Annotated in this window: 56 protein-coding genes and 1 riboswitch (2 of these 57 running past the window's edge); of the genes, 34 read left to right on the forward strand and 22 right to left on the reverse strand. The window is 70.9% G+C overall.

Translation table 11 applies throughout. From position 1 onward, the window contains the following. The 10 genes from CRM89_RS20275 to mnhG all read left to right on the forward strand — a co-directional run. Positions 1-1054 carry the 3' portion of an ATP-binding protein gene (locus tag CRM89_RS20275; RefSeq protein ID WP_098085609.1) on the forward strand. Its footprint begins 440 nt before the window's first position, so the window shows 1054 of its 1494 coding nt (coding positions 441-1494); its start codon lies beyond the left edge, outside the window; the stop codon is at positions 1052-1054. 4 nt (positions 1055-1058) lie between these two features. Then, entirely contained in the window at positions 1059-1409 is a 351-nt protein-coding gene (locus CRM89_RS20280; protein WP_098085612.1) for a UBP-type zinc finger domain-containing protein, read from the forward strand. A 68-nt stretch (positions 1410-1477) separates the two neighbouring features. Further along, complete coding sequence (locus tag CRM89_RS20285; RefSeq protein ID WP_098085615.1) at positions 1478-1819, forward strand: hypothetical protein; 342 nt, start codon at positions 1478-1480, stop codon at positions 1817-1819. A 52-nt stretch (positions 1820-1871) separates the two neighbouring features. Then, a complete protein-coding gene (locus CRM89_RS20290) occupies positions 1872-4139 on the forward strand; it encodes an AAA family ATPase (RefSeq protein WP_098085617.1) in 2268 nt (755 codons plus the stop codon). Between the two features lie 143 nt (positions 4140-4282). After that, on the forward strand, positions 4283-7096 hold the full coding sequence (locus CRM89_RS20295; RefSeq protein ID WP_098085619.1) for a Na+/H+ antiporter subunit A: 2814 nt from the start codon (positions 4283-4285) through the stop codon (positions 7094-7096). Further along, the gene (locus tag CRM89_RS20300) at positions 7093-7470 is read left to right on the forward strand and encodes a Na(+)/H(+) antiporter subunit C (protein ID WP_011211825.1); all 378 of its coding nucleotides are present in this window, start codon (positions 7093-7095) and stop codon (positions 7468-7470) included. Before CRM89_RS20295 ends, CRM89_RS20300 begins: the two co-directional genes overlap by 4 nt. Continuing rightward, positions 7467-9068, forward strand: a complete 1602-nt coding sequence (locus CRM89_RS20305; protein WP_060594128.1) for a Na+/H+ antiporter subunit D — start codon at positions 7467-7469, stop codon at positions 9066-9068. The genes CRM89_RS20300 and CRM89_RS20305 overlap by 4 nt, the downstream gene beginning before the upstream one ends. Then, on the forward strand, positions 9065-9646 hold the full coding sequence (locus tag CRM89_RS20310; protein ID WP_060594127.1) for a Na+/H+ antiporter subunit E: 582 nt from the start codon (positions 9065-9067) through the stop codon (positions 9644-9646). Before CRM89_RS20305 ends, CRM89_RS20310 begins: the two co-directional genes overlap by 4 nt. A 4-nt stretch (positions 9647-9650) precedes the next feature. Then, positions 9651-9911 carry a monovalent cation/H+ antiporter complex subunit F gene (locus CRM89_RS20315; RefSeq protein ID WP_011211828.1) on the forward strand — a complete coding sequence of 87 codons (261 nt, stop codon included), beginning with the start codon at positions 9651-9653 and terminating at the stop codon, positions 9909-9911. Further along, complete coding sequence (mnhG, locus tag CRM89_RS20320) at positions 9908-10258, forward strand: monovalent cation/H(+) antiporter subunit G (RefSeq protein WP_011211829.1); 351 nt, start codon at positions 9908-9910, stop codon at positions 10256-10258. The genes CRM89_RS20315 and mnhG overlap by 4 nt, the downstream gene beginning before the upstream one ends. A 10-nt stretch (positions 10259-10268) precedes the next feature. Here the strand turns inward: mnhG and CRM89_RS20325 are convergent, their stop codons facing one another. The 5 genes from CRM89_RS20325 to CRM89_RS20345 all read right to left on the reverse strand — a co-directional run bounded on the left by CRM89_RS20325 (position 10269) and on the right by CRM89_RS20345 (position 14585). After that, the gene (locus tag CRM89_RS20325) at positions 10269-11567 is read right to left on the reverse strand and encodes a phosphatase PAP2 family protein (protein ID WP_172964548.1); all 1299 of its coding nucleotides are present in this window, start codon (positions 11565-11567) and stop codon (positions 10269-10271) included. 119 nt (positions 11568-11686) lie between these two features. Next, the gene (locus CRM89_RS20330) at positions 11687-12829 is read right to left on the reverse strand and encodes a glutamate--cysteine ligase (RefSeq protein ID WP_011211831.1); all 1143 of its coding nucleotides are present in this window, start codon (positions 12827-12829) and stop codon (positions 11687-11689) included. Between the two features lie 21 nt (positions 12830-12850). After that, the gene (locus CRM89_RS20335) at positions 12851-13528 is read right to left on the reverse strand and encodes a superoxide dismutase family protein (RefSeq protein WP_060594124.1); all 678 of its coding nucleotides are present in this window, start codon (positions 13526-13528) and stop codon (positions 12851-12853) included. Positions 13529-13654: 126 nt separating this feature from the next. Continuing rightward, a complete protein-coding gene (locus tag CRM89_RS20340) occupies positions 13655-14221 on the reverse strand; it encodes a LytR C-terminal domain-containing protein (protein ID WP_011211833.1) in 567 nt (188 codons plus the stop codon). Between the two features lie 49 nt (positions 14222-14270). Beyond that, complete coding sequence (locus CRM89_RS20345; protein ID WP_011211834.1) at positions 14271-14585, reverse strand: DUF3263 domain-containing protein; 315 nt, start codon at positions 14583-14585, stop codon at positions 14271-14273. A 185-nt stretch (positions 14586-14770) separates the two neighbouring features. On the opposite strand from CRM89_RS20345, the gene CRM89_RS20350 reads away from it, so the two are divergent. The 13 genes from CRM89_RS20350 to CRM89_RS20410 all read left to right on the forward strand — a co-directional run bounded on the left by CRM89_RS20350 (position 14771) and on the right by CRM89_RS20410 (position 28264). Further along, positions 14771-15361, forward strand: coding sequence for a peptide deformylase (locus CRM89_RS20350; protein ID WP_011211835.1), 591 nt, complete (start codon positions 14771-14773; stop codon positions 15359-15361). Next, complete coding sequence (locus CRM89_RS20355; protein ID WP_098085624.1) at positions 15351-16322, forward strand: GNAT family N-acetyltransferase; 972 nt, start codon at positions 15351-15353, stop codon at positions 16320-16322. The genes CRM89_RS20350 and CRM89_RS20355 overlap by 11 nt, the downstream gene beginning before the upstream one ends. Before the next feature lie 20 nt (positions 16323-16342). Continuing rightward, positions 16343-17236, forward strand: coding sequence for an exodeoxyribonuclease III (locus CRM89_RS20360; RefSeq protein WP_172964549.1), 894 nt, complete (start codon positions 16343-16345; stop codon positions 17234-17236). 30 nt (positions 17237-17266) lie between these two features. After that, entirely contained in the window at positions 17267-18463 is a 1197-nt protein-coding gene (locus tag CRM89_RS20365; protein ID WP_098085631.1) for a homogentisate 1,2-dioxygenase, read from the forward strand. Then, a complete protein-coding gene (fahA, locus tag CRM89_RS20370) occupies positions 18460-19635 on the forward strand; it encodes a fumarylacetoacetase (protein ID WP_098085634.1) in 1176 nt (391 codons plus the stop codon). Before CRM89_RS20365 ends, fahA begins: the two co-directional genes overlap by 4 nt. A 176-nt stretch (positions 19636-19811) precedes the next feature. Continuing rightward, positions 19812-21209: an ATP-binding protein gene (locus tag CRM89_RS20375; protein ID WP_229434797.1), complete on the forward strand. Its 1398-nt coding sequence runs from the start codon at positions 19812-19814 to the stop codon at positions 21207-21209. Continuing rightward, complete coding sequence (locus CRM89_RS20380; RefSeq protein ID WP_011211841.1) at positions 21206-21622, forward strand: roadblock/LC7 domain-containing protein; 417 nt, start codon at positions 21206-21208, stop codon at positions 21620-21622. The genes CRM89_RS20375 and CRM89_RS20380 overlap by 4 nt, the downstream gene beginning before the upstream one ends. Next, positions 21619-21972 carry a DUF742 domain-containing protein gene (locus CRM89_RS20385; RefSeq protein WP_060594118.1) on the forward strand — a complete coding sequence of 118 codons (354 nt, stop codon included), beginning with the start codon at positions 21619-21621 and terminating at the stop codon, positions 21970-21972. Before CRM89_RS20380 ends, CRM89_RS20385 begins: the two co-directional genes overlap by 4 nt. 28 nt (positions 21973-22000) lie before the next feature. Next, a complete protein-coding gene (locus CRM89_RS20390) occupies positions 22001-22606 on the forward strand; it encodes an ATP/GTP-binding protein (protein WP_011211843.1) in 606 nt (201 codons plus the stop codon). Next, positions 22603-23877 (forward strand): cytochrome P450, encoded by a 1275-nt coding sequence (locus tag CRM89_RS20395; RefSeq protein WP_060594117.1) that lies wholly within the window; start codon positions 22603-22605, stop codon positions 23875-23877. The genes CRM89_RS20390 and CRM89_RS20395 overlap by 4 nt, the downstream gene beginning before the upstream one ends. Next, entirely contained in the window at positions 23874-25106 is a 1233-nt protein-coding gene (locus CRM89_RS20400) for a cytochrome P450 (protein WP_098085639.1), read from the forward strand. Before CRM89_RS20395 ends, CRM89_RS20400 begins: the two co-directional genes overlap by 4 nt. Before the next feature lie 218 nt (positions 25107-25324). Next, positions 25325-25846, forward strand: coding sequence for an OsmC family protein (locus tag CRM89_RS20405; protein WP_098085642.1), 522 nt, complete (start codon positions 25325-25327; stop codon positions 25844-25846). Positions 25847-26005: 159 nt separating this feature from the next. Then, positions 26006-28264: an MMPL family transporter gene (locus CRM89_RS20410; RefSeq protein ID WP_098085645.1), complete on the forward strand. Its 2259-nt coding sequence runs from the start codon at positions 26006-26008 to the stop codon at positions 28262-28264. A 9-nt stretch (positions 28265-28273) separates the two neighbouring features. Here CRM89_RS20410 and CRM89_RS20415 read toward each other — a convergent pair whose 3' ends face one another. Next, positions 28274-28915, reverse strand: coding sequence for a TetR/AcrR family transcriptional regulator (locus tag CRM89_RS20415; protein WP_060594111.1), 642 nt, complete (start codon positions 28913-28915; stop codon positions 28274-28276). A gap of 17 nt (positions 28916-28932) precedes the next feature. On the opposite strand from CRM89_RS20415, the gene CRM89_RS20420 reads away from it, so the two are divergent. From CRM89_RS20420 to CRM89_RS20430, 3 genes are all read left to right on the forward strand, one after another. Then, positions 28933-29463 (forward strand): VOC family protein, encoded by a 531-nt coding sequence (locus CRM89_RS20420; protein ID WP_228790722.1) that lies wholly within the window; start codon positions 28933-28935, stop codon positions 29461-29463. A gap of 102 nt (positions 29464-29565) precedes the next feature. Continuing rightward, a riboswitch (TPP riboswitch) is annotated at positions 29566-29691 on the forward strand. Beyond that, positions 29684-31327: a phosphomethylpyrimidine synthase ThiC gene (gene thiC / locus CRM89_RS20425; protein ID WP_060594110.1), complete on the forward strand. Its 1644-nt coding sequence runs from the start codon at positions 29684-29686 to the stop codon at positions 31325-31327. Its footprint overlaps the riboswitch before it by 8 nt. Positions 31328-31519: 192 nt before the next feature. Beyond that, the gene (locus CRM89_RS20430) at positions 31520-32314 is read left to right on the forward strand and encodes a thioesterase family protein (protein ID WP_011211851.1); all 795 of its coding nucleotides are present in this window, start codon (positions 31520-31522) and stop codon (positions 32312-32314) included. 6 nt (positions 32315-32320) lie between these two features. On the opposite strand, the gene CRM89_RS20435 is transcribed toward CRM89_RS20430, so the two are convergent. Beyond that, positions 32321-33469: a GTP-binding protein gene (locus tag CRM89_RS20435; RefSeq protein ID WP_041560465.1), complete on the reverse strand. Its 1149-nt coding sequence runs from the start codon at positions 33467-33469 to the stop codon at positions 32321-32323. An 80-nt stretch (positions 33470-33549) separates the two neighbouring features. Here CRM89_RS20435 and thiD point away from each other — a divergent pair, with 80 nt between their 5' ends. The 4 genes from thiD (at position 33550) to CRM89_RS20455 (ending at position 38710) form a co-directional block, all read left to right on the forward strand. Beyond that, positions 33550-34395: a bifunctional hydroxymethylpyrimidine kinase/phosphomethylpyrimidine kinase gene (gene thiD / locus CRM89_RS20440; protein WP_098085648.1), complete on the forward strand. Its 846-nt coding sequence runs from the start codon at positions 33550-33552 to the stop codon at positions 34393-34395. Positions 34396-34693: 298 nt separating this feature from the next. Further along, the gene (locus CRM89_RS20445) at positions 34694-35320 is read left to right on the forward strand and encodes a bifunctional 2-polyprenyl-6-hydroxyphenol methylase/3-demethylubiquinol 3-O-methyltransferase UbiG (protein WP_060594107.1); all 627 of its coding nucleotides are present in this window, start codon (positions 34694-34696) and stop codon (positions 35318-35320) included. Positions 35321-35387: 67 nt separating this feature from the next. After that, positions 35388-36650, forward strand: coding sequence for a bifunctional glycosyltransferase family 2/GtrA family protein (locus tag CRM89_RS20450; RefSeq protein WP_098085651.1), 1263 nt, complete (start codon positions 35388-35390; stop codon positions 36648-36650). Next, a complete protein-coding gene (locus CRM89_RS20455) occupies positions 36647-38710 on the forward strand; it encodes a glycosyltransferase family 39 protein (RefSeq protein ID WP_098085655.1) in 2064 nt (687 codons plus the stop codon). Before CRM89_RS20450 ends, CRM89_RS20455 begins: the two co-directional genes overlap by 4 nt. Positions 38711-38846: 136 nt before the next feature. Here CRM89_RS20455 and CRM89_RS20460 read toward each other — a convergent pair whose 3' ends face one another. Both CRM89_RS20460 and CRM89_RS20465 read right to left on the reverse strand, forming a co-directional pair. Further along, on the reverse strand, positions 38847-39053 hold the full coding sequence (locus CRM89_RS20460) for a DUF397 domain-containing protein (protein ID WP_086842816.1): 207 nt from the start codon (positions 39051-39053) through the stop codon (positions 38847-38849). Next, positions 39050-39997 carry a helix-turn-helix transcriptional regulator gene (locus CRM89_RS20465; protein WP_172456791.1) on the reverse strand — a complete coding sequence of 316 codons (948 nt, stop codon included), beginning with the start codon at positions 39995-39997 and terminating at the stop codon, positions 39050-39052. The genes CRM89_RS20460 and CRM89_RS20465 overlap by 4 nt, the downstream gene beginning before the upstream one ends. A 396-nt stretch (positions 39998-40393) precedes the next feature. Here CRM89_RS20465 and CRM89_RS30500 point away from each other — a divergent pair, with 396 nt between their 5' ends. Further along, positions 40394-40678, forward strand: a complete 285-nt coding sequence (locus CRM89_RS30500; RefSeq protein ID WP_098700232.1) for a hypothetical protein — start codon at positions 40394-40396, stop codon at positions 40676-40678. Between the two features lie 53 nt (positions 40679-40731). Continuing rightward, entirely contained in the window at positions 40732-40869 is a 138-nt protein-coding gene (locus CRM89_RS31070) for a hypothetical protein (protein ID WP_172456790.1), read from the forward strand. A gap of 22 nt (positions 40870-40891) precedes the next feature. On the opposite strand, the gene CRM89_RS20475 is transcribed toward CRM89_RS31070, so the two are convergent. The 9 genes from CRM89_RS20475 to CRM89_RS20515 all read right to left on the reverse strand — a co-directional run bounded on the left by CRM89_RS20475 (position 40892) and on the right by CRM89_RS20515 (position 50935). After that, positions 40892-41233, reverse strand: coding sequence for a hypothetical protein (locus CRM89_RS20475; RefSeq protein WP_127516273.1), 342 nt, complete (start codon positions 41231-41233; stop codon positions 40892-40894). 106 nt (positions 41234-41339) lie between these two features. After that, positions 41340-41696 carry a HipA domain-containing protein gene (locus CRM89_RS20480; protein WP_228821798.1) on the reverse strand — a complete coding sequence of 119 codons (357 nt, stop codon included), beginning with the start codon at positions 41694-41696 and terminating at the stop codon, positions 41340-41342. A 142-nt stretch (positions 41697-41838) separates the two neighbouring features. Further along, on the reverse strand, positions 41839-42477 hold the full coding sequence (locus CRM89_RS20485; RefSeq protein WP_041560468.1) for a TetR/AcrR family transcriptional regulator: 639 nt from the start codon (positions 42475-42477) through the stop codon (positions 41839-41841). 5 nt (positions 42478-42482) lie between these two features. Next, positions 42483-43265: an enoyl-CoA hydratase family protein gene (locus CRM89_RS20490; protein ID WP_098085658.1), complete on the reverse strand. Its 783-nt coding sequence runs from the start codon at positions 43263-43265 to the stop codon at positions 42483-42485. Between the two features lie 35 nt (positions 43266-43300). Next, positions 43301-44461: an acyl-CoA dehydrogenase family protein gene (locus tag CRM89_RS20495; protein WP_011211862.1), complete on the reverse strand. Its 1161-nt coding sequence runs from the start codon at positions 44459-44461 to the stop codon at positions 43301-43303. A gap of 3 nt (positions 44462-44464) precedes the next feature. Next, positions 44465-46465, reverse strand: a complete 2001-nt coding sequence (locus CRM89_RS20500; RefSeq protein ID WP_098085661.1) for a biotin carboxylase N-terminal domain-containing protein — start codon at positions 46463-46465, stop codon at positions 44465-44467. An 8-nt stretch (positions 46466-46473) separates the two neighbouring features. Beyond that, entirely contained in the window at positions 46474-48072 is a 1599-nt protein-coding gene (locus CRM89_RS20505) for an acyl-CoA carboxylase subunit beta (RefSeq protein WP_011211864.1), read from the reverse strand. Continuing rightward, positions 48069-49223 carry an acyl-CoA dehydrogenase family protein gene (locus CRM89_RS20510; RefSeq protein WP_098085663.1) on the reverse strand — a complete coding sequence of 385 codons (1155 nt, stop codon included), beginning with the start codon at positions 49221-49223 and terminating at the stop codon, positions 48069-48071. Before CRM89_RS20510 ends, CRM89_RS20505 begins: the two co-directional genes overlap by 4 nt. Next, positions 49220-50935 carry an acyclic terpene utilization AtuA family protein gene (locus CRM89_RS20515; protein ID WP_098085666.1) on the reverse strand — a complete coding sequence of 572 codons (1716 nt, stop codon included), beginning with the start codon at positions 50933-50935 and terminating at the stop codon, positions 49220-49222. The genes CRM89_RS20510 and CRM89_RS20515 overlap by 4 nt, the downstream gene beginning before the upstream one ends. Positions 50936-51129: 194 nt before the next feature. Here CRM89_RS20515 and CRM89_RS31075 point away from each other — a divergent pair, with 194 nt between their 5' ends. Next, a complete protein-coding gene (locus tag CRM89_RS31075; protein WP_167547539.1) occupies positions 51130-51288 on the forward strand; it encodes a hypothetical protein in 159 nt (52 codons plus the stop codon). A gap of 752 nt (positions 51289-52040) precedes the next feature. Further along, the gene (locus CRM89_RS20520) at positions 52041-52919 is read left to right on the forward strand and encodes a hypothetical protein (protein WP_086844114.1); all 879 of its coding nucleotides are present in this window, start codon (positions 52041-52043) and stop codon (positions 52917-52919) included. A 3-nt stretch (positions 52920-52922) separates the two neighbouring features. Here CRM89_RS20520 and CRM89_RS20525 read toward each other — a convergent pair whose 3' ends face one another. The 4 genes from CRM89_RS20525 to CRM89_RS20540 form a co-directional block, all read right to left on the reverse strand. After that, positions 52923-53819: an adenylate/guanylate cyclase domain-containing protein gene (locus CRM89_RS20525; protein ID WP_172964550.1), complete on the reverse strand. Its 897-nt coding sequence runs from the start codon at positions 53817-53819 to the stop codon at positions 52923-52925. A 184-nt stretch (positions 53820-54003) separates the two neighbouring features. Continuing rightward, positions 54004-54804 (reverse strand): ABC transporter permease, encoded by an 801-nt coding sequence (locus tag CRM89_RS20530; RefSeq protein WP_011211869.1) that lies wholly within the window; start codon positions 54802-54804, stop codon positions 54004-54006. After that, entirely contained in the window at positions 54804-55781 is a 978-nt protein-coding gene (locus CRM89_RS20535; RefSeq protein ID WP_086844133.1) for an ABC transporter ATP-binding protein, read from the reverse strand. The genes CRM89_RS20530 and CRM89_RS20535 overlap by 1 nt, the downstream gene beginning before the upstream one ends. 121 nt (positions 55782-55902) lie before the next feature. Continuing rightward, positions 55903-56489 carry the 3' portion of a thiazole synthase gene (locus CRM89_RS20540; protein WP_011211871.1) on the reverse strand. Its footprint extends 184 nt past the window's final position, so 587 of the gene's 771 nt are visible here — the last part of the coding sequence; the start codon falls outside the window, past its right edge — the gene reads right to left on this strand; it ends in the stop codon at positions 55903-55905.

Genomic DNA, 56489 nt, shown 5'->3' on the forward strand with positions numbered 1-56489 from the left:
CAACCGCAACGCCCACCAGCGGGTGGCCGAGCGGGAACGCCTGATGGCACTCGGCTCGTTGTCGGCGGGCCTGACCCACGAGTTGAACAATCCGGCCGCCGCGGCCGTGCGCGCCACCTCCGGGCTGCGCGAGCGGGTGGCGGGCATGCGGCACAAACTGGGCATGCTGGCCGAGGGCAGGTTCGCGCCGGAGGTGTTGGTGACCCTGGTGCGCCTGCAGGAGGAGGCGGCCGAGCAGGTGGCCAAGGCTCCGGCGCTGACGCCGCTGGAGGCCGCCGACCGCGAGGACGCGCTCGGCGACTGGCTCGACGAGCACGGGATCGCCGACGGCTGGGAGCTGGCGCCCAACTTCGTGCAGGCCGGGTTCGACGTGGACTGGCTGGAGCGGGTGCACGGCACGCTGGAGGGGTGCTCGGAGACGGTGTTCGAGGGCGCGATCCGCTGGCTCAACTACACCATCGAGACCGAACTGCTGATGAACGAGATCGCCGACTCCACCGCGCGCATCTCCACCCTGGTCGGCGCGGCCAAGCAGTACTCGCAGATGGACCGCGCCCCCTTCCAGGTGGTCGACATCCACGAACTACTCGACAGCACCCTGGTGATGCTCAACCGCAAACTCGGCGACGGCGTCCGGGTGGTGAAGGACTACGACCGCACGCTGCCCGCGCTGCCGTGCTTCGCCGCCGAGCTGAACCAGGTGTGGACCAACCTCATCGACAACGCCGTCTACGCGATGGGCGGCGAGGGCACCCTGACGCTGCACACCTACCGCGAGAACGACTGCGCCGTCGTGGAGGTCGGCGACACCGGGCCGGGCATGCCGGAGGAGGTGCGCCGCCGGGTGTTCGAGCCGTTCTTCACCACCAAGCCGGTCGGCGAGGGCACCGGCCTCGGCCTCGACATCTCCTTCCGGATCGTGGTGAACAAGCACGACGGCGACATCCGGGTGGAGAGCGCGCCCGGTGACACCCGGTTCGTGGTGCGGCTGCCGCTGCATCGCGACATTCCCGCCCCGGAATCCGGCGCCGACGCCGCGCAACCGCCAGACTGAGACCATGACCGCGATCGAAGGCATCGACCCGTCGGTCCCGCCCAGCGGGCCCGGGTGTGTGGAGTGCGAGGCGTCCGGCGGGTGGTGGGTGCACCTGCGCCGCTGCGCCCAATGCGGGCACATCGGCTGTTGCGACACCTCACCGTCGCAGCACGCCACCGCGCATCACCGGCAGACCGGGCATCCGTTCATCCAGAGCTACGAGCCCGGCGAGGACTGGTACTGGGATTTCCGCACCGAGGAGATGTTCACCGAAGGGCCGGAACTGGCTGCGCCGCACAGTTATCCGGCCGCGCAGGGGGTACCCGGCCCCAGCGGGCGGGTACCGGCCGACTGGCGCGAGCACATCCACTGAGCCCGCGCGGTAGGCTCTGCCATCGCGCCGGAGGCTCCGGCGCCTGATGGCACCCGGGAAGCACGAGAATGAAACGATTTTCCGTCGTCGTCCTGACTGTCGCGACGATGGCCGCGGCCCTGGCGGGCTGCGGTGGGTCGGACTCCGATTCCGGCTCCGCCGCGGCGAGTTCCACCGCCGCGAGTTCCACCACCGGCGAGGCCGCGCAGACCACCTGCGCGGAGTTCAAGAACCTCGACACCGAGGCGGAGAAGGCCGTGGTGGAAGCGATTCTGGCGGAGAACCCGGACAGCCCCTACGCGGGCAGCCCGAACGTCGCGCTCGGTACCGCCAAGCTGGTGTGCCTGTCGGAGGCCAACGCGGGCAAGACCGTCGCCGCGGCGGCCGGACTGCTGGCCGCTGGGAAGTAGCGGTTTCCGCGCGACCCGGCCCGCACCGGGCGATCGCAGGCAGAATGGCACGGTGGCAGAACTGGCGCTCACCGCTCGACTGAATCCGTCCGCCGCCGACGCCAGACGCGGGGTGGTGCGGTTGCATCCGGAAGCGCTGACCGCCCTCGGCCTGCGCGAGTGGGACGGGGTGGCGCTGGCCGGGTCGCGGCGCACGGCGGCGGTGGCCGGGCTCGCGCCCGCGGGCACCCCCGCCGGGGTCGCCCTGCTCGACGACGTGACGCTGTCGAACGCGGGGATCCGGGAGAACCAGACGGTGGTCGTCGCGCCCGCGACGGTCTACGGGGCCCGGCAGGTCTCGGTGAGCGGCTCGGTGCACGCCACGCGCAGCATTCCGGCGGCCACCCTGCGGCAGGCACTGCTGGGCAAGGTGGTGACCGTCGGCGACACGGTGTCGCTGCTGCCGCGAGACCTCGGCCCCGACATCCCTTCCTCGGCGGCCAGCCAGGCGCTCTCGCGCACCTTCGGCATCGCCTGGACCACCGAACTGCTGACCGTGACCGCCACCGATCCCGCGCGCGGGCCGGTGAGCGTGCAACCCAATACGGCGGTGTCGTGGGCCGCGGGCGCGATGGCCGCGCGCGAGGCCGCCGACCGCGCCGCCACCGGCGCGCCGGTGGCGGTGGGCGAGACCGCGCGCGGCGCGGCGGAGGCGGCGGCCTTCGCCGGTGCGGGCGCGAACGGCGCGGCCACCGGGCAGTGGGCGGTGCGCGAGGCCGAGGCGCGGGTGCCGATCGAGGATCTGGCCGGGGTGCACGCGCAGGCCGCCAAGCTCGCGGAGTGGCTGAGCCTGGCGCTGGACGAACCGGAACTGCTGCGCGCGCTCGGCGCGAACGCCCACCTCGGTGTGCTGATCACCGGGCCCGCCGGGGTCGGCAAGGCGACGTTGGCGCGGTCGGTGGCGGCGCCGCGGCGGGTGATCGAACTCGACGGCCCGACCGTCGGCGCCGCGGAGAGCGGCACCCGGCTGCGTGAGGTGGCCTCCGCGGTGGCCGAGGTGGGCTCGGGGCAGGGCGGTGTCCTGCTGGTCACCGACATCGACGCGCTGCTGCCCGCCCAGCCCGAACCGGTCGCGACCTTGATCCTCGACCAGCTGCGCGCGGCGGTCGCCGGACCCGGGGTGGCCTTCCTGGCGACGACGGCGCACCCCACCGAGGTGGATGCCCGGTTGCGCGCCCCCGACCTCTGCGACCGGGAACTGGCGCTGCCGTTGCCGACCGCGCCGGTGCGCCACGCGCTGCTCGAGCAGCTGCTGCGCAAGGTGCCCACCGGCGACCTGGCCCTGGACGAGGTGGCCGCCCGGACTCCCGGTTTCGTCATCTCGGACCTGGCCGCGCTGTGCCGGGAGGCGGGCCTGCGCGCCGCCTCACGTGCCAGCCGGGAGGGCGCCCCACCGCGGCTGACGCAGGAGGATCTGCTCGGCGCGCTCGCGGTGATCCGCCCGCTGTCGCGATCGGGCACCGAGGAGCTGGCCATCGGCAGCCTCGGCCTCGACGACGTCGGCGACATGGCCGAGACGAAACAGGCGCTCACCGAGGCGGTGCTGTGGCCGCTGCGCCACCCCGACTCCTTCGCCCGGCTCGGCGTCGACCCGCCGCGCGGTGTGCTGCTCTACGGCCCGCCCGGCTGCGGCAAGACCTTCCTGGTCCGCGCGCTGGCCGGTTCCGGTCAGCTGAGCGTGCACGCGGTGAAGGGCGCCGAGCTGATGGACAAGTGGGTCGGCTCGTCCGAGCGGGCGGTGCGCGAGCTGTTCCAGCGGGCCCGCGATTCGGCGCCGTCGCTGATCTTCCTCGACGAGGTGGACGCGCTGGCGCCGCGGCGCGGGCAGAGCAGCGACTCCGGTGTCGCCGATCGGGTGGTGGCGGCGTTGCTCACCGAACTCGACGGGGTCGAACCGCTGCGCGATGTGGTGGTGCTCGGCGCGACCAACCGCCCCGAACTCATCGACCCGGCGCTGCTGCGGCCGGGGCGGCTCGAGCGCCTGGTCTTCGTGCCGCCGCCGGACGCCGAGGCCAGGCTCGCGATCCTGCGCACGGCGGGGCGGTCGGTGCCGCTGGCGGCCGACGTCGACCTGACCGCGCTGGCCGCGGATCTCACCGGATACTCGGCCGCCGACTGCGCGGCGCTGTTGCGGGAGGCGGCGTTGGCCGCGATGCGCCGCGACGTGGACACCGCCGACGTCACCGCCGCCGATGTGGCCGCCGCCCGTGCCGCGGTGCGCCCGTCGCTGGATCCCGACCAGGTGGAATCGCTGCGCCGTTACGCCGAATCGCGGACGTGATGCAGCGGTATCGTGTTAGCCGATTCATAGCCCGTGGCCGTGCGGCATGGCCGACGCCATACGTACCCGGGTCCGGATCCGGACCGCGGACCCCGTAGGATCATGGGACAACACCCCGCCGCTACGACCCGACGGAGTGCAGTTTGCTCGTAATTCTGCTCGCACACGCCTGTGCTGCGCTCGTCGCGCCCGTGTGCGTGCGGATGCTGGGCCGCAACGCGTTCATCCCCCTCGCCCTGGTTCCCCTGGCCTCGTTGGGCTGGGTGATCGCGCACTGGGGCGACACCGAGCAGGTCCGCATCAGCTGGGCGCCCAGCATCGAGATGAACATCGACCTGCGGTTCGACTCGCTCGCCGGTGTGCTGGCGGCGCTGGTGCTCGGCGTCGGCTCGCTCATCCTGCTCTACTGCGCCCGCTACTTCGCCGACGACGAACCACGCCTCGGTGCCTTCGCCGCCCAGCTCGTCGCCTTCGCCGGCGCCATGTTCGGCCTGGTCACCAGCGACAACATGCTGTTGCTGTACGTGTTCTGGGAGATCACCACGGTGCTGTCGTTCCTGCTGGTCGGGCACGACACCATCCGCACGAGCAGGCGCGCGGCGCTGCAGGCGCTGCTGGTGACCGCGGCGGGCGGGCTGGCGATGCTGGTGGGCATCGTGCTGCTCGGCCAGACCACCGGCACCTACTTGCTCTCGGACCTGCTGGCCATGCCACAACCGCCGAGCGGCGTGGCCGTGTCGGTGGCGGTGGTGTTGCTGCTGATCGGCGCGCTGAGCAAATCGGCGATCGTGCCGCTGCACTTCTGGCTGCCGGGCGCGATGGCCGCGCCCACGCCGGTGAGCGCCTACCTGCACGCGGCGGCGATGGTGAAGGCGGGTGTGTACCTGGTCGCGCGGCTGGCGCCGGTGTTCGCGAGTTCGCCGCCCTGGCATCCGATCGTGCTGACGCTGGGCGCGCTGACCATGGTGCTGGCCGGCCTGCGCGCCCTGCAGGTGACCGACCTGAAGCTGGTGCTCGCCTTCGGCACGGTCAGCCAGCTCGGCTTCCTGATCGTGCTGGTCGGCCTCGGCACGCCGGACGCCGCGCTGGCCGGTGTCACCCTCGTCGTCGCGCACGCGCTGTTCAAGGCCTGCCTGTTCATGGTGGTCGGCATCGTCGATCACGGCGCGGGCACCCGCGATCTGCGCAAGCTGTCCGGCCTCGGCCGCCGCGAGCCGCTGCTCGCCGCCGTCGCGACCCTGTCGGCGCTGAGCATGGCGGGCATCCCGCCGCTGGTCGGTTTCGTCGGCAAGGAGACCGCGCTCGCGGCCGAGGTCGACGCCGACGTGCTCAACACCCCGGCGCGGATCGCGCTGACCCTCGCGCTGGTCGCGGGGTCGGCCTTCACGGTCGGCTACAGCGCGCGGTTCCTGTGGGGCGCCTTCGCGGTCAAACCCGAAGTGCCCGACGTGCGGCCGCACTGGCACGCACCCGGCCCACTGATGATCGCGCCGCCGGCGATCCTCGCCGCGGTGAGCCTGGTCCTCGGCCTGGTCCCGGGCTGGACCGAGGACCTGGCCAGCCCCTACGCCCGCAGCCTGCCCGGTGTGCTGCGCGAGCATCTGGCGCTGTGGCACGGGTTCACGCTGCCGTTGCTGTTGACGGTGATCGTGATCGTCGCGGGCCTCGCGCTGTTCCTGGCCCGCGGACGCATCGTCGACCCGCGCCACCCCCGCCTCGGCAACGCCGACCGCGCCTACGACGCCACCCTGCGCGGGATGGACGCGCTCTCGCGCCGGATGACCGGCGCGGTCCAGCGCGGTTCGCTGCCGTTGAGCCAGGGCACCATCCTGGTCACCCTCATCGTGTTGCCCGCGGTGCTGCTGGCCGTCGGCACCCGCACCGGGGTCGAGCTGCGGCTGTGGGACTCGCCGCTGCAGGTGGCCATCGCCATCATCATGATCGCGATGGCGCTGGCGGCGACGGTGCTGCGCAACAGGCTGGCCAGCGTGATCGTCGTCGGTGTCACCGGCTACGGCTGCGGCGTGATCTTCGCCCTGCACGGCGCACCCGACCTGGCGCTGACCCAGTTCCTGGTGGAGACGGTGACGCTGGTGATCTTCGTGCTCGTGCTGCGCGGGTTCCCGGCCGAGATCGAGCCGAGCCGCGCGGCCGCGTTCAAGGCGCGCCGCGCGCTGATCGGCCTCGCGACCGGCGCGGTGGTCACCGCGCTCGCGGCCTTCGCCATCGCCGCCCGCTCCGGCGCGCCGATCTGGCACCTCATCCCGGACGCGGCCTACGAACTCGGCGGCGGCAAGAACGCGGTGAACGTGCTGCTGGTCGACATCAGGGCCTGGGACACCCTGGGCGAGATCTCGGTGCTGATCGTCGCCGCGACCGGTGTCGCCTCGCTGGTGTTCCGCACCCGCCGCTACGGCAGCGCGCCCCGCGCCGCCGACTCGCCGTTCTACGACCCCGACCTGCTGAGCTGGCTGCCCGCCGGGCGGCTGGTGGACCGGCGCGACCGCTCGATGGTCCTGCAGATCACCACCCGCCTGGTGTTCCCGACCATCATGGTGCTGTCCATCTACTTCTTCTTCGCCGGCCACAACTCCCCCGGCGGTGGTTTCGCCGGCGGCCTCACGGCGGGCTTGGCGCTGACCCTGCGATACCTGGCGGGCGGCCCGTACGAACTGGGCGAGGCGCTGCCGGTCGACGCCGGGCACGTCCTCGGCGCCGGTCTCACCCTCGCCGCGGGCACCGCGGTCACCTCGCTGCTGCTCGGCGCACCGCCGCTGTCCTCGGCGATCATCGAGGTGACGCTGCCGGTGCTCGGGCACATCAAGCTGGTCACCGCCCTGTTCTTCGACCTCGGCGTGTACCTGATCGTGGTCGGCCTGGTGCTGGACGTGCTGCGCAGCCTGGGCGCCCGGCTGGACGCCGAGCTCGACCGGGAATCGGAGGAGGCCCGGTCATGAGCGCGAACCTGACCATGCTCGTCCTGATCGGCGTGCTCACCGCCACCGGGGTGTATCTGATCCTGGAGCGGGCGGTGTCGAAGATGCTGCTGGGGATGATCCTGCTCGGCAATGCCGTCAACCTGCTGCTGATCAGCGTCGGCGGTGCCGGCGGCGAACCGCCGATCGTCGGCAAGGCGGAGACCGAGGAGATGGCCGACCCACTCGCGCAGGCGATGGTGCTCACCGCGATCGTGATCACGATGGGCCTGTCGGCTTTCGTCCTGGCGCTGGCCTACCGCGCCTACAAGCTCACCACCACCGAACACGTGGCCACCGACGAAGACGACGCGGAGGTCGCCGCCCGCCGCGAGCGGGAGGACCCCGAACAGTGACCCTCTCCGCCGAACTGCTCCCCGCGCTCGCCCCGCTGCCGGTGCTGGTGCCGCTGCTCGCCGCCGCCGCCTGCCTGATCTTCGGCAGGCGCCCGCGCATCCAGGGCACCGTCATGCTGGTCGCGCTGTCGGCGGTGGTGGTGATCACCGCGGTGCTGCTCTACCTGGCCGATCGGGACGGCACCACCGCGGTGCAGGTGGGCGGCTGGTTCCCGCCGATCGGCATCACCCTGGTGGTGGACCGGCTCTCGGGGAGCATGCTGCTGGTCTCGGCGGTGGTGCTGCTCGCGGTGTCGATCTACGGCGCGGGCCAGAACATCCGCGACGGCGACGACCGCCAGCCCACCTCGATCTACCGGCCGAGTTACCTGGTGCTGAGCGCGGGCGTGTCGATCGCCTTCCTCGCCGGTGACCTGTTCAACCTGTTCGTCGGCTTCGAGGTGCTGCTGGCCGCCTCGTTCGTGCTGCTCACCGTGGGCGCGACCGCCGAACGCATCCGGGCGGGCATCGCGTACGTGATGGTGTCGATGCTGTCGTCGCTGATCTTCCTGATCGGCATCGCCCTGGTGTACGCGGTGACCGGCACGGTGAACCTGGCCCAGCTGGCCGTGCGGCTGGGCGCGGCCCCGGAGGGCGTGCGCACGGCGGCGTTCGCGGTGCTGTTGGTGGCCTTCGGCATCAAGGCGGCGGTGTTCCCGCTGTCGAACTGGCTGCCCGACTCCTACCCGAGCGCGCCCGCGCCCGTCACCGCGGTGTTCGCGGGCCTGCTCACCAAGGTCGGCGTGTACGCGATCATCCGCACCAACAGCCTGTTCTTCCCCGACGGCGCCTTCGACGACATCCTGCTGGTGTGCGGTCTGCTGACCATGCTGATCGGCATCCTCGGTGCGATCGCGCAGAGCAACATCCGCCGGTTGCTGTCGTTCACGCTGGTCAGCCACATCGGCTACATGATCTTCGGCGTGGGCTTGGCCAGTGCCGCCGGACTGGCCGGTGCGGTGTACTACGTGGCCCACCACATTCTCGTGCAGACCGCGCTGTTCCTGGTCGCCGGTCTCATCGAGCGCCAGGCCGGCTCGACCTCGCTGCGCAGGCTCGGCGGGCTGGCCGCGGCCAGCCCGGTGCTCGGGGTGCTGTACCTGGTGCCCGCGCTCAACCTCGGCGGCATCCCACCGTTCTCCGGGTTCATCGGCAAGGTCGCGCTGTTGCAGGCGGGCGCGGCCGACGGCAGTGTGCTGGCCTGGGTGCTGGTGGCGGGTGCGGTGGCGACCAGCCTGCTCACCCTCTATGTCGTCGCGCTGGTGTGGGCCAAGGCGTTCTGGCGCCCCCGCGCGGAAGCGCCCGAGGGCCACCTCGCCGCCGCCAAGCCGCCCACCCTGGTGGAGGAGTCCACCGATGTGCGCTACGACGAGCGGGTCGATCCCGGCCGCATACCGCCGCTGATGCTGCTGGCCACCGCCGGGCTGGTCGCCGCGGGCCTGAGCCTGACCGTGCTGGCCGGGCCGATCCTGGGCATCGCCGACCGGGCCGCGGCCGATCTGCACGATCCGGACGTCTACGTCGTCGCCGTACTCGGCGACCCGGGGGAGTTCCGATGACCGACATCGACGCGGCGAGCACCGGCGACCGCCCCGAACGCCGGGCCTGGTGGCGCCCGACGAAGGAGACCGCGATCCGGCTCGGGCTGCTGCTGTGGCTGGCCGCGGTCTACACCGCGCTGTGGGGCGACCTCAGCGTGGCCAACGTGCTGGCCGGGTTGGTGATCGGCGTGATCGTCATGCTCGCGCTGCCCCTGCCCAGGATGCCGGTGGCGGGCCGGTTCAATCCGATCGCGCTCGTGCAGGCGATCGTGCTGGGCGCCTACTACGCGCTGGAATCGAGCCTGCAGATCGCCTGGTTCGCGGTGCGGCCCGCCGGTGCGCCCGTCTCGGGTGTGCTGCGCGTCGGCCTGAGCACCCGCTCGGACCTGGTGCTCGTACTGACCACCGACCTGCTCAACCTGATCCCCGGCACGATGGTGCTCGAGATCGATCGCAACCGCTGCCTGGTGTATGTGCACGTGCTCGACGTGGGCAGCGAGGAGGCGGTGGCGAAGTTCTACCGGCAGACCCGCACCCTGGAACGCCTGCTGATCTCCGCCTTCGAGCGGCGCGTTCCCCGACCGAACCGGAGGTGAGTGCGTGACCGTCGTCGTGACCGTCGCGGCCGTGCTGCTCGCGGCCGCCGCCCTGATCACCAGCTACCGCATCCTGGCCGGGCCGAGCACGCTCGACCGGGTCGTCGGCATGGATTCGCTCACCGCGATCGCCGCCTCCGGTCTGGCCGTGTGGGCCGCCTACACCGGCGACACCACCGTGCTGCCCGGCATCATCGCGCTGGCGCTGGTCGGCTTCCTCGGTTCGGCCGCCGTGTCCCGCTTCCGCGTCCGGGACGACCGATGAGCGGCTGGCAGTGGCTGTCCGCGGTGCTCATCCTGGGCGGCGCCGGCCTGTCGTGCACGGCCGCCATCGCGCTGCTGCGGTTCCCGGACACCCTCACCCGGATGCACGCCGCCACCAAACCGCAGATCGTCGGGCTGATCCTGGTGCTGGCCGGTGCCGCCATCGAACTCGCGGGCCGGGGCAACGTCTGGCTGCTCGCCCTGGTCGGGGTGTTCACCCTGCTCACCGCGCCCGTGATCGCGCACTTGCTCGGCCGCACCGCCTACCGCGAACAGCGGCACCGCGACGGTCTGCTGATGGTCAACGAACTCGGCGACGCCCTGGAGAATCCCGACGAGCGGTTCTGACCGGCACCGGTCAGCGCGCGGCCTCGACCGGCTCGGCGGCGGGCGTGCGGTGGGCGAACCAGGTGGCGTGGAAGGCGGCCGTCATACCCGCCAGCAACGCCAGCACGATGGTGCCCGCCGGCACCGGGTAGTCGGCCATCGGCACGGCCAGGAAGCGGTAGCCGAGCAGCAGCGTCACCAGGATCACCGCGCCCGCGCCGACCAGCCGCACCCGGAACCAGCCCCAGCCGCGCTCGGGCTCGCGCAGGGCCGACTCCACGGTCAGGCACAGCACCGCACCGGCGACCAGGTCGACGCCGTAGTGGTAGCCGAAACCGAGGGTGGCCGCCAGCGTCGCGAGCAACCAGAACGTCCCGCCCCAGCGCAGCCAGCGCGGCGCGGGTGAGCCGTCCACGTCGCGGCGGCTGTGCAGGAACACCGCCAGCGCCCACGCCGTGTGCATGGACGGCATGCAGTTGCGCGGGGTGGCCTCGTCGAAGGGCAGCGCGCCCGGGCTGCGATCGATCGGCGGCACCACGTCCGGCCAGTAGTTGCCGACCTGCAGGCCGTGGCCGTCCGGCCCGAACGCGAACATCGGGCCGACCACCGGGAAGATCACGTACACCAGCGGACCGACCAGGCCGAGCACCAGGAACGTGCGCACCAGGTAGTGGCTGGGCCAGCGGCCGGAATCGACCACCCGGCGCAACTGCCAGACCGCCACCACGATCGCGGCGACCGGCAGTTCGATGTAGACCCAGTGCAGTACCGCGTAGGCCACCGGCCCGAGCGTGTCGAGCACCCGGCCCATCACCCAGGACGGGTCGCCGAGGGCATGGTCGGCGAGCATCAGGTATTCGTCGAGGACACCCGGACCGGCCAGCACGGTGACGTGCAACCAGACGTCGCCGACCTTGGTCGCCAGCACCAGCAGCGCGCCCAGCGCGGCCGCGTGCAGGGCGTTGCGCCGTTCGACGCCTTCCCAGCGCAGCCACGCGATCAGCGCGAGCGCGGTGAGCACGAGCACCGGCCCGTTGCCGACGGTGGGCGACTCCCCCGCCAGCAGCCGCGCGCCCGCCGCGACCAGATCGATCCCGACGGCCGCGCCCAACGCGATGATCCTGCGCCGCATCGAGATTCCGACCAGCGCCAGGATCAGCCCGGCCCACGGCACGGACATCGATTTCGGCGTGCCCGCGTAGTCGCGCCACAGGCTCTCCAGCGGCCCCTCGAAACCACCGCGGATCGCGATCACCTGCAGCACCACCAGCAACACCGGCACCGCGGCGACGGCGGCGACCACCCGAGTCCGGCGCGGGGGCAACGGCATCTGCCGCGCCGCGCCTCCTACGCTGGAGCCCGGGTTTTCGACTAGCACGCCGACCATAGTAAACGGACGATGAACACCGCCCGTGTCACCGGCTGAACGGCGGGCGACCGAACGGGGCGCTACCGGTCCAGTTCGTGCACCAGGGCGTCCACCACGGCCACCAGATCGCCCTGCGAGGCCGCCGCGACCTTGCGCTGCCGCTGATAGGACGCGCCCCGCTCGGGAATGGTCGCGACATAGGCGAGTTCGTCGGCGCACCCGAGCCGCTTCGCGGTGGGCTCGAGCCGGTTGAGCAGGTCCATCAGGTCGTCGGTGACCAGCCGCTCGTTGCTGTCGGCGTCGGTGATGACGATGGCGTCCAGGCCGTAGCGGGCCGCGCGCCACTTGTTCTCCTGGACGTGCCAGGGCGGCAGCGTGATCGGTTGTTCGCCGTCCTCGATGCGCTGGTCGAGATCGACGATCAGGCAGTGGATGAACGCCGCGATGGCGGCCAGTTCGGCGTGGGTGGGGATGCCGTCGCAGATGCGGACCTCGATGGTGCCCCACTTGGGTGCGGGCCTGATGTCCCAGTGCAGGCCGCCGAGCTGCTCGAACACCCCGGTCTTGAGTTCGTCGTGCACGAAGTGCTCGAACTGGCGCCAGTTCTCGAACTGGAAGGGCAGGCCCGCGGTGGGCAACTGCTGGAACATCAGCGTGCGGTTGCTGGCGTACCCGGTGTCCGACCCCGCCCACATCGGCGAGGATGCCGACAGCGCCAGCAGGTGCGGGAAGGTGGTCAGCAACGAGTTCAGGATCGGAAAGACCTTCTCCCGGTGCGAGACCCCGACGTGCACGTGCACGCCCCAGATCATCATCTGCCTGCCCCACCACTGGGTGCGCTCGATCAGCTCGTCGTAGTGCGGCGAACGGGTGAGCTGCTGGGTGGACCACTGCGCGAAGGGATGGGTGCCCGCGCAGAACACGTCGACCCCGAGCGGGTCGGCCGCGCGGCGCACCTTGTCCATGGTGCCGCGCAGATCCTCCACCGCCGCGCCGACCGTCTCGTGCACGCCGGTGACGATCTCGACGGTGTTGCGCAGCAACTCCTTGGTGACCTGCGGAGTGCCGTCCCAGGCGCGTAGGTCACCGACGGCGTCGAAGACGGCGGCCGCGGTGTTGGACAGATCCCTGGTGACCTTGTCGACCAGGGCGACTTCCCATTCGATCCCGATCGTGGGCCGGGGCGAACCCTCGAACGGAACGCTCTCGACTACCCCGGCCATCTCCGTCCCCCGTCTACTCGGTTAGTGGACCACTCCGCAGGCGACCCGGCTGCCCGCATCGCCGGTGGCCAGCGTGGTGTCGTCCGGGCCGGCGCCGCCCTCACGCTGGTAGCGGTCCGGAATGTTGCCGAAGTTGTCCGCGCCGGAGTGGATGATCAGCGCCCGGTTCTTCACGTCGTTCAGGGTCACCGAGTCGGTGGTGGTGACCAGCCGCGCCGAGCCGTCGCCGCGCACCTGCAGGGAGGTCAGGTCGCCGCTGGCCGGATGCGAGTTGGCGTTGCCGACCTGCAGGTGGCCGCCCGCGGAGAGGAAGTCGCCCGCCGGGCCGCCGGTGGGGGCCACCGAGTTCGGCTCGCAGGCGCCGTTCTGGTGGAAGTGCAGGCCGTGGAAGCCGGGCCGCAGGCCGCGGGCCTCGACGGTGATCACCAGGTGGCCGCCCTCCTCGGTGATGTTCGCGGTGCCGACCGAGGCGCCCGAGGCATCCTTCAGCTCGGCGGTGGCGCCCGTGCCGGAAGCGTGTTCGCCGTGGTCCGCGCCGGTGGTGGCGGGCGCGGAGGCGCCGGTCCACACGGGCGGCGTCGTGCCCTTGACGTCGCTGGACTCCTGGCTGTTGGAGCAGGCGGCCAGGCCGAGGACCGCGACCGCAAGCACCGGGGTCACAGTCCGCCAGGACGGGCGACGAGTTGTGGACGGGGCCATCGGGGGAACTCCTTTACGAGTACCGAGTTTACGAGTAAAGCTGGGTGGACAGGTTCGTTACCGGTCACGATGATGCCACGCGCCCGGTGCTGCCCGGTTGCGGGGCCGCGCGGGAGCGCTCGGCAATCAGTTACCCGTCAGGATGACGATCACACCGGCCGATCCGTCCCCGACACCGGCGGACTTGGGTTCCGCGACCGCGCCCAGCTCCTGCGCGATGGCCAGCGCCGCCTCCCGCTCGGCCGCCGAATTACCGTAGTAGACGGTCGTTTTCGCCAGCGTGCCGGCCGCGTAGTTGCCCGCGGTGACATTGGTCCAGCCGTTCGCGGCGAGCTGGTTGGCGGTGCGGTTGGCCAGCCCGGCGACGAGGCTGTTGTTGAGCACCCGCACCGGCACCGCGCGATCCACGGCAGGCGCCGGCGGGGCGGCGACCTGCGGTTCGGGCGGTGGGGGCGGCGGCGGTGTGCTCGCCACCGTGGTGGTCGCCGTCGTCGCCGGTGCCGCGGTGGTGGTCGTGGTCGCCGCCGGAGCGGCCGCGCTCGTGGTGGTGGGCGCGGCGGACTCCTCGCCGTCGGAATCCGAACTCGACATCGACATCGCGCCCAGACCGGCGAACACGATGGCGAGCGCGATCAACACCATCGCCAGCGCGCGCAACGGCGGCCCGCCGGAGGTGGGATTGGGGTAGTTCACGGTGCCGACCCTAGTCCTTCACGGCGCCGGTGCGCCCGCGTCACGCCGGTCATACCTGAAAACCGAGACGCCGCGCGGCCCTTGCCTTCTGCCTGCTCGCGCGCAACCTGCGCAGCCGCTTCACCAGCATCGGGTCGGCGGCCAGCGCCTCGGGACGGTCCACGACCGCGTTGAGCACCTGGTAGTAGCGCGTCGGCGACATCCCGAACAGCTCGCGGATGGCCTCCTCCTTGGCACCGGCGTATTTCCACCACTGCCGTTCGAAGGCCAGGATGTCGAGTTCGCGGCGGGACAGGCCGCTGTCGTCTTCTTCGGAAGGGCTGTTCTGGATCGCGGAAGGATTCCGAGCCGCTGCGCCGTCCATCTCGCTCCCTCGCCGAGTGACCACCAGACGAAAATGGTGCTTGTACGTCGCGCATCATTGAACCACGGCGGCCGGGGATGGTTCGGCCTTCGCCCCGGCGTGTTGTTTACCGGGCGGTAGGTCCGTGTCCGGCGTCACGCGGTCCGCCGCAGGTCAGGCGGGCCCGCCGAGTAGGCTTTCCGGTCATGGCAATCCTCCCCATCGTGATCGTCGGTGACCCCGTGCTGCACAACCCGACCGAGCGGGTCACCCAGACCCCGGAGGAACTGGCCGGCCTGATCGCGGACATGTACGAGACCATGGACGCCGCGAACGGCGTGGGCCTGGCCGCCAACCAGGTGGGCGTGCCGCTGCGGCTGTTCGTCTACGACTGCCCCGACGCGGGCCCCGACGGGCAGCCCGTGCGGCGCCGTGGCGCGGTGATCAACCCGGTGCTGGAGACCTCCGAGATCCCCGAGACCATGCCCGATCCGGACGACGACGAGGAGGGCTGCCTGTCGGTGCCCGGTGAGCAGTTCCCCACCGGCCGCGCCGAGTGGGCGCGCGTCACCGGCATCGACGAGAACGGCGGACCGGTCGACATCGAGGGCAAGGGCTTCTTCGCGCGGATGCTGCAACACGAGGTGGGCCACCTCGACGGCTATCTGTACGTGGACAAGCTGGTCGGCCGCCACGCCCGGGCGGCCAAGAAGACGATCAAGCGCAACGGCTGGGGCGTGCCCGGCCTGAGCTGGGTGCCCGGCGAGGTGCCCGACCCGTTCGGCCATGACGACTGAGCCGACGAGCCCGCACGCGATTCCGCTGGGCCACCGGGTGGTGATGCGGTACCTGCTGCCCGCCGGATATCCCCAGCCGATGACCGACGTGATCGGCGAGCTGATCGCGCTGGACCCGCCGACCGTGCGCGACGGCGACGGCCGGACCGTGGCGGTGGCCGCGGACCGGGTGGTCGCGCTGAAGGCGGTGGGCCCCAGGCCGGTTCGGACCGCCGAGATCCGCGCGTTGGAGGCGGCCGCCGCCGACGCCTGGCCCGGCGTCGAGCACGCCCGGCTGGACGGCTGGTTGCTGCGCGCCGGGCACGGCTACACCGACCGCGCGAATTCCGCTGTGCCGCTGGGCGAAACCGGGCAACCCGCCCGCCTCGGCGTGGATGTGCTGCATCGCATCGGCGAGTGGTACACCGCGCGCGGCCTGCCGCCGCGGCTGGTCCTGCCCGACCGGCTGGCTCCGCCGCCGCCGGGCTGGCAGACCTGGGGCGAAACGCTGGTGCTCGGCATCGACATCGAGAACTTCGTCCTCCCGCAGGGCCCCTCGATGGTGCGCATCGCGCCGGAGCCGGACGCGGCATGGCTGGCGATGCACCGTTACCGCGGCGAGGACCCCGCCGCCCAGCCGGTTCCGCCGCCGGAGACCGGCGTGCTCACCGCCGTGCGCGAAGGCGTCACCGGTTTCGCCTCGCTCGGCCTGCCGCGGCCGATCGCGATCGCGCGCGGCGCGGTGACCACCGCACCCGACGACCGCCGCTGGGTCGGGCTGTCCTGCGTATCGGTGGCCGCCGAACATCGCAGGCACGGACTGGCCACGCTGGTCTGCGCGGAGCTCATCCGCTGGGGCCGCGACCGCGGCGCCACCCACGCCTACGTGCAGGTGGCCGCCGACAACGCGGGCGCGCTCGCGCTCTACCGCGACCTCGGCTTCCTCGACCACCATCGCTACCGGTACGCCGCGCCGGCGTAACCGTGCAGGAAGGCTTTTCGTTGCGTCTGGCGACCTGGAACGTCAATTCGATCCGTTCGCGCCTGGACCGGGTCACGACCTGGCTCGACGAGCACGACATCGACGTGCTCGCCATGCAGGAGACCAAGTGCCGCGACGACCAGTTCCCGTTCGAGCGCTTCGCCGAGCTGGGGTACGAGGTCGCGCATCTGGGCGTCAACCAGTGGAACGGCGTCGCCATCGCCTCCCGCGTCGGGCTCGCCGACATCGCGCCCGCCTTCCCCGGCCAGCCCGGCTTCGACAAGGACGCCGCCGACTCGCTGATCAGCGCACCCGTGGTGGAGTCGCGCGCGCTGGCAGCCACCTGCGGCGGGGTGCGGGTGTGGAGCCTGTACGTCCCCAACGGCCGCGCCCTCGACGACCCGCACTACGCCTACAAACTGGAGTGGCTGGCGGCCTTGCGCGCGAGCGCCGCGGACTGGCTGGCCGCCGATCCCGCGGCGAAGATCGCGCTGGTGGGCGACTGGAACATCGCCCCGACCGACGACGACGTGTGGTCGGTGGAGTTCTTCGCGGGCAAGACGCACACCTCGCAGCCCGAACGCGACGCCTTCGCCGCCATCCTCGACACCGGTTTCGCCGATGTGATGCGCCCGTTCGCGCCGGGCCCCGGCGTCTACACCTATTGGGACTACACCCGCCTGCGCTTCCCCCGCAAGGAGGGCATGCGCATCGATTTCGTGCTGGCCTCGCCCGCGCTGGCGGCGAGGGTGGTCGACGCCGGGGTGGACCGGGAGGCGCGCAAGGGCAAGGGCGCCTCCGACCACGCGCCGGTGATCGCCGAGTTCGATCTCGGCGACGCGCCGCCGATCGTGTCGCCGCCGGGAAAACCCCAGGTCGGCGCTGTCGAGGGCACTACCATGGAGGGCGACTGATCCGTCCGGTCCCGGCGGGAGGTGCCTGCGGTGGCGTTCTATCGACAGGTGGGTGCGGTGCCGCCGAAACGGCACACCCAGCACCGTGACGAGCACGGCGGGCTCTACTACGAGGAGCTGATGGGCGAGGAGGGCTTCTCCGGCGACTCCGCCCTGCTGTACCACCGCGGCCTGCCCCCGGCCATCGTCGACGCGGCCGACCAGCCGCTGCCCGATCAGACGACCGTTCCGAATCACCCACTGCGCCACCGGCATCTGCGCCCGCACGAGCTCTTTCCCGGCGACACCCCGGCGGGCACCGACCCGGTGACCGGCCGGCGGCTGTTGCTCGCCAACGCCGACGTACGCCTGTCCTACGTCGCCGCCAAGGGCGTCTCCCCGCTGTACCGCAACGCACTCGGGGACGAGCTGGTCTACGTGGAATCCGGCGCCGCGATCGTGGAGACGGTGTTCGGCGCGCTGCCGGTGCGTCAGGGCGACCAGGTGCTCATCCCGCGCGCGACCACGCACCGCTGGCTGCCCGCCGGCCCCGACCCGCTGCGCACCTACGTCGTGGAGGCCACCGGGCACATCACCCCGCCCAGGCGCTACCTGTCCCGCTTCGGGCAGTTGCTCGAGCACGCGCCCTACTGCGAGCGGGATCTGCGCGCGCCCGTCGAGCCACTGCTGCGGACGGGCACCGACGTGGAGGTGCTGGTGAAGCACCGCGCGGGCGGACGGGTGGTCGGCACACGCATGGTGCACGCCACGCATCCCTTCGACGTGGTCGGCTGGGACGGCTGCTTGTATCCGTACATCCTGAACATCGCCGATTTCGAGCCGATCACCGGACGGGTGCACCAGCCGCCGCCGGTGCACCAGGCGTTCGAGGGCAACGGCTTCGTGGTCTGCGACTTCGTGCCGCGCAAGGTCGACTACCACCCGCTGTCGATTCCGGTGCCCTACTACCACTCCAACGTGGATTCCGACGAGGTGATGTTCTACGCGGGCGGGAACTACGCGGCGCGCAAGGGCTCGGGCATCGGGCAGGGTTCGGTGTCGGTGCACCCCGGTGGCTACGCCCACGGTCCGCAACCGGGCGCCTACGAGGGCAGCATCGGCGCGGAGTTCTTCGACGAGCTGGCCGTCATGGTCGACACCTTCCGGCCGCTCGAGCTCGGCGAGGGGGCGTTGGCCTGCGAAGACCCCGGGTACGCCTGGACCTGGTCGGGCCGGGGCCCGGCATGAGGATCGAGGTGCCCGCCGACTCCGTCTTCGGCCCGGACAACCTGCCCTACGGTGTGTTCGCCCCACCGGGCGGGCCACCGCGGGTGGGCGTGCGGCTCGGTGAGCACGTCATCGATCTGGCTGTGGCGCTGGCGGATCCGCTCTTCGCGCAGCCGGAGCTGAACCCCTTCCTCGCCGCCGGACCGCCGCGCTGGCACAGCACCCGCGAGCGGGTGCGCGAGCTGGTCGACGGCCAGGTGCCCGACGCCGCGGTGCACCGCCTCGACACCGTGCGGCTCGACCTACCCGTCCGGATCGGCGACTACGTCGACTTCTACGCCGGCATCGATCATGCCACCAACCTCGGCAGGCTGCTGCGGCCGGGCAGCGAACCGCTGCTGCCGAACTGGCGGCATCTGCCGGTCGGCTATCACGGACGCGCGGGCACCGTCGTGGTCTCGGGCACCGACATCGTCCGGCCGCGCGGGCAACGCCGAACCGACTCGGACACACCGGTTTTCGGTCCGACCACGCGGCTGGACATCGAAGCCGAGCTGGGTTTCGTGATCGGGGTCGGTTCCCCGACCGGTACCTCGATCGCCGTCGACGACGCCGAGGCGCACCTGTTCGGCGTCGCCCTGGTCGACGACTGGTCCGCGCGCGACATCCAGGCCTGGGAATACCAGCCGCTCGGCCCCTTCCTCGGCAAGTCCTTCGCCACCTCGATGGCGGCCTGGGTGACTCCGCTGGCAGCGCTGACCCACGCGCGGATTCCGTTGCCGCCCCAGCATCCGGTCCCCGTGCCCTATCTGCGGGCGAGTGACCCGTGGAGCCTCGACATCGAGCTGGCCGTGCACTGGAACGGGCACCAGGTCTCCCGTCCGCCCTACGCCCGGATGTACTGGTCGCCCGCGCAGATGCTCGCGCATCTCACCGCCAACGGCGCGGGCACCCGGCCCGGTGATCTGTTCGCGTCGGGCACGGTCTCCGGGCCGGAACCGGACACCTACGGGTCGTTCATCGAAATGAGTTGGGGCGCAACCGTGCCCATTCACGTCGGCGATTCGGTGCGCACCTTCCTGGAGGACGGCGACGAGGTGGTCATCACCGCGACAGCGCCGGGTCCGGACGGCACGCGGCTGGGTCTCGGGGAGGTCCGCGGGCGCGTCCGGCCCGCCCCGCGGGCGGGCTGAACACCGGGCGACCCACCCTGCCAGCGCGTTTCCGTTCGGGTGGCAGCGACCCACCGCCGTGGTTATGCTCGTGCGCGGTAACTGCTTGTCGGGGGGTGGATTTCGATCGCACTCGGCGACGCAGAAGGGGATCGCCGGGCGTTCGCGCGGTTCCCGCGAGCGTGAAAGTGCAGGACGTGTCAGAGTCATCCATGCCGTCGGCCGACGGGGCCGCGGTCTCCGGGGAGCCAGGACGAGCAGCCTTCGTCGTGATCCCCGTCCTCGGTCTCGCCCTCGGCGCCGGACCGGCCGCCGCGGCCATGTCGCTGATCCCGCAGGAGCGGCTGCGCATCCCGTTCGCCGCCACCGGCGCGGCACTCGGCGTGCTCGTCACCGCGGCGCTGCTCGCCGCGGTGTGGTACCGCAGGAAGGCGCGGTCGGCGCTGCGCGCCGCGGCGGCCGCCGAACTCCACCGCGACGCCGCCGAGGACCAGCGCCTCGAGGCCGAGAAGCGCGCCGCGGCAGTGGAATCCATGATCGCCGAGGAGCGCGCGGCGACCACCCGGGCGATCGAGGTGGCGCGCCGGGACGAACACCACCGCACCGCCGCGCTGGCCGCCTTCGCGGGCGCGGCGGGCCGCATCCAGGCCATGACCACCGCCATGCTGGCCGAACTGCGGGAGATGGAACACCGCCACGACGACCCGAAGGTGCTGGCCGATCTGCTGCTGCTCGATCACCGCACCGCCCAGGCGGGCCGCCTGGCCGACAGCATCGCGGTGCTCAGCGGCGCACGCTCGGGGCGGCGCTGGGCCAAGCCGATCAGCATGGAGTCGATCCTGCGCGGCGCGATGGGCCGGGTCGCCGGCTACCAGCGGGTGCGGCTGCGCGCGGTCGCCGAGATCGCCGTCGCCGGGCACGCCGCCGAGGGCGTGATGCACGCACTGGCGGAACTGCTCGACAACGCGTGCAACTTCTCCCCGCCCACCACGGAGGTGCACGTCTACGCCTCCGAGGTGCCCGCGGGTGTGGTGGTCACCATCGAGGACAGCGGCCTGGTGATGAGCGAATCCGCCTTGCGCCGTGCCGAACTCGCCGTGTCCGGCGCCCGCGACGGTGACAGTCAGGCCGACGCCGACCTGGCCGCGCTCACCGGCACCCGCCTCGGTCTCGCGGTGGTCGGGCACCTGGCCCGCAAGCACGGGCTCACCGTCTCCTACCGGCCCTCGGCCATCGGCGGCACCGCCGTCGTGGTGGTGGTGCCGCGCGAGCTCACCGCCCGGCTCGCACGCGTCGAGCCCGCGTCGCTGCCCGCCGGGCGGCCCGCCGCGGCATCCGAGCCCGAACCCGTCGTGGTGTCCGGGGCGGACGCACCCCTGCCCAAGCGGCAGCGCGGCCGCACCCTGGCCGCCGCCCATCCGGAGGGACTCGTCGAGCGCCGCCCCGGCGCCGCCACCGTCCGCACCCCCGCCGCGCCGACGACGTCGTCCGCGCGGCCCGCTGCCTTGGGAGCCTTCCAGCGTGCCGTCGCCGGACACGACACCGAGGACCAGGCGCCACCGTCCACGCCCGTCGCACTGGAGAACGAACGATGAATTCCGCGAGTCCCGCCCAGCTCGGCTGGTTGCTGGAGCAATTGCTGCACCGGACCCCGCAGAGCAGACACGCGCTGCTGCTGTCCGGCGACGGACTGAAGATCTGCCACACCCCCGAACTCACCATCGACCAGGCCGACCAGCTGGCCGCGATCGCGGCGGGCATCCAGAGCCTCGCCCACGGCGCCTCCGCCGAATTCGGCGACGGCCGCAGCGGAGTGCGCCAGTCGATGACCGAGTTCTACGGCGGCATCCTGTTCATCGTCGAAGCCGGCCTCGGCGCGCACCTGGCGGTGCTCGCCGAGGAGGAGGCCGATGCCGGACTGGTCGGGCACAACATGCGCGAGCTGGTCGAACAGCTCGGCGACCAGCTGTCGGCGGCGCCGCGGGTCGCGGGAGCGAGCCGGTCGTGAGCAGGCCAGGCCGCGACGACGACCCCGACCGGCTCTACACCCTCACCGGCGGGCGGAGCCGACCCGATTCCGACGCCTTCGACCTGGTGACGCTGGTGGTCAGCGAATCGGCGCCGGCCCCGGGCATGCCGTCGGAGCACGCGGTGATCCTGCGCATGTGCCAAGCCCCGACCTCGGTGGTGGAGGTCGCGGCCGAGTTGCGGCTACCGGTCGGCATCACCACGATCCTGCTCTCAGACCTGCTGCACGCGGGCAAGATCACCGTGCGTCATCCACGACGCGTCGGCGACCACCTGGTGCTCGACTCCTCCACCCTCGAGAAGGTGCTCGTTGGACTCCGTAGTCTCTGAGAACACCCCCGCCCGTGCCCAGGCTCCGTTGCTCGGCACCGCGAGCCAGGGCCTGAAGATCGTCATCGTGGGCGGATTCGGCGTCGGCAAGACCACGATGGTCCGCTCGGTCAGCGAGATCCGGCCGCTCGACACCGAAGCCACCATGACCGACGCGGGCATCGGCATCGACGACCCCACCGCCGCGCCGGGGAAGTCGACCACCACGGTGGCCTTCGACTTCGGCCGCATCACCATCGACGCCGAGAACGTGCTGTATCTGTTCGGTGCGCCCGGGCAGCAACGGTTCTGGTTCCTGTGGGACCGGTTGTTCGCCGGCGCGCTCGGCGCGATCGTGCTCGTCGACCGCCGCCGCATCGCCGACTCCTGGTACGCCATCGACCGGCTCGAGCACCAGGGCACCGCATTCGTGGTGGCGTGCAACAACTTCGGCGGCGCGCCGCAGCAGCTCGACAGCGTGCGCGAGGCGCTCGACCTCGACCCGGACGTGCCGCTGCTGGACTGTGATGCCCGCTCACGCGAATCCTGCAAGCGCGTGCTCGTCACCCTGGTCGAGCAGCTCTACGCGCGCACCAGGCAGATGTCGTCGGTCACCGCACCGCAACCGGTCCGGTCCTCGGGGGGCCCGGCGTGAACGTCCCCGATCTCACCACCGCCCCGGGTGGCTGCCCCGCGCACCGGAACGCGGTACCGCTGAACGGCCCCGTTTTCCACGGCGACCCGCACGACCTCTACAGCCGGATGCGCCGCGACCACGGCCCGGTCGTCCCGGTCGAACTGGTCGGCGGCATCCCGGCCTGGCTGGTGATCGGTTATCGCGAGCTGCACCAGGTCACCAGCGACCCGGAGCTGTTCCCCCGCGATGTCGGCCGGTGGAACCAGTGGCCGAACATCGCCGAGGACTGGCCGCTGCTGCCGATGGTCGGCAGGCCGATGCCCTCGATCTACTTCACCGCGGGCGCCGAACACCGCAGGCACCTGGCGATGGTCGAACCCGCCCTGGACGCGGTGGACCCGTTCGCGCTGCGCCGCACCGTGGAAGACCTCGCCGACCGGCTCATCGACGGTTTCTGCGGGCGCGGGCGCGCCGACCTGGTGGCCGAATACGCCGAGCCGCTGCCGGTGCTCGCACTGGCCTCGGTGCTCGGTTTCCCCGCCGAGGACGGCCCGCACCTGGCCTGGACGATGAAGGCGCTGGCCGACGGCGGCGCCGACGCGCAGTCGGCGCACCTGGCCTTCGGTGAGCAGATGGGCCGGTTGCTCGCGCTGGCGCGCGGCCGCCGCGGCGACGACCTGGTCACCCGGATGCTCGCCCATCACGACACGTTCACCGACGAGGAGTACGTGCTCGACCTGATGGCGGTCACCGCGGCCGGGCACCTGCCCACCGCGGACTGGATCGGCAACTCGGTGCGCCTGATGCTCACCGACGACCGGTTCGCCGCCGCGCTGGGCGGCGGCAGGCACAGCATCGGCCAGGCCATGAACGAGGTGCTCTGGGAGGACACCCCCACCCAGATCCTGGCCGGGCGCTGGGCCGCCCGCGACACCCGCCTGGGCGATCAGGTGATCCGTTCCGGCGACATGCTGCTGCTCGGCCTGGCCGCGGCCAACGCCGACCCGCACGTGCGCCAGTTCGCCGGTGCGGGCGCCGAACCGGCGCAGACCGGCAACAGCGCGCATTTCGCGTTCAGCCACGGCGAATACCGTTGCCCGTTCCCGGCGCAGCAGATGGCCGAGGTGATCGCCCGGACCGCCATCGAGGTGCTGCTGGACCGGCTGCCCGACATCGATCTGGCCGTCGCGGTGCCCGACCTGACCCGCCGCCCGTCTCCGTTCCTGCGCGGAATGGTCTCGCTGCCGGTCCACTTCACTCCCGTTCCCGCCGTCGGAGGATTCTCGTGAACGCCTGCCCCCATTCGGACACCCTCATCATCGACCCGATGATCACCGACCTGGCCGGGGAGACCAGCCGCTTGCGCGCGGCCGGCCCGCTCACCAGGATCGACCTGCTCGGCGTTCCCGCCCTCGCCGTCACCGGTCACACGCTGGCCAGGCAGCTGCTCGCCGACACCAGGCTGGTCAAGGACATCAACGCCTGGTCGCTGTGGCAGTCCGGCACGGTGACCAGGCAGTGGCCGCTGATCGGCATGATCGACGTGGACCGCTCGATGTTCACCGTGGACGGCCCGGAACACCGCCGCCTGCGCATCAAGACCACCCAGGCGCTGACCCGGCGCCGCCTCGACGCGCTGAAGCCGACCATCGAACGTTACGTCGCCGAGCTGCTCGACGACCTCGAGCGCGCGGGCGCCGACGGCGCGGTGGTGGATCTGAAATCGGTGTTCGCCTACCCGCTGCCGATGCGGGTGATCAGCGCGCTGATGGGGGTGCCGAGCGAGGACCAGGAACAGCTGCTCACCTGGTACAAGGCGTTCTTCTCGATCCTCACCCCGCAGGACGAGCGGCTGCGGGTGATCGACGAGATGCACGGGTACTTCACCGAGATGGTGCGTCGCAAGACCGCCGAACCCGGCGACGACCTCACCTCCGCGCTCATCTACGCCACCGACGGGGAGACGCCGCTCACCGAGGAGGAGGTGATCGGCAATCTCCAGGCGCTCGTCGCCGCGGGCCACGAAACCACCGTGAGCCTGATCCTGACCGCGGTGCGCGCGCTGCTGTCGCATCCCGAGCAGCTGCGGCTGGTCCGCGACGGCGAGATCGGCTGGGAGACCGCCATCGAAGAGACCCTGCGCTGGGACGGGCCCGTCATCCATCTGCTGATGCGCTTCGCCACCGAGGACATCGACCTCGGCGACGCCGTGATCCCGCGCGGCGAGGGCGTGGTCATGTCCTACCGCGCGATCGGCCGCGACACCACCGTGCACGGTGCCGACGCCGACGACTTCGACATCACCCGCGCCACCGCCGCCCGGCACATCTCCTTCGGCCACGGCCCGCACATCTGCCCCGGCGCCGCCCTGGCCCGCCTGGAAGCCGCCATCGCCCTCCCCGCCCTGTTCACCCGCTTCCCCCACCTCCACCCCGCCCTCCCCCTCGACCAGATCCCCAACCTCCCCGTCCTCACCCAGAACGACCTGTCCCACTTCCCCATCCACCTGGGCAGGTGAGGTGCCGCTCTGGATCGGACGATGCCGAGAACTCCATGTCCTGATCGCCTCCGGGTGGGCCGGGTGGGCAGTTTCCCTCAGCGCGAATCGAATTCGAAGGTGCAGGTCAGCGCCTTGACCTAGGGGTCACGCGGCCTGGCGGACCGGGTGCGCCGACCTACGCTCGACGCACCGATTCGGGGAATCGACCCGTCCGCCCTCGCCCAAGGAGTTCGCCGATGACCACGTCCACGTCCGCGCTCGGCGCGGTGATCGCCGCAAACCGGGATGCGGTGGAGTCCGATCCCGCCAAGGCCGCCGTCGTGTTCCGCGCCGAGGCCACCGCGCACGACGCGGTCGCCAGTTCGGTGGTGCTGCGCAACTTCCGGGTGGAGGTGGACGAGCCGCCCGCGCTCGGCGGCGCCGACACCGCGGCCAATCCGGTGGAGTACTACCTGGCCTCGCTGCTGTCCTGCCAGGTGGTGACCTGGCGGGTGTGGGCCGAGAAGCTGGGTATCGCGGTCGAGGAGATCCGTGCCGCGGCCGAGGGTGATCTGGACGTGCGCGGCTTCTTCGGCTTCGACGACGCCGTGCGGCCGGGGTTCGGCGAGGTGCGGGTGACCGTGGAGATCACCGGACCGGAATCGCGGGAGCGCTACCTCGAGCTCCAGGAGGCCGTCGACGCGCACTGCCCGGTCCTCGACCTCACCCGCAACACCACCCCGGTGCGAACCACCCTGGTGACCCCCGACCGCGGGTAGCCGCGGGGCGCCTTGTGCGGCAGCCACTTCCCACGCGGAGTGATCTGAATCACTCAGGTCTTCAGAGGTGGTCAGCATCACGGCCGCAGCGGATTCTGTTCGGACGACCGTCCGGTTTACCGTTCGAGAATCATTCCTTCGGACGGGGAGTTCGCGTCGATGTTGACCACCCTCGCTCGGTTCGCGACGACGCGTCCCCGTGTCGTGATCGCGGCCGCGCTGCTGCTCATGCTGGTCTGCGGCGCGTTCGGGGCGAGCGCGTCCTCGCACATGAAGTCGGGCGGCTTCGTCACCTCCGAGCTCGAATCGGTGCGGGCCGCGGACTACATCTCCCAGCACTTCCCCGGCGGTGCGCCCAACTACATCCTGTTGATCACCGCCGAGGACGGTGTCGACAGTCCGGCCGCGCGGGCGGCCGCCGAGCGCGCGGTCGCGCAACTCGGTGAGCATCCCGAGGTCAGCGGAATCCAGTCCTACTGGTCCACCCGGCCCGATCTGGCGAACGCGTTGCGCGGCAAGGACGGACGCAGCGGGCTGGTGGTCGCCGAGATCGCCGGGGACGACTCCGAACTGACCGAGCGGGCGGCCCGCATCAGCGACCAGGTGCAGACCGATGCCGACGGCGTGACCGTCCGGGCGGGCGGACTCGGTGCGGCCTTCGCCGACATGAACACCCAGATCAGCAAGGACCTGATCGTCGCGGAGGCGATCGCGATCCCGCTCACCGGTCTGCTGCTGGTGCTGGTGTTCGGCAGCGTGGTCGCCGCGGCCATGCCGGTGGCGATCGGGTTGTTCGCGGTGGTGGCCGCGCTGGGCATCCTGCGCGCGCTCACCGCCGTCACCGACGTGTCGATCTACGCGCTGAACATGACCACCGCGTTGGGCCTGGCGCTGGCCATCGACTACAGCCTGTTCGTCGTCAGCCGCTATCGCGAGGAACTGGCGCGGGGGCTCGCACCCGCCGCGGCGGTGATGCGCGCGGTGCAGACCGCCGGACGAACGGTGATCTACTCGGCCCTGGTGGTGGCGCTGTCGCTGGCCGCGCTGGCGGTGTTCCCGCAGTACTTCTTCAAGTCCTTCGCCTACGCGGGTGTCGCGGTGGTGCTGGCCGCCGCGGCCGCGGCGGTGATCGTGCTGCCCGCGCTGCTGATGCTGCTGGGCGCGCGCATCAACGCCTGGGATCTGCGGCCGGTGCTGCGCAGGCTGCTGCGCCGTCCCGCGCCACAGGCCGTGCCGGCCGAACACAGCCGCTGGTACCGCTGGGTGGTGGCGGTCATGCGGCGCGCGGCGCCGATCGCGGTGGTCACCACCGTGGTGCTGCTGCTGCTCGGCTCGCCGTTCCTTGGCGCGCAGTTCGGCTACCCCGACGACCGCGCGTTGCAGGCCGCGCCGAGCAGGCAGGTCGGTGACGAACTGCGCGCGAACTTCGCCGCCGACCTGGGCACGAGCACATTCGTGGTGCTCCCGGAATTCCGCGGCGAGGAGGCCGCGCTCGCCGGCTACGCCGCCGCACTGTCCACGGTGCCCGACGTGCCCGCGGTGCTGTCGGGGGCGGGCGTGTACCTCAACGGCTCGAAGGTCGCCGCACCGCCGCCGGGCATGGTCGGCGAGGCGGGCGCGCTGGTATCGGTCGGCACCCGGCTCGACCCGTACTCGAGCGAAGGCAAGGCGCAGCTGGCGCGGCTGCGCGAGGTGCCCGCACCCGGCCCGACCCTGTTCGGCGGGCCCGCCGCGCTCAACCGGGATTCGGTGGCCGCGATCGCCGAGCGGCTGCCCGCGGCGGGAATCCTCATCGCCGTGACGACGCTGATCCTGCTGTTCCTGTTCACCGGCAGCCTGCTGCTCCCGGTGAAGGCGCTGGCGCTGAACATGCTGTCGCTGGCGGCGACCTTCGGCGCGATGGTGTGGGTGTTCCAGGAGGGGCACCTGAGCGGGCTGCTCGGCTTCACCCCGACCGGCAAGCTGGACCTGGCGATGCCGATCCTGATGTTCGCCATCGCCTTCGGCGCCTCGATGGACTACGAGGTGTTCCTGCTGTCCCGGATCCGGGAGGAATGGCTGGCGGGGCCGAAAACCGCCGCGGGGAACACGCACGCGGTGGCGCTCGGCGTGGCCCGCACCGGGCGCATCTTCACCGCCGCGGCGCTGCTGATGAGCATCGTGTTCTTCGCGGTCGCCACCTCCGGGGTGACGGCGATGAAGCTGTTCGGCATCGGTTGCGCGCTGGCTGTGCTCAGCGACGCCACCGTCATCCGCGCGCTGCTCGCCCCGGCGCTGATGCGGGTGCTCGGCACCGCCAACTGGTGGGCGCCCAAGCCGCTGGCCGCCCTGCACGCGCGTTTCGGACTCACCGAGCAGGAAGCTCCCGCCTCACCGGACCCGGCCGTCGACCGCGAGCCTGTCGCGCTGCGCAAGTGAGCGCCGGGTTCAGCGCCGGTGGACGCGCCCGGTGTACACCACGCCGACGAACTCGGTGAGGTCGTCGACGAGCGCCTGCGCGTCGGCCCCGGACTCCTCGCGGTGCCGGGTCCAGTCCGCGACCAGCTCGAACATCCCGCCGATGGTGGCCATCGCGACCGCGAAGCGCCGCCGCGCCGCCCGCTCCCCCGCCTCGGGTTCGGGCGGCCACTGGGTGTCCAGGAACGCCGCCGCCCACCGCCGGTGCACCCGCCGCTGGCGCCGCACCGCGGGCGAGACCTCCGCGGGTTCCCCGAACGCCACCCTCGCCAGCCGCGGGTCCTCCGCGAGCGCGCCGACGAAGGCGGCGACCACCACCGCGCCCCGTTCGGTGAAGTGCCGGTCGGCGTAGCGGAGGGCGGCCGTGCTCACCCGGTCCCTGATCCTGGCCGCGGCCGATTCGAGCAACACCAGGTAGCAGTCGGCGGTACCGTCGAAGGCGGCGTCGAACAGCTCCGGCGCCACCCCGGCGCGCCCGCAGATCTGCGCCGCGGTGGTGCGTGAATACCCCTGATCGGCAAACAGTTCCGTGGCCGCATCGAGCAGTGCGCGGCGATCGTCGGCGGCGATCGATTCCGTGGCGGGCGGGGCGGGCGCTTCCTCACGGGTCACGGAAACCGACAATAGCGATGAGTTCCGCCGCGCCGCGCAGTCCGTACTACGAGCACACCCGACGGCAGGAGCACACCATGCAGAAGATCGTCACGAATCTCTGGTTCGACACCCAGGCCGAGGAGGCGGCCGAGTTCTACTGTTCGCTGTTCCCCGATTCGCGCATCACCGAGATCCGCCGCTTCACCGAATCGGGCATGCGGGAAGCGGGCACCGTGATGACCGTGGACTTCGAACTCGACGGCCAGCGCTTCACCGCGATCAACGGCGGCGGCGAGTACCACTACACCCACGCGATGTCGCTGCTGGTGAACTGCGAGAGCCAGGCGGAGGTGGACCGGTTGTGGTCGGCACTGCTGGCCGACGGCGGCAAGGAGATCGATTGCGGTTGGCTCAACGACCGCTACGGCGTGCCGTGGCAGATCTGGCCCGCCGAGGCCGACGCCCTGCTCACCGGCGACCCGGCGGCCGTCGATCGCGCGACCAAGGCGATGCTCGGCATGAAGAAGATCGACCTCGACGCCATGCGCGACGCCTATAACGGCTGACCGAGGACGCTTTCGGCGGGCGACACGGCCCGCCGCCGCACTCGTGCTCCCGATCCCCGGGCGCGTCGGTGGCGGTGGCGGGTATGGTCGGGCGCGGACAACTTCATCGCCAACGGGGGCTCGCACCAGCGGGCTGAGAGGACGGCTAGCCCATTCGGGCGGTCAGGGCCGTCGACCGTATGAACCTGACCGGGTAATGCCGGCGTAGGGAGGAACAACCATGGCATCCGCCGATCGCGTCACCGCACCCGTCGACACCGTCACCACCGGCCCCATCGAGGGCAGCGTCAAGCACTACCGCGAGGTGGACGGGCTCCGAATCCCGGTGCGGCGCATCAATCTCACCAACGGCGAGACCTTCGACGTGTACGACACCTCGGGCCCGTACACCGACGAGAACGCCACCATCGACCTGGAGGCCGGTCTGCCCAAGCTGCGCGACAGCTGGGACAAGCCGACCGTCGAGGGCCCGCGCACCCAGCTCGCCTGGGCCCGCGCCGGCATCGTCACCCCGGAGATGCGCTTCATCGCCGCCCGCGAGGGCGTCGAACCGGAACTGGTGCGCGCGGAGGTGGCGGCCGGTCGTGCCGTCATCCCGGCCAACCACAACCATCCCGAACTCGAGCCGACCATCATCGGCAAGAAGTTCCTGGTGAAGATCAACGCCAACATCGGCAACTCGGCGGTCTCCTCTTCGATCGCCGAGGAGGTGGAGAAGATGGTGTGGGCCACCCGCTGGGGTGCCGACACCATCATGGACCTGTCCACCGGCAAGAACATCCACGAGACCCGCGAGTGGATCCTGCGCAACTCGCCGGTGCCGGTCGGCACCGTGCCGATCTACCAGGCGCTGGAGAAGGTCAACGGCGATCCCGCCGCGCTCACCTGGGAGATCTACCGCGACACCGTGATCGAGCAGGCCGAGCAGGGCGTGGACTACATGACCGTGCACGCGGGCGTGCTGCTGCGCTACGTGCCGTTGACCGCCAAGCGCGTCACCGGCATCGTCTCGCGTGGCGGCTCGATCATGGCGGCCTGGTGCCTGGCGCACCATCGGGAGTCGTTCCTGTACACCCATTTCGAGGAACTGTGCGAGATCCTGGCCCGCTACGACGTCACCTTCTCCCTCGGCGACGGCCTGCGGCCCGGCTCCATCGCCGACGCCAACGACGAGGCGCAGTTCGCCGAGCTGCGCACCCTCGGTGAACTCACCAAGATCGCGAAATCCCATGGCGTGCAGGTGATGATCGAAGGCCCCGGCCATGTGCCGATGCACAAGATCGTGGAGAACGTGCGGCTCGAGGAGGAGCTGTGCGAGGAGGCGCCGTTCTACACCCTCGGCCCGCTGGCCACCGACATTGCCCCCGCCTACGACCACATCACCTCGGCCATCGGCGCCGCGATCATCGCGCAGGCGGGCACCGCGATGCTCTGCTACGTCACCCCCAAGGAGCATCTGGGCCTGCCCAACCGCGACGACGTGAAGACCGGCGTGATCACCTACAAGATCGCCGCGCACGCCGCCGACCTGGCCAAGGGCCACCCGCACGCCCAGCAGCGCGACGACGCGCTGTCCAAGGCGCGCTTCGAGTTCCGCTGGCGCGACCAGTTCGCGCTCTCGCTCGATCCCGACACCGCGCGCGAGTACCACGACGAGACGATGCCCGCCGAGCCCGCCAAGACCGCGCACTTCTGCTCGATGTGCGGCCCGAAGTTCTGCTCGATGCGCATCTCCGCCGACGTCCGCGAGTACGCCGAGGCCAACAACCTCACCGACGTCGCGGCCATCGAGGCCGGCATGGCCGCCAAGTCCGCCGAGTTCGCCGAATCCGGCGGCAAGGTCTACCTGCCCGTCGTGTCCTGACCGGTGCCGCGGCCCGGCTCCCCCGCCGGGCCGCTCACCCGAGCGCGGCGTCGATCACGCGCCGCGCCCTGGTCGGTCAGCGGGTCAGGGTGCCCGGCCTCGGCCGGGGCGCGGCGGCGGCGGTGGCAGAATCCTTCCCGTAGGAACTATCCGCGACCGGCGACGCCGCCGGTCCGATGGACGGGATCGACCGTGAACGACGCCTTCTATCTGCCGGACCCGGACCGGCCCGACCGGTATCTCTCGACCGAGCTGACCCGCGGCCCGTGGTCCCCGGACGCCCAGCACGCGGGCCCGCCCTCGGCGTTGCTCGGGCACGCGATCGAACGGTGCGAGCCGCGCGAGGGCTTCCAGGTGGGCCGGGTGGCGGTCGAGATCCTGGGGCCGGTGCCGCTGGCCCCGCTCACCGTCGAGACCCGCGTCGCCCGGCCCGGTCGCAGTGTCGAACTCGTGGAGGCGACGCTGTCCGCCGACCGCGGGCCGGTGATGAAGGCGAACGCGTGGCGGTTCCGGCGCGCCGAGCCGGAACTCGAACTGCCCGAACAGTTCCAGCCCACCGGTACCCGGCCCGGGCCCGAGACGGCCCCGCCGCCCGCGCCGTTCCCCGCCACGCAGCCGGTCGGCTTCCACACCGCCATCGAATACCGTTTCATCTCCGGCTCGTTCACCGAACCGGGCCCCGCCGTGTGCTGGATCCGGCTGAAGTACCCGATCGTCGCGGGCACCACCCCGAGCGCGCTGGAGCGCACCCTGGCCGCGGCGGATTCGGGCAACGGCGTGAGCGCGGTGCTGGACTGGTCGCGGTTCCTGTTCATCAACACCGACCTCACCGTCACCCTGCACCGCCAGCCGGTCGGCGAGTGGGTGTGCCTCGACGCCGTCACCCATCCGCAGCCCAGCGGTCTCGGCATGGCCGAGTCGGCGCTGTTCGACGAGAAGGGCCCGCTCGGACGCAGCACCCAGACCCTGTTCCTCGCCCCGCGTTAGCGGCGCTCAGGCGTGCTCGTGCAGCTCGCCCCACGCCGGAAACGGATCCGGGTAGGTCGCCCAGGCGGCCGGGCCCGCGGCGAACTCGGCGTCGGTGAGCAGCGCGTCGGCCAGCTGGGCACGCAGCCCGTCGACGTCGAGCTTCACACCGATGAAGACGATCTCCTGCCCCGGCGGGATGTCCAACGCCGACCACCAGGAGGCCGGTTCGAAGCTGAGGTTCGGACCGGCCTGCGACCAGAGCGCGGCGAACTGGCTGCGGCTGGCGATCCAGCAGAAACCCTTGCTGCGCAACAGTCCCCGCAGCTGGTCGAGCACGGCCGCCAGGCGCGCGGGATGGAACGGCCGCTCGGCGGTGAAGGTGAGGCTGCGGATGCCGTACTCCTCGGTCTCGGGAACATGCCCGCCCGCCAGTTCCTCGGTCCAGCCCTCGGATGCGGCGGCCAGCACCGGGTTGTAGCGCCCGGTGCCGAGCACTTCGGCGAGATCGACCACGCCGTGTGCGGTGCGCAGCACGCGGGCGCGCGGGTTCATCCGCCGCAGGGTGGCCTCGACGGTGCCCGCGGCGTTCTCGCTGACCAGATCGGTCTTGTTGAGCAACAGCACGTCGGCGAATTCCACCTGGTCGACGAGCAGGTCGGCGATGGTGCGCTCGTCGCCCTCCCCGGCCTGGAGATCCCGCGAGGCCAGCGTGTGGCCGCGCACCACCTCGGCCAGGAAGGTCGAGGCGTCCACCACGGTGACCATCGTGTCCAGCCGCGCGAGATCGCCGAGGCGGAACCCGTCCTCGAATTCCCATTCGAAGCTCGCCGCCACCGGCATCGGCTCGGAGATGCCGGTCGACTCGATGACCAGCTGGTCGAAGCGGCCCTCGCGCGCGAGCTTGCCCACCGACTCGATGAGGTCCTCGCGCAGGGTGCAGCAGATGCAGCCGTTGGTCAGTTCCACCAGCTTCTCCTCGGTGCGGTCCAGGTGGCCCTGGCCCGCGACGAGCGCCGCGTCGATGTTCACCTCGCTCATGTCGTTGACGATCACCGCGACGCGGCGACCCTCCCGGTTGGCGAGGATGTGGTTGAGCAGGGTGGTCTTACCCGCGCCGAGGAAGCCGGAGAGCACGGTGACGGGCAGCAGGTCGGAAGGCGATGAAGTCGTCATCCTGTAAATGGTAATCATTTTCAATTAACACCGCGCACCGGCTGCCCATTCCCCGCCGCGCCACCGTATGGTGCACATCTGTGAAGCTGTTGCCGCTCCCCGCCGAAGGCCAGACGCCGGTGCGCGTCCTCACCATCGCAGGCACCGATTCCGGCGGCGGCGCCGGAATCCAGGCCGACTCCCGCACGATGACCCTGTGCGGAGTGCACGCCCTCGTCGCCGTAGCCGCCGTGACGGTGCAGAACTCGGTGGGGGTCAGCGGGTTCCACGAGATCCCGCCGCAGATCGTGGCCGATCAGGTGCGCTCGGTGGCCGGCGACATCGGCGTCGGCGCGGCCAAGACCGGCATGCTGGCCTCCTCGGCGATCATCGAGGCGGTCGCGGCGGTCTGCCGGGAGGTGGGCATCGGCGGCGACGGCCCCACCCCGCTGGTGGTCGATCCGGTGGCGGCCTCCATGCACGGCGACCCGCTGCTGCACGAGGAGGCGCTCGACGCCGTCCGGCACACCCTGTTCCCGCTGGCCACCGTCGTGACGCCGAACCTGGACGAGGTCCGCCTGCTCACCGGCATCCGGGTCACCGACGAGGCGTCGGCCCGGCGCGCCGCCGAGGCGCTGCACGCGTTCGGCCCGCGCTGGGTGGTGGTCAAGGGCGGGCACCTGCGCTCCTCCGAGGTCAGCACCGACCTGCTCTTCGACGGCACCACCTTCCAGGAGTTCACCGCGCCGCGGATCGCCACCGGCAACGACCACGGCGGCGGCGACACCCTGGCCGCCGCCGTGGCCTGCGCACTCGCACACGGCTACCCGGTGCCGGAGGCGGTCGCCTTCGGCAAGGAGTGGACCCGGCGCTGCCTGGCCGCGGCCTACGATCTCGGCGCCGGCCACGGCCCGGTGTCGCCGCTGTGGCGGTTGCATCGGTCCTGAGCGGCGAGACACGCCGACCGGTCAGCGGGAGCGGCGCACCGGAATTGTCGGTGCCCGGGTCCATACTGAGGACAGTCGTCACCACCCCGGTCCCAACGACGTGACCGTCCCGAACAACGGCGTTCCCGGTGGCAACGGCTCTTCGAGCCCCGGCGTCGTCCGCGGCGGCAGGCCGGGGCCGCGATCGCGTCCGGCACATTTGCCGAACCGGCAACAAACTTTGCCGTCAGCCCGCATGTCCGGGCACGATCTCCCTCGCGGAGCCACCGCAGACCATCACGCGAGGAGGAGACGGCCGATGACCGAGACCACCCCCGAACAGTTCTGGGAAGACTTCTACCGCGAGCGCGACGCGGTGTGGTCGGGCAAGGTGAACGCCCTGTTCGCCCGCGAGGTCGAGCACCAGACGCCCGGCACCGCGCTCGACCTCGGATGCGGGGAGGGGGCCGACGCGATCTGGCTGGCCGAGCGCGGCTGGCGGGTCACCGCCGTCGACATCTCCACCGTCGCGCTCGAACGCGCCGCCGCCCACGCGGTCGAAGCCGGAGTCGACCACCGCATCACCTTCGCCAGGCACAACCTGCTCGAGTCCTTCCCCGCCGGCTCCTTCGACCTGGTCGCCGCCCAGTTCCTGCACTCGCCGGTCGCCGCGCCGGGCGAGCGCGACGGCATCCTCACCCGCGCCGCCGCGGCCGTCGCGCCGGGCGGACTGCTGGTGGTCGTCGCGCACGCCGGCTGGCCGAGCTGGATGACCGAGCCGCCGTCGTTCGAGTTCCCGACGCTCGAGGGCACCCTCGCGCTGCTCGATCCGGACGGCCGCTGGACGGTCGAGACCGCGGAACGGATCGAGCAGGAGATGACCGGCCCCGAAGGGCAGATCGGCACCCGCGCCGACACCGTGCTGCGGATGCGCAAACCCGCCTGACCGGTTCCCAGGAACCTCCCAGCTCGGTCCCAGCGGCGCCGGAGCGACGCCACCGAAGGTGGTGGCCATGACCGAGACCGTGGCCGTCGCCAGGACGGCGCAAGACATCGATGCCACGGGCCGCCCGCCCGTGCTGGACGTGGTGATCCCCGTCTACAACGAGGAGGCCGACCTCGGCGACTGCGTGCACCGGCTGCACGAGTACCTGCGCGGCGGCTTCCCGTTCCCGGCCCGCATCACCATCGCCGACAACGCCAGCACCGACGCGACCCTGCGCGTCGCGCACGAACTCGCCACCCGGTATCCGGGCCTGCGGGTGGTGCACCTGGAGGCCAAGGGCCGCGGGCGGGCGCTGCGGGCGGTGTGGGAACGCTCCGACGCCCAGGTGGTCGCCTACATGGACGTCGACCTGTCCACCGACCTCGACGCCCTGCTGCCGCTGGTCGCCCCGCTCGTGTCCGGCCACTCCGACCTGGCGATCGGCACCCGGCTGGACACCTCGTCGCGGGTGGTGCGCGGACCCAAGCGCGAGATCATCTCCCGCTGCTACAACCTGATCCTGAAAGCCTCCCTGCGCGCGCACTTCTCCGATGCGCAATGCGGTTTCAAGGCCGTGCGCACCGCGGTCGCGCGGCAACTGCTGCCGCTGGTCGAGGACGGCGAATGGTTCTTCGACACCGAACTGCTGGTGCTGGCCGAGCGGGCCGGGCTGCGCATCCACGAGGTGCCGGTGGACTGGATCGACGATCCCGACAGCCGCGTCGACATCGTCGACACCGCGATCAAGGATCTGCGCGGAGTGTGGCGGCTCGCGCGCGCCATTTCCACGGGCGCGCTGCCGCTGGACGAGCTCCGCGCCGCGATCGGCCGTGAGCCGCTGGTGTCGGGCGTGCCGCTGGGAATGGTCGGGCAGGTGGTGCGGTTCGCGATCATCGGCGTGCTGTCCACGCTCGCCTACATGCTGCTGTATCTGGTGTTGCAGCCGGTCGCGGGCGCGCAGGGCGCGAACTTCCTGGCCCTGCTGCTCACCGCGATCGCCAACACCGCCGCCAACCGCGCGTTCACCTTCGGGGTGCGCGGGCCGGGCCGGGTGCTCACCCACCAGTTCCAAGGAATGCTGATCTTCGGGTTCGGCCTGCTGGTGACCAGCGGCTCGCTGTTCGCGCTGCACCGCTGGGCGCCCGCCGCGCCGGTGCACGTCGAACTGGTCGTGCTCGTCACCGCCAACCTCGTCGCGACGCTGGCCCGCTTCCTCGGGCTGCGCTGGGTGTTCCGCAATCCACCGGCCGCGACCCCGATCCGCACCGGCCAGACAGGAGCCGCCCGGTGACCACACTCCTCTCCCCACCCGAACACGCTGCCGCGCAGCCGGTTCCGCGGCGACGGCGGCTCGACCGCGAGTACGTCCTGCTGGCCCTGCTGTTGGTCGGCACCACCGTGGCCTACCTGTACAACCTGTCCGCCAACGGGTGGGCCAACGCCTTCTACTCGGCTGCCGTGCAGGCGGGGTCGCGGTCGTGGCAGGCGTTCTTCTTCGGTTCCTCCGACGCCGCGAACTCGATCACCGTCGACAAACCGCCCGCCGCCCTGTGGCCGATGGCGCTGTCGGTGCGCCTGTTCGGCTTGAACAGCTGGAGCATCCTGGTACCGCAGGTGCTCATGGGGGTGGGCAGTGTGGCGTTGCTGTGGGCGACGGTGCGCCGCAACTTCGGCGCCGCCGCGGGCCTGCTGGCCGGGCTCGTCCTGGCCGTCATCCCGGTGGCCGCGTTGATGTTCCGTTTCAACAACCCCGACGCGCTGCTGGTGCTGCTGATGGTCGCCGCGGCATGGGCGACGACCCGCGCGGTCGCCGACGGCCGCTGGCGCTGGCTGATACTCACCGGCGCGTTCATCGGATTCGGTTTCCTCGCCAAGCAGTTGCAGGTGCTGTTGGTGGTGCCCGCACTGGCACTGACCTACCTGGTCGCCGGTCCGCCGCGGCTGATCCAACGGATCGCGCAACTGTTCGCCGCCGGCGCCGCGATGGTCGTCGCCGCGGGGTGGTGGCTGCTGGCCGTGGAGCTGTGGCCGGCGTCGTCCCGGCCGTGGATCGGTGGCTCGCAACGCAATTCCATCATCGAACTCACCCTCGGATACAACGGTCTCGGCAGGCTCAACGGCAACGAGACCGGCAGCGTCGGTCCCGGCGGCGAGCTGCCGCCCGGCGGCAACGGCATGTGGGGCAGCACGGGAATCACCCGGCTGTTCGAGCCCGCGCAAGGCGGTCAGATCGCCTGGCTGATCCCGGCGGCGTTGGTGCTCATGGTCACCGGGTCGGTGTTGCGCGGCAGGGCACCCCGCACCGACGGCCGCCGCGCCGCCCTGATCCTCTGGGGCGGCTGGCTGGTGGTGACCGGGCTGGTCTTCAGCTTCATGGCGGGGATCTTCCACCAGTACTACACGGTCGCGCTGGCACCTGCGGTCGCCGTCCTGGTCGGCGCCGGAGCCGTGCAGGCCTGGCGGGAGCGCGATCGGTGGTGGGTGCGGATCGCGTTGGCATCGGCGGTCGGGCTCACCACGGCGACGGCGTGGCTGCTGTTGTCGCGCAGCGCGGATTTCCTGCCGTGGTTGCGGTGGACCGTGCTCGTGGTGGGTGGGCTCGCGACCGTGGGCATGCTCGTGCCCGTCCGGCGCGAGTTCGCGGCCGGTGTCGCGGTGGCGGCCGCGCTGGCCGGGTTCGCCGGGCCGGTCGCCTACACCGTGCAGACGGTGGGGACCTCGCATCAGGGGTCGATCCCCACCGCCGGTCCACAGGTGAGCGGGCGCGGCGGGCCTGGCATGGGCGGCGACGGCATGCGGCTGATGGGCGGCCCCGACGGCGTTACCCGCTCCGACGGCGGTGGGCGAACCATGCCCGATGGAGGCACCGTGCCGAACGCCGGTGCCGCGCCCGGTGGTGGCGCAGCGACTCCCGGCACCGCGCCGGGTAACGGCTTCCCGGGTGACGGCGGCACCGCCGGTGGGACGGGCCGCGAACTGTTCGGCATGGGCGGACTACTCGGCGCCGGCACCCCCAGCGACCAGGTCGTCAGCTTGATCGAGACGGACGCCGACACCTACACCTGGGCCGCCGCCGCCATCGGCTCCCAGAGCGCCGCCGGCCTCCAACTGGCCACCGAACTCCCTGTCATGCCCATCGGCGGCTTCAACGGCAGCGACCCCTCCCCCACGCTGGAGCAATTCCAGCAGTACGTCCGCGACGGCAAGATCCACTACTTCATCGGCGGCGGCCGCGGCGGACCGGGCGGATCGACCTCCGAAAGCTCCCGCATCAGCACCTGGGTCGAGGAAAACTTCACCCCCACCGTCGTCGACGGCGTCACCCTCTACGACCTGACCACCCCGAAATAACCACCCATCCCGCTGCCCACCGGCACCCCGACCGCCGGTGGGCAGCGGTGTGCGATCCGATCGGATACCAATTGCGCACCGTCGTGCTCGCGGCGGCGGGCACCCGCCGAACTCCACCTCGAGGCGCCTCGAGCGCTCACGGACGATCGAACTCGCCGCCCTGCACGCCGTTCAGGAAAGCGTCCCACTCCGCCGGAGTGAACACCAACACGCCCCCGGACGGGTCCTTCGAGTCGCGGACCCCCACCATGCCGCCATCCAGGAACGCAACTTCCACGCAGTTGTCGTTCCCCCCACTGTGGCTGCTCTTGAACCAACGCGCCCGGGACAGGTTCGTGCTCACGGCCCGTACTCCTTTGCTACCCGCCTGAGCAGGCGTTTACTCTCACTCCGATCCAACGCTACCCGCTGGATGCGCCGGAACGCCTCCCGGTAGGCGCGCACACTGCGAGGCGTTTCCAAATGCATACTGCCAGCGAAGCTTTCGACATAGACCACCGGCGGCTCGTTCGCTTTCCCGCTGTTCGCGCCGAAGTCGAGGAGCGTGAACGCATCGACCGCCTTGCCCATCGGGTATCCCGCACAATCCGGCAACACCCGTACCGATACATTCGGCGGCATATCTGCCAGATGTCGGAGCTGTCGGCTCATCAGTCGGGCGCCTCCGACGATCCGGCGCAAGACTCCCTCGTCGAGCACCAAGTCGACCTCCAGCGGTGACAGGGAGCGGTTGATCAACCCAAGCCTCTTTCTGCGCACTTCCATTCGCTGCGCCCGTTCGCCAGGCGAATCGTCGTGGAAGTAGATTCGATCCAAAACCTCTGCGTACTCCTGGGTTTGGAAAAGACTGGAGATGATGTCCGGGCGATACACGGTGAGCCGCTCGGCTGCGGCTTCCAGTCCCAGATAGACCTTGAAACTCGGGGCGAGCATATCCGTACGCTCATCCCACCAACTCTGTTCTCGGCGTTGCGCAGCAAGCGTTTTGAGTTCCTCGAGCCGGTCCATCCCCTGATAGAGCCGACAGAGCTTGACCAGCTTGGCGTCGTGGATCTTGGACGCCTGTCCGCACTCGAGGCGCTGAAGCGATCCCGACCCCATTCCTACCGCTTTTGCTGCCGTGAGAATGGAAAGCCCGGTTTCGCTGCGCATTTCGCGAAGAATCCGGCCGAGCTGGCGGTGCGGAACCCCCGTCACCACCGGCCCGTCAGGGACCACCTGCCCCGGCGTGGGTGACGATTCACGCTCCCGATCGTCGGCACTTCCCCTGGTCACCGACTTGCCCATGGCGTGCTGATCCCCCTCACTCTCGGTGCGCCCCTTGCTTCGTGGGTGACACGATCGGCCGACCCCGGGTGATGGAAACCAACGGCGCGGGGTGGCTCCAGCTGCAAGTATGGGCGATCTCCTGGGCAGATGCAGCGGAATCGACGGGTCACCCGATGGGTGACCCATTTCGCTTCCGGGCGTGCTGTTCTGCCGTGCATCACAGCCCGACGCACGACACGCGGAGGAGACCAGATGGACAGCGAATTGCCCCAGCGGGTGCCCTTCCCTCGTTCCCGTGGCACATACCGCTCTCTCCCAGCCCAACTCCTCGAGCGGTACCGCGCCGCGCTGCGGCGATGGGCCGACGCACCAGAACCACCAACCAACAGGGCCTACCGATCTCTCCCTCCCTCGATGACCGTCACCGAGGCGATCGAGATGTCATCGGCGGGAGGGCTTTTCCGAACGGAATCCACATCCGGGACAGTCGTCGAATGGTTCGTCGAACAAGGCGTTATCCACGTCGCCCGGATACAGTTCGCGACGGGTCGAATCATCGAGCTTCCGGGCTCTCCCGACCTCGGGATGTGCTTCGAGACGATGCCTCGCGACGTCTGGAATGCCATCCGAGAAGCGTGGGAAGGCGAGCGCTCACGCCGGAGAGGCACTCGATGGTCATGCCAGGAGAACGACCGGTGACCTCACCGCTTCCGTACGAACGTGACGTCTGCCTGGCCGTGATCCTCGCTGGAATGTCTTTACGGTACGTTGCCTGCCTCACGGCAGCGCTGATCTTCGTCCAGATATGGCCGGGGCGGGTGCTCGTGGTGGACGACCCCGCCGCGGCATACCCGCGACTGCCGACCGAGCGGCTCTACGTCGAGCCGTAGACGGGCTGCGGCCGGATGAGCATCAGCCCGTGACGGTGACCGTTGTTGTGGTGGAGCCGCCGTTGGGGCACCAGGCGGCTACGGTGTGTGTCCCGGCGGGGACGGCGTCGACGAACACGTTGCCGGTCGGGGCGACGGCGAGGCTGAGGGTTTCGGGGGTGCCGAAGTAGGGGTCGACGCGGCACCACTCCGGCGCGTCACCGCCGAGCGGGGTGACCGTCACGACCATCCAGTTCGCCCCGGTCGCGACTGCCACCGCGGGCGGCGGGGGCGGCTCGCTGCCCGCCACCCCGGCGGCACCGGCCACCATCAGCGGCCCCGCCAGCAGTGCCGCCATCCGCCCGAAACTCCTCGACGCCGTCATGGTGCTTCCTCTCGTTCCTCCGAATCCGGTCCACCCATATGACGCGACCCCCACGGCCAGTCTCCCATCCACCGGCCCTCACAGAGGGGCAACGACTCGATCGGACTCACTCGGGGGCGGACAACTCCTGCCGCCGCTGCTCGATCAGCTCCGCGAGTCGTCGCGTCGAGGCTTCGTCGAACCCGATCTCGCCCAGCCTCCCGATCCACGGTTGGGCCGCCTCGCTGATGCGGTCCAGGCTGCGGGCCAGCGCGCGCCGGGGAACACCGAGACGCTCGGCGGCCTCCATCCACCATCGGTGCCCGAGCCTGGCATTCCGGCCGTACAGTGCCAGCGCCATCGGGTCTTTCCAGGACAGGTACGGCTGCGTGGTGAGCAGGTCGTAGGCGGGGGTGACCTCCCAGATCCCGCTCGGCGCCCGAAGGATGGAGAGGTTCTTGCCGAGTCGGTGCAACATTGCCATCACAACGATAAGTGGCGGACTTCCCAGATCGCACCGACGACAGCGCCTTAACTCTGCCGCGACAACGATAAGAGGTTTGCCGCAGCGAGCCGACCGGCCATGCGAAGACGGCCTGCGTTGCGCCGTGGGCGACAACCAGGAGTTACGCCGGTTCCGCGGCCACGGACACCACACCCGTGTGCAGTGCCGAGTGCAGGGTGACGGCCCACTGGTGGATGATCTGCTTGCGCCGGGCGGAGTCGTCGGTGAGGACGTCCGCGAGGCCGAGTCCGCGGGCAAGGTCGAGGGTGGCTTGGACGAGGTGGTGGGCGACGGGGTCGGAGTCGTCGACGCCCAGGGCTTCGACGGCGCGGCGGTGGGAGGCGCGGCCGAATTTGGCTTCCAGGGGGACGATGCGTTCGCGGAGCACCGGGTCGGCGGCGGCGTGGGTCCACACCTGGAGGGCGGCCTTGAACAGCGGGCTGGTGTAGGACTCGACCAGGCCCTCGACCACGGCTTCGGTGCGGGCGATGCCGTCGAGCTGCTCGGACATGGCCTCGGCTTCGCGCCTGGCCTGCTCGTTCCTGGTGTCGAACATGTACTCGAGCGCGGCCGTGATGAGGTCTTCCCTGGTCGGGAAGTGGTGCTGGGCCGCGCCGCGCGACACCCCGGCCCGTTCGGCGACCACGGCGACCGTGGCGGCGGCCCAGCCCATCTCGGCCAGGCAGTCGATGGTCGCCTCGAGCAGCCGCTGCCGGGTGGCGCGGCTGCGGTCCTGCTTGGGTTCGTGGGGTGTCGCCATGATCGTCATTCTGCCCAGGTGGGCGGGCGGCGTTGCAGGAAGGCCGTCATGCCCTCGCGCACCTCGGGGGTGCCGAAGAAGCTCGCCGAGCGTTGCGCCAGTTCCTCGGCGGACCGGTCGAATTCGGCGAGGATGGGCGCGTTGACGAGTCGTTTGGCCTCGGCCAGGCCCTGCGGGGCGCCCTTGCGCAGTTCCGCGCACAGCCGCGCCACCTCGGCGGTGGGGTCCTCGGCGGTGACGGTGACCAAGCCGATCCGCTCGGCCTCGGCGGCGCCGAACTTCTCCCCGGTGAGGTAGTAGCGGGCGGCGGCGCGCGGTTCCAGGCGCGGCAGCAGGGTGAGCGAGATCATGAACGGCGCCAACCCGATGCGCACTTCGGTGAGCGCGAACGAGCTGCCCGGCCCGGCGACTACGATGTCGCAGCCCGCGACGATTCCCATGCCGCCCGCGCGGACGTTGCCGTCGATCCGGGCGATCACCGGCTTGGGGATCTCGACGAGCCTGCGCAGCACGCCGATCATCGTGCGGGTGCGCTGATCGGCGGCGACCGCGGGATCGGTGTCGCCCGCTTCGCTCAGGTCGGCGCCCGCGCAGAAGGTGTTGCCGGTGTGGGTGAGCACGATGCCGCGCACCGCCGGGTCCGCGGCCGCGTCGTCGAGACCGCGCAGCAGGTCCGCGACCAGGCGTGCGGACAGCGCGTTGCGGTTGTGCGGGGAATCGAACGTCAGCACGGCGAAGCGGTCGCGGACGTCGTAGCGCACCAGCGGCGCGGTGGAGGTGTCGGTCATCGTGCTCCCCTTCCGGCGGATCGGTACGGCGCGGATCAGTACGACTTGGGCAGGCCGAGCGAGTGCTGGGACACGAAGTTCAGCACCATCTCCCGGCTCACCGGCGCGATCCGCGCGATGCGGGCGGCGCCGAGCATCGCGGCCAGCCCGTAGTCGGCGGTCAGGCCCGCGCCGCCGTGGGTCTGGATGGCCTGGTCGAGCGCCTTGATGCTGACCTCGGCGGCGGCGTACTTGGCCATGTTGGCGGCTTCCGCCGCGCCCATCTCGTCGCCCGCGTCGTAGAGGGTGGCGGCCTTCTGCATCATCAGCTTGGCCATCTCCAGCTCGATCTTCACCTGCGCCAACGGATGCGAAATGCCTTGGTGCGCACCGATCGGCGTCTTCCACACCGTGCGCTCCTTGGCGTATTCGACGGCACGGTCGATGGCGTAGCGGGCCACGCCGACGGCCATCGCCGCACCCATGATCCGCTCGGGATTCAGCCCGGCGAACAGCTGCATCAGCGCGGCGTCCTCCCGGCCGACCAGTGCGCTGGAGGGCAGGCGCACGTCGTCGAGGAACAGGCTGAACTGGTGGTCGGGCTCGATGATGTCCATCTCCTGCGCCACCTTGGTGAAGCCGGGGGCGTCGGTGGGCACGATGAACAGGGCGGGCTTGAGCTTGCCGGTCTTGTGGTCCTCGGTGCGCGCGACGATCAGCACCGCCTCGGCCTGGTCCACGCCGGAGATGAAGATCTTGCGGCCGGTCAGCAGCCAGTCGTCGCCGTCACGGCGGGCGGTGGTGGTGATCTGGTGGGAGTTGGACCCGGCGTCGGGTTCGGTGATGCCGAAGACCATCTTGGCCGAGCCGTCGGAGAGCTTGGGCAGCCACTGCTGCTTCTGCTCGTCGGTGCCGTAGCGGCTGATGATGGTGCCGCAGATGGCCGGGGAGACCACCATGAGCAGCAGGCCCGCGCCTTGGGCGGACAGTTCCTCCATCACCAGTGCCAGCTCGTACATGCCCGCACCGCCGCCGCCGTACTCCTCGGGCAGGTTCACCCCGAGGAAGCCCAATTTCCCTGCCTCGTCCCACAACTCGGTGAGGGGCTCGTTCTTGCGGGCCTTGGGCAGCACGTAGTCGCGATAGGTGTACTTGGCGGCCAGCGCGGCCACCGCGGCCCGCAGCTGCTTGCGCTCGTCGCTCTCGATGAAGCTCATGGCTCAGTCCTTCTCTGTGTCGTCGGCCGCGGGTTCCACGACGGCCAATACCGTGCCGATGTCGACCTGCTGGCCGACCGCGACGTTCACCGCGCTGAGCACACCGGCGGCGGGCGCGGCGATGGTGTGCTCCATCTTCATCGCCTCCAGCCACAGCACCGGCTGACCCGCGTCCACGCGGTCACCGACGGCGGCGCCGAGCCGGATGACGCTGCCCGGCATCGGGGCGAGCAGCGAGCCGGTGGCCACCTGGTCGGCCGGATCGCTGAAGCGCGGCAGCCTGCGCACGCTCACCGGACCCAGCGGCGAGTCCACGCACACCAGATCGCCGTAGCGGGCGACGTCGAACACCCGCCGCACCGGGCCGCGCTCGCCCGGCACCGCCAGCACGACCCGCTCGGGGCCGGCCTCGACCAGTTCGAGTCCGTCGTGCCCGTCGACCAGCACGCCGGAACGGGTGAACCGGTAGTCGACGTCGTGCACGCCGCTGACCCGGCTCTCGTAGGACTTGCGCTGCGACTGCGAGGGCAGGTTGCGCCAGCCGCTGGGCAACCCGCCGCCGACCCGGGCGGCGGCCCGGTTGGCGGCGGCGTCGGCGAGGGCCGCGGCCACGATGGACAGCCGCTCGTCGGCCGCGCTCACCAGCGGCGCCGACAGGGTGTCCAGGCCGTGGGTGGCGAAGAATGCCGTGTCGGTGTCACCGGCGAGGAAGGCCGGGTGGCGCAGCACCCGGACCAGCAGGTCCCGGTTGGTGACCAGACCGTGGATGCGGGCCCGCTGCAACGCCGAGGCCAGCAGGCGGGCGGCCTCGGCGCGGGTCTCGGCGTAGGAGATCACCTTCGACAGCATCGGGTCGTAGTGCACGCCGACCACCGAACCGTCCACCACACCGGTGTCCAGCCGCACGCCGGCCCGGTCGAGCAGATCGAATTCGGTGCGCACCAATGGAATGTCGAGGCGGTGCACGGTGCCGCTCTGCGGCTGCCACTCGTGGGCCGGGTCCTCGGCGTAGAGGCGCACCTCGATCGAATGTCCGCGCAGCGCGGGCGCCCGGGCGGGCAGGGCCGCGCCCGCGGCGATCTCGAGTTGCAGCCGCACCAGGTCCAACCCGGTGGTGCACTCGGTGACCGGATGTTCCACCTGCAGCCGGGTGTTCATCTCCAGGAAGTAGAACTCGCCCGCGTCGTCGGCCAGGAATTCCACGGTGCCCGCGCCGGTGTAGGAGATCGCGCCCGCGGCCAGCCGGGCGGCGTCGAACAGCCGCTCCCGCATGCCGTCGATGCGTTCGACCAGCGGCGAGGGCGCCTCCTCGACGACCTTCTGGTGCCGCCGCTGGATGGAGCATTCCCGCTCGCCGACGGCCCAGATGGTGCCGTGCGTGTCGGCGAGCACCTGCACCTCGATGTGGCGGCCGGTCTCGAGGTAGCGCTCGCAGAACACGGTCGGGTCGCCGAAGGCGGATTCGGCTTCCCGGCGGGCGGCGGCGATCTGCGGTTCGAGATCGGCCAGCTCGCGCACCACCCGCATGCCGCGGCCACCGCCGCCCGCGGAGGCCTTGATCAACACCGGCAGATGCGCCTCGGTGACCTCGGCCGGATCGAGTTCGGCCAGCACCGGCACACCCGCGGCGTCCATCAGCTTCTTCGAGGCGACCTTCGAGCCCATCTCCTCGATCGCGGCGACCGGCGGCCCGACCCACACCAGTCCCGCGTCCAGCACAGCGCGGGCGAACTCGGCGTTCTCGGAGAGGAAGCCGTAGCCGGGGTGCACCGCGTCGGCGCCCGCGGCGAGTGCCGCCTCGATGATCAGCTCCCCGCGCAGATAGGTCTCGGCCGGGGCGTTGCCCGGCAGCCGGACCGCCGCGTCGGCCTCGCGCACATGGGGTGCGGCGGCATCGGCGTCGGAGTACACCGCGACGGTGCCCAGTCCCATCCGGCGGCAGGTGGCGAACACCCGCCGGGCGATCTCGCCTCGATTCGCGACCAGCACAGTGGAAATCGTCATCGCGTGCCTCACATCCGGAAGACGCCGAAGCCCTCGGCGCCCTTGATCGGGGCGTTGTGGATGGCCGAGAGCGCCATGCCCAACACCGTGCGGGTATCGCGGGGATCGATCACGCCGTCGTCGTAGAGCCTGCCGGACATGAACATCGGCAGCGACTCGGCCTCGATCTGCGCCTCGATCATCGCGCGCATCCCCGCGTCGGCCTCCTCGTCGAACGGCTTGCCGCGCGCCTCGGCGGCGGCCCGGCCGACGATCGAGATCACACCGGCCAGCTGCGCACCACCCATGACCGCGGATTTCGCGCTGGGCCAGGCGAAGACGAAGCGCGGATCGTAGGCGCGGCCGCACATGCCGTAGTGGCCCGCGCCGTAGGAGGCGCCCATTAGCAGCGAGATGTGCGGCACCTTCGAGTTCGACACCGCGTTGATCATCATCGCGCCGTGCTTGATGATGCCCTTCTGCTCGAACTCCTTGCCGACCATGTAGCCGGTGGTGTTGTGCAGGAACAGCAGTGGCGTGTCGGACTGGTTGGCGAGCTGGATGAACTGCGCGGCCTTCTGTGCCTCCTCGGAGAACAGCACGCCGCGCGCGTTGGCGAGGATGCCCACCGGGTAGCCGTGCAGCTGCGCCCAGCCGGTGACCAGGCTGCTGCCGTAGAGCGGCTTGAACTCGTCGAAGTCGGAGTCGTCGACCACGCGCGCGATCACCTCGCGCGGGTCGAACGGGATCTTCAGGTCGGCGGGCACGATGCCGAGCAGTTCCTCGGGGTCGTAGCGCGGCTCGAGCACCGGACCGCGCGGCGCCGGGCCCTGCTTGCGCCAGTTCAGCCGTTTGACGATGGAGCGGCCGATGCGGATCGCGTCCTGCTCGTCGGCGGCCAGATAGTCGGCCAGGCCCGAGGTGCGGGCATGCATCTCGGCGCCGCCGAGGGATTCGTCGTCGGATTCCTCCCCGGTGGCCATCTTCACCAGCGGCGGGCCGCCGAGGAACACCTTGGAGCGCTCCTTGATCATCACCGTGTAGTCGGACATGCCGGGGATGTAGGCGCCGCCCGCGGTGGAATTGCCGAACACCAGCGCGATGGTGGGAATGCCCATCGCGGAGAGCTTGGTGAGGTCGCGGAACATCCGCCCGCCGGGGACGAAGACCTCCTTCTGGGTGGGCAGGTCCGCGCCGCCGGATTCGACCAGCCCGATCACCGGCAGCCGGTTCTCCATGGCGATGTCGTTCATGCGCAGGTTCTTGCGCAACGTCCACGGGTTGGAGGTGCCGCCGCGCACCGTCGGGTCGGGCGCGACGATCATGCACTCCACGCCCTCGACGATGCCGATCCCGGCGATCACGCTGGCACCGACGTGGAATTCGCTGCCCCAGGCGGCCAGCGGGCACAGCTCCAGGAACGGCGAGTCCTCGTCGATGAGCAGTTCGATGCGTTCGCGGGCGGTGAGCTTGCCGCGCTTGCGATGCCTGGCCAGCTTCTCGGGGCCGCCACCGGCGACCGCCTTGGCGAATTCGGCTTCGATCTCGGTGAGTTTGGTGGTCATCGCCTCGGCGGCGGCGGTGTATTCCGGTGCCGCGCTGTCGAGGGTGCTGCGCAGGATCGTCATGACTGATACCCCAATCGCTTGGCCGCCAGGCCGGTCAGGATCTCGGTGGTGCCGCCGCCGATACCGAGGATGCGGATGTCGCGGTACTGGCGCTCCACCTCGGATTCACGCATGTAGCCCAGACCGCCGAAGAGCTGGACGGCTTGGTGGGCCACCCATTCGGCGGCCTCCACGGCGGTGTTCTTGGCGAAGCAGACCTCGGCGATCAGATCGGTCTCGCCCTCGGCGCTGCGCCGGGCGACCTCGCGGGTGTAGACGCGGGCGACATCGATGCGCCGCGCCATCTCGGTCACCGTGTTCTGCACGGCCTGCCTGCTGATGAGCGGACGGCCGAAGGTTTCGCGGTTGCGCACCCACTCCAGGGTGAGGTCCAGGCAGCGCTGCGCTTGGGCGTAGGCCTGCACGGCCAGCCCGACCCGCTCACTGACGAACGCGGCCGCGATCTGGTAGAAGCCCGAATTCTCCGGCCCCACCAGGTTTTCCACCGGAACCCGCACGTCCACATACGACAGTTCGGCGGTGTCGGAGGCCCGCCAGCCCATCTTGTCGAGCTTGCGGCTCACGGTGAAACCCGGCGTGTCCTTCTCCACCACCAGCAGCGAGATACCCGCCGAGCCCGGCCCGCCGGTGCGGACCGCGGTGACCACGAAGTCGGCGCGGCACCCGGAGGTGATGTAGGTCTTGGCGCCGTTGACGATGTAGTGGTCACCGTCGCGGCGCGCGGTGGTGGTGAGGTGGCCGACGTCGGAGCCGCCGCCGGGCTCGGTGATGGCCAGCGAACCGATCTTCTCGCCCGCGAGCGTGGGCTCGGCGAACCGCTCGATGAGATCGGTGTTGCCGGAGGCGATGACGTGCGGCACCGCGATACCGCAGGTGAACAGCGAGGCGAACAGCCCACCCGAGGCACCCGCCTGGTGCATCTCCTCGCAGACGATCACCGAATCCAGCGCGTCACCCCCGGCGCCGCCGGCCGACTCGGGGAACTGGATACCGAGCAGTCCCAGCGCACCCGCCTTCTTGTGCAGCTCGCGCGGGATCTCGCCCTCGCGTTCCCAGTCGTCGAGGTAGGGCAGCACCTCCCGCTCGACGAATCCGCGCACGGTGGCGCGCAATTCGCGGCGTTCGGGAGTGTTCCACGGACCGACATTCATGACAGCAGCTCCACGGGGATATCGAGGTGACGGGACCGCAGCCATTCGCCGAGTCCCTTGGCCTGCGGATCGAAGCGGGCCTGGTAGGCCACGCCCTTGCCGAGCAGGCCGGTGGCGAGGAAGTTCACCGCGCGCAGGTTCGGCAGGACGTGCCGGGTGACGGTGAGCTGCGCGGTCTCGGGCAGCAGTGCTTTCAGCCGGTCGACGGTGAGGGTGTGCACCAGCCAGCGCCACTGGTCCTCGGTGCGCACCCAGACGCCGATGTTGGCGTCCCCGCCCTTGTCGCCGCTGCGGGCCAGCGCGATCGTGCCCAGCGGCACGCGGCGGGTCTCGCCGACCGGGAGCGGTTGCGGCAGTGCCGGTTCCGGTACGTCGGCGAGCGCCCGGGTGTCGGTGGCCTGCGCGACGTCGACGCGGGCGCCGTCCGGCAGGACCGCGACGTGCGGCACCTGTCCGGCCTCGACGTACCCCGCGGTGTAGACCCCGTAGGGGGAACCGTTGCCGGGCGGTGCGGTGAAACTGCACCCGGGGTAGCTGGCCAGCGCCAGTTCCACCGCGACGCTGGAGAAGGCGCGGCCGACCTTGTTCGGATCGGGGTCGCGCACCACGCAGCGCAGCAGCGCGCTGGCCTGCTCCTCGGTGTCGGCGTCGGGGCGGTCCAGGCGGGCCAGCGTCCATTCCAGTTCGGCGGGCCGCACCGGCAGCCAGTCTTCCAGTTGGCGTTGCGCGAGTGCGGCTTTGGCCTCGATGTCGAGGCCGGTGAGGATGAAGCTCATCTCGTTGCGGAATCCGCCGAGCGTGTTCAGCGAGACCTTCAACTGTGGCGGCGGCGCCTCGCCGACGACACCGTCGACCAGCACCCGGTCCGGCCCCTCCTGGGTCAGGCGGATGCTGTCGAGCCGGGCGGTGACGTCGGGTCCGGCGTAGCGCGCGCCCTGGATCTCGTACATCAGCTGGGCCTCGACCGTGTCCACGGTGACCGCGCCGCCGGTGCCCGCGTGCTTGGTGATGACACTGCTCCCGTCGCGGCGGATCTCCGCGATGGGGAAGCCCGGCCTGCCCAGGTCGGGCAGTTCGGTGAAAAAGGCGTAGTTGCCGCCGGTGGCCTGGGTGCCGCATTCGATGATGTGCCCGGCCACCACCGCACCGGCGAGGGCGTCGTAATCGGTTCGGCCCCAGCCGAAATGCGCGGCGGCGGGCCCGACGATCACCGAGGCGTCGGTGACCCGGCCGGTGACCACCACGTCGGCCCCGGCGTTCAGGCATTCCACGATGCCCCACGCGCCCAGGTAGGCATTGGCGGTGAGCGGGGAGCCCAAGCCGAGCTCGCCCGCGCGGGCCAGCAGGTCGTCGCCCTCGACGTGCGCGATCTGCGCGTTCAGGCCCAGGTCGGCGGCGACCTTGCGCAGCCGTTCGGCCAGGCCCGCCGGGTTCAGCCCACCCGCGTTCGCGACGATCTGCACGCCCTTGTCCAGCGCGAGGCCGAGACAGTCCTCGATCTGCTTGACGAAGGTCTTGGCGTAGCCGAGGCTCGGGTCCTTCATCCGGTCCCGGCCGAGGATGAGCATCGTCAGCTCGGCCAGATAGTCGCCGGTGAGGACGTCGAGGTCGCCGCCCTCGAGCATCTCGCGCATCGCGGCGAGCCGATCACCGTAGAACCCGGAACAGTTGCCGATCCTGATCACTTCCGGATCGGCGGCCAACCTACCCATCAGCCGGGCCTCCCTGTCGGTGGAGTTCGCGTCCGCCCCAGCATCACACCCAGCCGGAAAAAAATCAAGCTCGCGTGCTTGTTACTTGTTCGAGCAGGTCAGGTCGCTGATACCGGGTCGCTTCGGCGCTGGTTCGGGGCATATCACCCGCTATGGTGCACCCCCGCGACCGCCGACACGGCAGAATCGGACCAATGTCCACCGACGTCACGATGATCGTCCTGCTCGCGCTGTCCGGCTTCCTTCTCGGCGGCGCCTACTCCACCTGGAAGACCGCGCGGCCGCTGGCCATCGGCCTGGGTGTCTGCGGTGTCCTCGCCGCCGCGGGCGCTCTGGCGTGGGGGCTGTCCTGACACGGTGCCGCACGCCATCACCGCACTGATCCTGCGCGGACCCCACGACGCCTCCGCCGCCGCGGCCTGGGGTGGCGAGCCGGTCCCCTCACCGCCGAGCTGGCGCTGTTCCACCTGACGCACCACTACACCGCCTACTGGCAGGCGCGGCGCGACGGAATGGCTGGAGCTTGCCCCGGGAGGCTCCCGGCCTGTTCCCCCGCGAAGGGGTGGTGCGCCTGCCCGCCGCGGAGCTGTCCGGCTCGCCCGCGCCGTCGTTCGCGGTGATCCACACCGACTACCATGTCGGCGTGGGCACGCAATGGGGGGTGGCGCCGACGAGTTCGACACCGTGGGACTCACGGCCCATCGAGCCACACCGGAGCACCTCGACCGAAACGCCGACCTGTTCGACGAGATGGGAGTGTGAGGCGCTGCCCACCGGCTCGCGCCCCGCGAAACCGATTGCGGCGCAATAGTAAGTACTTCGCCGAGACCATCCTTTCCTGCCGAGACCTCGACCAGCTCGAGAAATGGCTGCGCCGCGCGCTGGAGGTCAGTCGGGCCGAGGAACTGCTGGCCTGATTGTCAACGCGGCGGCGTCACCCGGGCGAGGGATGGATTCGCAGGTCGTCCGGTAGACAGGCAACGGCACGGGCAGTTGCCGCGAAGTCGCGGGCAGTCCCCATGGCCAGTGAACACCGAGTAGGACTCCTGACTACGAAATCGTTTGGTACGTAATACCTGTCGGCGCCGACGATTACTGTGCGCGCATGCCTTCGGCTCCGCATGAAGTGGTGATCGACATGTTCAACGCGCGACCGGATCTGGTCGCGCCGCTGTTGTCCGCGCTCGGCTGCCAACTACCGTGCTACGAAACGGTGGAACCTCGCTCCGAACGTGCCGCTGTACTGGCGCCCACCGAGTACTACGCCGATGCGGTGCTGGCGTTCCGGCGGGGAGGTGACACCGTCCTCGCGGTGGTGGTGGAGATCCAGCTCCGCCGCGATGGTGACAAGCTCTGGTCCTGGCCGGTCTACACCGCGTCGCTGCGAGCGCGGCTGAGGTGTCCGGTACTGCTCCTTGTCGTCTGTCCCGATCCCCGTACCGCCACGTGGGCGGCACAACCCTTGCACTTCGGCTACCGCAACCCGCCGACAACCCTGGCACCCCTGGTGCTCGATCCCTCATCGGTGCCGGTGGTCACCGATCCCGATCTGGCGGCCGAACTTCCGGAACTGGCCGTGCTGTCGGCGGTGGCCCATCCGGACCACCCCGACCACACCGAAATCTGGCGCGCTTTGGCGATCGGTCTTCGAACACTCGGAGCCGACCCGGCCCTGCGATACCATGACTTCATCCTGACGATGCTGCCGCGCGCGGTTCGTCCTGCTTGGGAGGCATTCATGTCCGCCGGTCTGCGTGACTACAACTTCACCAGCGACTTCGCGCGCAAGTACTTCGCCGAGGGCGAAGCGCAGGGCGAAGCGATCGGCGAGGCGAAGTCGGTCCTGACTGTTCTCGACGCCCGCGGCATCACCGTGTCCGATCAGGTCCGCGAGACCATTCTCTCCTGCCGAGACCTCGACCAGCTCCAGAAATGGCTGCGCCGCGCGCTGGAGGTCGGCCGGGCCGAAGAACTACTGGCCTGACGCTCACGCTCGCGACGACACCCGGGTGAGGCGGTAGATCCGCAGGTCGTCCGGGACGCCGTTGAGGGGGGCGGCGAAGAGACTGCGGCGGTAGGGCTTGGTGGTGCGGCCCAGGGCGGTGAGGGTGTCGGGGTGCAGGGCGCGCAGCGTGGCGTCGGAGAGCATGGTGTGGCCGTTGCCGCCCGCGGCCATGACGCGGGCGGCGACATTGACGTCGACGCCGAGCCAGTCGCCGCCGATCTCGCGGGGCATGCCGGTGTGCAGGCCCACCCGCATGCGCGGCCGGTAGCCCTCGATCTCGACGCCGCGCAGGTTGTCCTTGGCGGTGACGGCGGCGCGCACGGCGTCGTCGGCGGTGGCGAACACGGCCATCATGCCGTCGCCCATCCGCTTGACGACGCTGCCGCGATGCTCGGCGACGGGCGGTTCGATGGCCGTGGCGACCGCGCGTAGCAGGCGCAGCGTCACCTCGTCGCCGGCGGTGAGCGACCAGCTGGAGAACGCGACCAGATCGGTGAACATCACCGTCACCTCGGTGTCACCGCGACCGCGGCCGACCCGCTCGAGCACGGCCTGCCACACCTGAAGGGCGCCGAGGCCGAGTTCCCGCGCCGCCGTCGGCGAGTCGCCGACCAGTTTCTCCGCCGCCCGCGCCACCGCACGGGCACCGCCGGGGCCGGAGACCGAGAGCGGATCGCCGAAGGAGGGGTCACCGGGGAGTTTGCGGCGCACCGAGCGCAGTGCGTCGATGAGCTCGGGGCGCCGGTTGGTGTCGGTGACGAGCGCGGCCAGGCGTTCGCGCCGCGGCGGCTTGGGTGGGCGGCCGTCCTGGGCGGGCGCGGCATCCTCGGTCTCGGGCCCCCGCCGAGGCTCGGCACCGTCCCCGGGTGTCTCGCTCACGCACCGAAGCGTATCCCACCGACAATGCCGACGGCCCGGCGTGGAAGGCGAATTGCCTTCACACACCGGGCCGGTGGGGGCACGACCGCCGGGCAGTGACGGATCGTGCCTGCGCGGTGCGTACCTCCCGACAAGGTCGTCACCGCGGAACCCGAGCGGCGAGGGCGCTACTCGGGTGGCTTCATCACGCGTCCCGCTTGTTCACCACGACCAGCGCCGCGGCGAACACGATCGCGACGAACGCCGCGAAGTACAGCAGCGCGGGCCAGGCTCCCCAGTGCCACGGCAGGCTGTTGTCGTCGAGGCCGAGAAAGCGGTTCGCGTTCTGGAACGGCAGGAACACTTGAATATTACGTCCGTACTTGCCGAACGCGCCGATGATCGGCTCGATCAGCACGGGCCAGACGATCAGCAGCGAGATGGCACCCGCCGACTGGCGCACCAGCGCCCCGACACCCACGGCCAGGAAGACCACCAGGGCGACGAAGATCGGGACGGCGTAGAAGATCTTGGTGTCACCCTCGCTGAGGCTCAGCTTGGCGCCCACGTCGTCGGTGGTGATCACCTGCAGGATGAAGAAGCTCAGCAGGGTGAGCACCGCGCTGAGCACGGCCGCGCCCACCGCGATCATCGCCGCCTTGGTGACCAGCACCGACGTGCGGTTGGGCACGGCGAGGAAGGTGGCTTTCATGGTCCCGAAGCGGTATTCGCTGGTGACCGCGAGCGCCGCCAGGATCATGATCAGGATGTAGCCGAAGCCGGGAATGAAGGCGACGCCGGTGATGCCGAGGCCCGCCATCGCGTTCTCGGCGTACGGCGGCTCGGGACCGAGCGACGGGTCCTCCCGGTAGGCGCTCATGGAGACGTTCAGCAGCAGGGCGAACAACGCCGTGATGCCGAGGGCGAACACGACCGTCAACGCCGTGCACCACCAAGGCGACCTGGTCGAGGTCAGTTTGATCCGTTCCGCGGCCAACACGCCCATCAGAGCGCACCTCCCATCGCTGTGTACGGGCCACCCGGTCCGGGCACACCCACCGCCTCGGCGCCCTCGCCGTGGTACTGCACGGCGCCGCCGGTCATCCGCATGAACGCCTCCTCCAGCGAGGCCCGCTGCGGCGAGAGTTCGAACAGGGTGATGTCGTTGGCGCCGGCGAGCTTGCCGACGGCGTCGCTGGTCACCCCCGCGACGAGCAGCGCGGGCCCCTCGGCGCCCGTGCCGTCCTCACGCACGGTCATGCCGTTGGAGGTGAGCAGGCTGCGCAGCTGGTCCAGTTGCGGGCTGCGCACCCGCACGGTCTGCTCGGAGGCGCGTTCGATGAACTCCTTGGTGGGGGTGTCGGCGATGAGCTTGCCGCGCCCGATCACGATCAGGTGCTCGGCGGTCTGGGCCATCTCCGAGAGCAGGTGGCTCGACACCAGCACGGTGCGGCCCTCGGAGGCCAGCCGCTGCATGAACCGGCGGATCCACAGGATGCCCTCCGGGTCGAGGCCGTTGACCGGCTCGTCGAACAGCAGCACCTTCGGATCGCCGAGCAGCGCGCCGGCCAGGCCCAGCCGCTGGGACATGCCCAGCGAGTAGCCGCCCGCGTTCTTGCCCGCCACCTCCGACAAGCCGACCAGCCGCAGGACCTCCTCGACCCGCGATTTCGCGATGCCGTTGGAGGCGGCCAGCCACTCCAGGTGGGCGCGCGCCGACCGGTTCGGATGCACCCACTTGGCGTCCAACAGCGCGCCGACCGTGCGCAGCGGCTGTTTCAGCTGGTGATACGGCTTGCCGTCGATGAGCGCGGTGCCCGCCGTCGGGGTGTCCAGCCCCAGGATCATCCGCATCGTCGTGGACTTGCCCGCGCCGTTCGGCCCGAGGAAGCCAGTCACCTGTCCCGGTTTCACGGTGAAGGTGAGATCCTCGACGGCGGCGGTCCGGCCGTAGTGTTTGGTCAGACCCCTCACTTCGATCATGCTGTCCAGCATTCCCTACGACGGGCTCGCGCGCGTCCCCACCTGGGGTGGAATTCGGTCATCCTCGAGAATGACCCGATCCCCCAGTGCCCCGGGGGGCCTGCCCCTACCGCTGCGGCCCTTACCGCTGCGGGGAGGACGCCTGAGCCCAGAACCGCTTGGGGATGCGGCCCGCCTCGCGGGCGAGCAGACCCGCCCGTACGGCGTCGGCCATCGCCGCCGCCATCAGCGGCGGGCGCTTGGCCCGGGTCACGGCGGTGGCCAGCAGCACCGCCGAGCAGCCGAGTTCCATCGCCAGCGCGGCATCGCTCGCGGTGCCGATGCCCGCGTCGAGGATCACCGGCACGCCCGCGGCGGCGACGATCATCTCGATGTTGTGCGGGTTGCCGATGCCGAGGCCGGTGCCGATGGGGGCGCCCAGCGGCATCACCGCCGCGCAGCCCGCGTCCTCCAGCCGCCGGGCCAGCACCGGGTCGTCGTTGGTGTAGGGCAGCACGGTGAAGCCGGCGTCGACCAATTGCTCTGCGGCGCTGAGCAATTCGATCGGGTCCGGCAGCAGGGTGCGTTCGTCGGCGACGACCTCGAGCTTGACCCAGGTGGTGTCGAGCGCTTCGGCGGCCAGCTGCGCGGTCAACACGGCCTCGGCGGCGGTCCGGCAGCCCGCGGTGTTCGGCAACGGGGTGATCTCGAGCCGTTTCAGCAGGTCGA

Origin of the sequence: Nocardia sp. FDAARGOS_372 (genome assembly GCF_002554515.1) — a bacterium.
GTDB classification, from domain to species: Bacteria; Actinomycetota; Actinomycetes; order Mycobacteriales; family Mycobacteriaceae; genus Nocardia; species Nocardia farcinica.

Excerpts from the sequence above, each read along its gene's own strand:
- CRM89_RS20280 (WP_098085612.1), top strand. The coding sequence starts at position 1,059 with ATGACCGCGATCGAAGGCATCGACCCGTCGGTCCCGCCCAGCGGGCCC.
- CRM89_RS20285 (WP_098085615.1), top strand. The coding sequence starts at position 1,478 with ATGAAACGATTTTCCGTCGTCGTCCTGACTGTCGCGACGATGGCCGCG.
- CRM89_RS20300 (WP_011211825.1), top strand. The coding sequence starts at position 7,093 with ATGAGCGCGAACCTGACCATGCTCGTCCTGATCGGCGTGCTCACCGCC.
- CRM89_RS20310 (WP_060594127.1), top strand. The coding sequence starts at position 9,065 with ATGACCGACATCGACGCGGCGAGCACCGGCGACCGCCCCGAACGCCGG.
- mnhG (WP_011211829.1), top strand. The coding sequence starts at position 9,908 with ATGAGCGGCTGGCAGTGGCTGTCCGCGGTGCTCATCCTGGGCGGCGCC.
- CRM89_RS20325 (WP_172964548.1), bottom strand. The coding sequence starts at position 11,567 with ATGCCGTTGCCCCCGCGCCGGACTCGGGTGGTCGCCGCCGTCGCCGCG.
- CRM89_RS20330 (WP_011211831.1), bottom strand. The coding sequence starts at position 12,829 with ATGGCCGGGGTAGTCGAGAGCGTTCCGTTCGAGGGTTCGCCCCGGCCC.
- CRM89_RS20335 (WP_060594124.1), bottom strand. The coding sequence starts at position 13,528 with ATGGCCCCGTCCACAACTCGTCGCCCGTCCTGGCGGACTGTGACCCCG.
- CRM89_RS20345 (WP_011211834.1), bottom strand. The coding sequence starts at position 14,585 with ATGGACGGCGCAGCGGCTCGGAATCCTTCCGCGATCCAGAACAGCCCT.
- CRM89_RS20350 (WP_011211835.1), top strand. The coding sequence starts at position 14,771 with ATGGCAATCCTCCCCATCGTGATCGTCGGTGACCCCGTGCTGCACAAC.
- CRM89_RS20355 (WP_098085624.1), top strand. The coding sequence starts at position 15,351 with ATGACGACTGAGCCGACGAGCCCGCACGCGATTCCGCTGGGCCACCGG.
- fahA (WP_098085634.1), top strand. The coding sequence starts at position 18,460 with ATGAGGATCGAGGTGCCCGCCGACTCCGTCTTCGGCCCGGACAACCTG.
- CRM89_RS20380 (WP_011211841.1), top strand. The coding sequence starts at position 21,206 with ATGAATTCCGCGAGTCCCGCCCAGCTCGGCTGGTTGCTGGAGCAATTG.
- CRM89_RS20405 (WP_098085642.1), top strand. The coding sequence starts at position 25,325 with ATGACCACGTCCACGTCCGCGCTCGGCGCGGTGATCGCCGCAAACCGG.
- CRM89_RS20410 (WP_098085645.1), top strand. The coding sequence starts at position 26,006 with ATGTTGACCACCCTCGCTCGGTTCGCGACGACGCGTCCCCGTGTCGTG.
- CRM89_RS20420 (WP_228790722.1), top strand. The coding sequence starts at position 28,933 with ATGAGTTCCGCCGCGCCGCGCAGTCCGTACTACGAGCACACCCGACGG.
- thiC (WP_060594110.1), top strand. The coding sequence starts at position 29,684 with ATGGCATCCGCCGATCGCGTCACCGCACCCGTCGACACCGTCACCACC.
- CRM89_RS20435 (WP_041560465.1), bottom strand. The coding sequence starts at position 33,469 with ATGACGACTTCATCGCCTTCCGACCTGCTGCCCGTCACCGTGCTCTCC.
- CRM89_RS20445 (WP_060594107.1), top strand. The coding sequence starts at position 34,694 with ATGACCGAGACCACCCCCGAACAGTTCTGGGAAGACTTCTACCGCGAG.
- CRM89_RS20450 (WP_098085651.1), top strand. The coding sequence starts at position 35,388 with ATGACCGAGACCGTGGCCGTCGCCAGGACGGCGCAAGACATCGATGCC.
- CRM89_RS20465 (WP_172456791.1), bottom strand. The coding sequence starts at position 39,997 with ATGGGCAAGTCGGTGACCAGGGGAAGTGCCGACGATCGGGAGCGTGAA.
- CRM89_RS30500 (WP_098700232.1), top strand. The coding sequence starts at position 40,394 with ATGACCGTCACCGAGGCGATCGAGATGTCATCGGCGGGAGGGCTTTTC.
- CRM89_RS31070 (WP_172456790.1), top strand. The coding sequence starts at position 40,732 with ATGTCTTTACGGTACGTTGCCTGCCTCACGGCAGCGCTGATCTTCGTC.
- CRM89_RS20475 (WP_127516273.1), bottom strand. The coding sequence starts at position 41,233 with ATGACGGCGTCGAGGAGTTTCGGGCGGATGGCGGCACTGCTGGCGGGG.
- CRM89_RS20480 (WP_228821798.1), bottom strand. The coding sequence starts at position 41,696 with ATGGCAATGTTGCACCGACTCGGCAAGAACCTCTCCATCCTTCGGGCG.
- CRM89_RS20485 (WP_041560468.1), bottom strand. The coding sequence starts at position 42,477 with ATGGCGACACCCCACGAACCCAAGCAGGACCGCAGCCGCGCCACCCGG.
- CRM89_RS20490 (WP_098085658.1), bottom strand. The coding sequence starts at position 43,265 with ATGACCGACACCTCCACCGCGCCGCTGGTGCGCTACGACGTCCGCGAC.
- CRM89_RS20495 (WP_011211862.1), bottom strand. The coding sequence starts at position 44,461 with ATGAGCTTCATCGAGAGCGACGAGCGCAAGCAGCTGCGGGCCGCGGTG.
- CRM89_RS20500 (WP_098085661.1), bottom strand. The coding sequence starts at position 46,465 with ATGACGATTTCCACTGTGCTGGTCGCGAATCGAGGCGAGATCGCCCGG.
- CRM89_RS20505 (WP_011211864.1), bottom strand. The coding sequence starts at position 48,072 with ATGACGATCCTGCGCAGCACCCTCGACAGCGCGGCACCGGAATACACC.
- CRM89_RS20510 (WP_098085663.1), bottom strand. The coding sequence starts at position 49,223 with ATGAATGTCGGTCCGTGGAACACTCCCGAACGCCGCGAATTGCGCGCC.
- CRM89_RS20515 (WP_098085666.1), bottom strand. The coding sequence starts at position 50,935 with ATGGGTAGGTTGGCCGCCGATCCGGAAGTGATCAGGATCGGCAACTGT.
- CRM89_RS31075 (WP_167547539.1), top strand. The coding sequence starts at position 51,130 with ATGTCCACCGACGTCACGATGATCGTCCTGCTCGCGCTGTCCGGCTTC.
- CRM89_RS20520 (WP_086844114.1), top strand. The coding sequence starts at position 52,041 with ATGCCTTCGGCTCCGCATGAAGTGGTGATCGACATGTTCAACGCGCGA.
- CRM89_RS20530 (WP_011211869.1), bottom strand. The coding sequence starts at position 54,804 with ATGGGCGTGTTGGCCGCGGAACGGATCAAACTGACCTCGACCAGGTCG.
- CRM89_RS20535 (WP_086844133.1), bottom strand. The coding sequence starts at position 55,781 with ATGATCGAAGTGAGGGGTCTGACCAAACACTACGGCCGGACCGCCGCC.